Here is a 57,377-nt window from a genome sequence, read left to right as displayed (position 1 = left end):
CCTCGGGCGGGGTGAGGATCGTCGACATCTCGCGGATGCCGGCCAAGCTCATCTCCAGCGTGCGCGGAATCGGGGTGGCGCTCATGGTCAGCACGTCGACGTGGGTGCGCATCGACTTGATGTGCTCCTTGTGTTCGACGCCGAAGCGCTGCTCCTCGTCGACCACCACCAGGCCGAGATCCTTCCACGTCACGCCGGTCTGCAGCAGCCGGTGCGTGCCGATCACGATGTCGACGCTGCCGTCCTTCATGCCCTCGAGCACCGCCTTGGACTCGGCGGGCGTGGTGAACCTGCTGAGGCCTTTGACGGTGACCGGGAAACCGGTCATGCGCTCGGTGAACGTCTGCAGGTGCTGATCGGCCAGCAACGTCGTCGGCACCAGAACCGCGACCTGTTTGCCGTCCTGCACCGCCTTGAACGCCGCCCGCACCGCGATCTCGGTCTTGCCGTAGCCGACGTCGCCGCAGATCACCCGGTCCATCGGGACCGGCTTCTCCATGTCGGCCTTGACCTCGGTGATCGCGGTCAGCTGGTCGACGGTCTCGGTGAAGCCGAACGCGTCCTCCATCTCGGCCTGCCACGGGCTGTCTGGAGCGAATGCGTGCCCGGGTGAGGCCTGTCGTTTGGCGTACAGCGACACCAACTCCGCGGCGATCTCCCTGACGGCACTGCGCGCGCGGCTTTTCGTGTTCGTCCAGTCGCTGCCGCCCAGCCTGCTCAGCGTCGGTGACTCGCCGCCGACGTAGCGGGACAGCTGGTCGAGCGAATCCATCGGCACGTACAGCCGGTCGGCCTTCTGCCCGCGCTTGCTCGAGGCGTACTCGAGCACCAGGTATTCGCGGCGGGCGCCGCCCACCACGCGCTCGGTCATCTCGACAAAGCGGCCGATGCCGTGCTGGTCGTGCACCACCAGGTCACCGGCGGTGAGCGCCAACGGGTCGACCACGTTGCGCCGCTTGGCGGCCAGCCGTTTGCCCTCCGTGGCGGCGGCCCGGTTGCCGGTGAGGTCGGTCTCGGTGATCACCACGAGGTTGGCCCCCGAGATGATCACGCCGTCGTGCAGAGGGCCCTTGAGCACGCCGACGACGCCTTCCTTGGGCGTGCCACCTGGCTCCAAAAGCCCTGCGGGAACGTCGGATTCGGCGAGTTGCTCGACGACACGCTGCGCGGTGCCCGCACCGGGGGTGACGATGGCCGCGTGGCCGCCGGTACTGACGTGGCCGCGCAGCATCGCGAAGATCTCGTTGACGCTGGATTGCTGACCGCGTGCTGACGGGGCCGGCCGGATGTCCAGTTCGAGGGCGGACTCATCGGACAACTGACTCAACGTCCACCAGGGGTGGCCGGTCGCGCGTGCGGCGGAGCGGGCGTCGTCGACTTCGATGAATCCCGACGCGCCCAGCGCCTCGAGGTCGATAGGAGCGTCACCCCCGACAGCTGCAGCCGACCACGACGCTTCGAGGAACTCGCGGCCGGCCTTGATCAGGTCGGCGGCCCGGGTGCGGACCTTCTCCGGATCGCAGATCAACAGGGGCGTGCCGGCGGGCAGATGGTCCGACAAGGTCGACAACTGGCCACGGTCCTCGGTTCGCTTGAGCAGCGGCAGCAGGGCCTCCATGCCGTCGACGGGGATGCCCTCGGCGAGCTTGGCCAACATGTCCGGCACTGTGCCCGGCAGCGTGTTCTCCTGCACGGGATGATGGCGGGCCAATTCGACGGCACGCTCGCGGACGTCGTCGGTCAGCAGCACTTCGCGGCACGGTACGGCGATCACGGTGTCGACCGCGATTTCGGGGATCGACCGCTGGTCGGCGACCGAGAACATGCGCATCTCGGATACCTCGTCGCCCCAGAACTCGATGCGCACCGGATGCTCGAACGTCGGTGGGAACAGGTCGAGGATGCCGCCGCGAACCGCGAACTCGCCGCGCTTGCCGACCATGTCGACGCGGGTGTAGGCCAGTTCGACGAGGCGCGCGATCACCTGGTCGAAGTCCGATTCGACCCCTACGGTCAACGTCACCGGCTCGACGTCGGCCACGTCGGGCGCCATCGGCTGCAGCAGCGACCTGGCGGTCGTGACGACCACGCGCAGCGGCGGGCCGAGACGCTCGTCATCGGGACGGGCAAGCCTGCGCAACACCATCAGCCGCGCACCGATCGTGTCGACCCCCGGCGAGAGCCGTTCGTGCGGCAGCGTTTCCCAGGACGGGAACATCGCGACGGCGTCGCCGAGCACACCGCGCAGTTCAGCGGTCAGGTCGTCGGCCTCGCGACCGGTCGCGGTGACCACGACGAGTGGTCCGGTCTGCTCGAGCGCGCACGCGACGAACAGCCGGGCGCTGGCCGGGCCGACGATGGCGAGATCGGCGGGTCTGTCGACGGCACGACGCGAGAGCTCGACCAGTGAGGGATCGCGTAACGCCAGTTCGACAAGCCCGGCGATCGGGGTCGGGACAGATACGGTCCCCGATGCGGTCATGATGAGTCCATCTTAGGCAAGCACCCGAAGTGCTTGCCGGGCACGGGATCGTGATGAAGACGACGGCTCCGCCACATCCGTCATGAATGTCACACTTCGAGGCGTACCACTGGACTGAATGCACCTGGCGGACAACCTCAGGCACGACTTCCTTTTCGGCTCACGCGGGAAACTGGCGAATGTAGCTGAACCTGGCTGCCGGTAAAGTTCGGCTGCAAGGTTGCGAGGCGCTTGCCGCGTTGGCGCGAAGGGGTCGCCCTGTTGATCGTCCGATTGTCCGACTTGGATTCCCGCGCGTGGTCGACAGCAACCTGGGCGTCGCCGCTCACGACCCAACTCGTACTGGCAGGAGTAATCGCCATCTCGTGGTTATTCGGGAAGGCTCCCGCTGCGCTACATGGATTCGCGTCGTTTCTTGCTGGTGCCGCTACCAACTTCCTTCTCTGCCTCGTCGCAACGGTCTTGCTCGTCAGTTCAAGCTCATCGCGCGCGCGGGGCGTTGGTATTAGCATTCTGGGCTCATTCGTAATCGTCTTCATCGGCGGAATTGTCTACGGGTTCTGCATAATCCAATGGCAAGCGACATGACCGCCGGCTCGCCGACAAACCGTTATGGTCCTGCTGGTTTCGTGGCCGCAGTCGCAAACATCCTCGTAGTGCAATTCGCGACTTGGATCTTTCTCCCCTATTTTCTCCTGACTCTGTTGGCTCTTCCGATCCTGCTCGTCGATCTCGCCGTGGCCGGAGTTCTTGCCAGTCGTCCTGGCAAGTGGGGCGCCATCGGTCGCGGAATGTTAATCGGTTGGCTCGCCGGACCGCTGTCGCTGTTGGTGTTCATACCCGCCTATTTTGCTGCGGACGCAACTGGTTTGATCTGAGTGCGCGCGCTGACCCCGACCGGGCTCAATCCTCGAGCAGCGGCGGGTCGTTCTCCAGATGCATCAAGCCGTTCCAGCACAGGTTGACCAGATGTGCGGCCACCACTTCCTTCTTCGGCTCACGGACATCGAGCCACCACTGCGCGGTCATCGACACCGACCCGACCAGAGCCTGGGCGTACAGCGGCGCCATCTCCGGGTCCAGCCCGCGGCGCGAGAAATCGCCCGCCAGGATCGAGGACACCTGGTTGACGGCCTCGTTGAGTAGCGTCGAGTAGGTGCTGCCCGACGTGATCGCGGCCGGGGAGTCGCGGATCAGGATGCGGAACCCGTCGGTGCGCTCGTCGACGTAGGTCAGCAGCGCCAGTGCGACCCGTTCGATCCGCAGCCGGGAGCGGTTGTTGGTCATCCTGGTCAGCGACGACGTGATCCCGTCGAGCAGCGCGGACATCTCGCGGTCGACCACCACCGCGTACAGCCCTTCCTTACCGCCGAAGTGCTCGTAGACGACGGGTTTGGAGACGTTCGCGCGCTGGGCGATCTCCTCGATCGAGGTGCCCTCGTAGCCACGCTCGGCGAACAGCGACCGGGCGACGTCGATGAGCTGGTGGCGCCGTTCGGCGCCGGTCATCCGCGCGCGCGGCGCCCGCATCTCTTTGTCGAGTGCAGCCACGCTTTCGAGGGTAGTGCGTTGGACGTCGGGCGACGATCAAGCGGCGAGGTACGAGCCGCGATGAGAAGCTCGACCATTGGACTAGCATCACGAGTTGATCGATCCGTCGTGGTGTAATCGGCAGCACCTCTGATTTTGGTTCAGATAGTTCAGGTTCGAGTCCTGGCGACGGAGCACTTTTTGCGGCGAGCGACCGCTAAATGACACCGTAGAGCGGCGTGTCGGCGTACAAACACGGTCACTCGCGCGGAGGGGGAACCTCATGACCAACCACCATCGCGATTCCGCCGTCGTGGTCCTTGCCGCGGGCGCGGGCACGCGGATGCGGTCCGACACCCCGAAGGTGCTGCACACGCTGGCCGGGCGCAGCATGCTCGCGCACGCCCTGCACGCGGTCGCCAAGGTGGCGCCCGAACGACTCGTCGTGGTGGTGGGCATGGACCGCGAGCGCGTGGCGGGCGCGGTCGACCGGCTGGCCGTCGAGCTCGGCCGGACCATCGACACCGCGGTGCAGGAGCAGCAACTGGGCACCGGGCACGCCGTGGAGTGCGGGCTCTCGGCGCTGCCGCCCGAGTTCACCGGCACGGTGGTGGTCACCTCGGGCGACGTGCCTCTGCTGGACGCCGACACGCTGGCCGACCTGATCGCCACCCACAACGCGGGGGCAGGCGCCGCGGCGACCGTGCTCACCACCACGCTGCCCGACCCGACGGGCTACGGCCGCATCCTGCGGACCCAGGACGGCGAGGTCATGGGAATCGTCGAGCAGGCCGACGCCAGCCCGTCGCAGCGGGCGATCGCCGAGGTCAACGCCGGCGTGTACGCCTTCGACATCGCCGCGCTGCGTTCCGCGTTGAGCCGGCTGCACTCGGACAACGCCCAGCAGGAGCAGTACCTGACCGACGTCGTCGCGATCGTCCGGTCCGACGGCCACGTCGTGCGGGCCAAGCATGTCGACGACGCGATGCTGGTCGCCGGGGTCAACGACCGCGTACAGCTGGCCGAGCTGGGGGCCGAGCTGAACCGGCGCATCGTCGCCGCGCACCAGCGGGCCGGTGTGACGGTCGTCGATCCGGCCACCACGTGGGTCGACGTCGACGTGACGATCGGTCGCGACACCGTCGTGCAGCCCGGCACCCAACTGCTCGGCGGCACCCGGATCGGCGGTCGCTGCCAGATCGGGCCGGACACCACCCTGGCCGACGTCACGGTCGGCGACGGCGCGACTGTGTGCCGCACGCATGGCAGCTCGTCGGTGATCGGTGACGGCGCGACGGTCGGGCCGTTCACCTACCTGCGGCCGGGCACCGTGCTGGGCGTCGAGGGCAAGCTCGGCGCATTCGTCGAGACCAAGAACTCCAGCATCGGCGCCGGTACCAAGGTGCCGCACCTGACCTACGTCGGCGACGCCGACATCGGCGAGCACAGCAACATCGGCGCGTCGAGCGTGTTCGTCAACTACGACGGGGAGACCAAGAGCCGCACCACCATCGGCTCACACGTCCGCACCGGATCGGACACCATGTTCATCGCCCCGGTCACCGTCGGCGACGGTGCCTACACCGGCGCGGGCACCGTCGTGCGCGACGACGTGCCGCCGGGGGCGTTGGCGGTCTCGGCGGGGCCGCAGCGCAACATCGAGGGCTGGGTGCCGCGCAAACGCCCCGGTTCGGCGTCGGCCGCCGCAGCGGCTCAGGCGTCGGGGCAGGCGCCGGGTTCCGACGAGGCGGCGGGCTCCGACGACGACGAAACGGCCTGAACCTGTCTCCAGTTGTTCACGATCTGGCCACCCGGGCACGGCCGGTGCGTGAAGCTACGTACGATTAGGCGGTATCGATCCCCGACCTTGAGGGCGCACTGTGGGCACCGAGTGGACCGACAACCGCAAAAATTTGATGTTGTTCTCGGGTCGGGCACACCCCGAACTCGCTGAGCAGGTCGCCAAGGAACTCGATGTCCCCGTGACGGCGCAGACCGCGCGGGACTTCGCCAACGGTGAGATCTTCGTCCGGTTCGACGAGTCCGTGCGCGGCTGCGACGCGTTCGTGCTGCAGAGCCATCCGGCGCCGCTGAACCAGCACCTGATGGAACAGCTGATCATGATCGACGCGCTCAAGCGCGGCAGCGCCAAGCGCATCACCGCGATCCTGCCGTTCTATCCGTATGCGCGGCAGGACAAGAAGCACCGCGGCCGCGAACCGATCTCGGCGCGGTTGGTGGCCGACCTGCTCAAAACCGCGGGGGCCGACCGGATCGTCACCGTCGACCTGCACACCGACCAGATCCAGGGGTTCTTCGACGGCCCGGTGGACCACATGCGAGCGCAGAAGCTGCTCACCGGATACATCGCCGACAACTACTCCGACCACGACATGGTGGTCGTCTCGCCGGACTCCGGGCGGGTTCGCGTCGCCGAGAAGTGGGCGGACTCCTTGGGCGGCGTACCCCTCGCGTTCATCCACAAGACCCGCGACCCGCTGAAGCCCAACGAGGTGGTGTCCAACCGGGTCGTCGGCGACGTGCGGGGCAAGACCTGCGTGCTCACCGACGACATGATCGACACGGGCGGCACCATCGCGGGCGCGGTCAAACTGCTCAAGCAGGACGGTGCCGGTGACGTGATCATCGCGGCCACTCACGGTGTCCTGTCCGATCCCGCGCGCGAGCGGTTGACCGAGTCGGGGGCGTGTGAGGTGATCGTCACCAACACGCTGCCGATCGGCGAGGACAAGCGCTTCCCGCAGTTGACCGTGCTGTCGATCGCGCCCCTACTGGCCAACACGATCCGCGCCGTCTTCGACAACGGTTCGGTCACCAGCCTGTTCGACGGGTCGGCGTAGCCGTGGCATCGAAAGCTTCAGACGCAACAATCTTCCACAACCCCAAGTGCTCGACCTCGCGCAAGACGCTGGATCTGTTGCGGGAGAACGGGATCGAGCCGACGATCGTGCAGTATCTGAAGACGCCGCCGACCCGCGCCGAGCTGGCGAAGATGATCTCCGAGGCGGGTATCGACGTGCGGACCGCCGTTCGCAAGCGGGAACCGCTCTACGCGGAGCTGGGACTCGCCGACGCCAGCGACGACGAACTCCTCGACGCGATGGCCGCCAACCCGATCCTGATCGAGCGGCCGTTCGTCGTCACTTCCAACGGTGTCCGGCTGGCCCGCCCGATCGACGCGGTGCGCGAGATTCTGTGAGCCGTCGGGGCTTTGCGCTTCTCGCGGCTGCGGTCGCGGTCGCGCTCGCGTCGGGCTGCGGCACCGAGCCCCCGAACTACCAGTCGGTGTGGTCGACGTCGGCGCCGACGACCACCACCCCGGCAGAGGGCGACAAGCCGGTGCCGCTCGCGGCGTACCTGGAGAAGGCCGGTGTGGTCGGCGACCCGGTCTTCCCCGAGAAGCTCACCGATCTGACAGTCACGTACCCGACACCGAAAGGGTGGGAGCCGTACTTCAACGCCAACTTCGCGCCCGGCACACGGGTGATCGCCAAGGGTGAGACCTACCCGATCGCGATGCTGGTGGTGATGAAGCTGACCGGCGACTTCGATCCGCGAGAGGCCATCAAACACGGGTATGTCGCCGCCGAGATGTCGCAGAACTTCAGGCGCCTCAACGCCTCGATGGATGACTTCAAGGGTTTCCCGTCGGCGATGATCGAGGGCAGCTACGACCTCAACGACCGACGGATGCACAGCTACAACCGCATCGTGATCGCGACCGGCGCACCACCGGCCAAGCAGCGCTACCTGATCCAGTTCACGGTGACGGGTTATGCCGAGAAGGCCGTCGAGGAGTCGGCGGACATCGAGCAGATCATCGGCGGCTTCAACGTCGCGGTGCCGAAGGCGCCCCCGCCGCCGCGGTAGTTCTTGCCGCGGCTCACTAGGCTGTCGCCATGAGCGAATGGACCGCCGCCGACCTGCCCTCTTTCGCCGGACGCACCGTCATCGTCACCGGCGCCAACAGCGGTCTCGGGCTGGTCACGGCTCGCGAACTCGCCGGCGCCGGTGCGAAGGTCATCCTCGCCGTGCGCAACACCGCCAAGGGCGACGAGGCCGCCGCGGCGATCACCGGTGACGTCGAGGTCCGCCAGCTCGACCTGCAGGATCTCGCGTCGGTGCGGGCGTTCGCCGACGGTATCGACGCCGTCGACGTGCTGGTCAACAACGCCGGCATCATGGCCGTCCCGTACGCGCTGACGGTCGACGGGTTCGAGAGCCAGATCGGCACCAACCACCTCGGCCACTTCGCGCTGACCAACCTGCTGCTGCCCAAGATCACCGATCGGGTGGTGACGGTGTCGTCGATGATGCACCTGATCGGCCGCATCAACCTCAAGGATCTCAACTGGAAGGCACGGCCCTATCTGGCGTGGCCGGCCTACGGTCAGTCGAAGCTGGCGAACCTGTTGTTCACCATGGACCTGCACCGTCGCCTGACCGCGGCGGGTTCGCCGGTCAAGGCGATCGCCGCGCACCCCGGCTACTCTGCAACCAACCTGCAGGGCCAGACCGGCAACAAGTTCGGCACCCGGTTCTGGCTTGCCGGCAACCGACTGTTCGCCACCAGCGCCGAGTTCGGCGCCCGCCAGACCCTTTACGCGGTGGCCGAGGACCTGCCGGGCGACACTTTCGTCGGCCCGCGGTTCGGCAGCCGGGGGCCGACCGGCCCGACCGCGTTGCGCAGCCCGCTGGCGCGCGACGGGCGGACCGCGACGGTGCTGTGGGAGCTCTCCGAGCAGCTCACCGGCACCAAGTTCGCGCTCTGATTTGGGCCCGAGCAGCAGTTGCGGCTACCCTTGCCGGTGATCACGGCGAGGGTGGCCTGCCACCGTTATCGACGCGAACCTCTTTTCGAGTGGTTGAGCCCTGGCCGTGCCGAGTACACGACAGGAGCACCCACCGCATGGCCAAGAACGCCCCCAACAACCTGACCGCTTCGGTCCGTACCGAGACCGGTAAAGGCGCCTCGCGCCGCGCCCGCCGCAACGGCAAGGTGCCCGCGGTCCTCTACGGTCACGGCAGCGACCCGCAGCACTTGGAGCTCGACGGCCACGACTTCGCCGCCGTACTTCGTCACGCGGGCACCAACGCGGTTCTGACGCTCGACATCAACGGCAAGGAGCAGCTCGCGCTGACCAAGGCGCTCGACATCCACCCGATCCGCCGCACCATCACGCACGCCGATCTGCTCGTCGTGCGCCGTGGCGAGAAGGTGACCGTCGAGGTCAACGTCGTCGTCGAGGGCGACGCCGCGCCCGGCACGCTGGTCACGCAGGAGGCCAACACGATCGAGGTGGAGGCCGACGTCCAGTCGATTCCGGAAAACCTGACCGTGTCCATCGAGGGTGCCGACGTCGGTACGCAGTTCACCGCGGGCGCAATCGAGCTCCCGTCGGGCGTCACGCTGGTGTCGGACCCCGAAATGCTGGTGGTCAACGTCGTCGCTGCGCCGACGGAAGAGGAGCTGGAGGCCGAGGGCGGCGGTGCGACGCTGGAGGAGCAGGGCGCCGAGGTCGCCGAGGCGGAGGCCGCGGAGGGCGCGGAGGGCGAAGGCGAAGAAGCCGCGCCCTCGGAAGACTCCGAGTAGTCCGGCGTGGCCGAACCCTCCCCTGGCCAAGGGCGGGGGCCCCAGATCGTGGTCGGCCTGGGCAACCCGGGGCCGCAGTACGCCACCACCCGGCACAACCTCGGGTTCCTCGTCGCCGACATCCTCGCCGACCGCATCGGCTCGGGATTCAAGGTGCACAAGAAGTCCGGCGCCGAGGTGGCCACGGGCCGCATCGGCGGACGGCCGGTCGTACTGGCCAAGCCGCGTACCTACATGAACGAGTCCGGTCGGCAGGTGGGGCCCCTGGCCAAGTTCTATTCGGTGTCGCCTGCCGAAATCGTGGTGATCCACGACGAACTCGACATCGACTTCGGTCGGATCCGGCTGAAGCTCGGTGGCGGTGTGGCCGGGCACAACGGTCTGCGATCGGTGAGTTCAGCGTTGGGCAGCAACGACTTTCAGCGGGTCCGCATCGGCATCGGACGGCCGCCCGGGCGGATGGACGGTGCGAAGTACGTGCTCTCGACCTTCAGCTCGGCCGAGTGGAAGGACGTCCCGACGATCTGCGAGCAGGCCGCCGACGCTACCGAACTCCTTGTGGCGCAAGGCCTGGAGCCGGCGCAGAACATCGTCCACGCCTGGGATTAGCTCGCCGATTGCGCCTAATCCCCCGTGCGGCGGGCGTAGGCGCGAAGGGCGAACGGCGCGAATATCGCGGTCAGCACCAACGACCACACGATGGTGGCCAGCACCGGGTGATGCAGCGGGAGCTGTGCGCTTTCCGGCGCGGGCCCGCCGTTGCCCCACAGTTCGCGCATCGCCTGCGCCAGCGACGACACCGGGTTCCACTCGGCGATGACCCGCAGCCAGTGCGGCATCGGCTCGGTCGGCACAAACGTGTTGGCCAGGAACGTGATCGGAAACAACACGGTGAACATCACCCCGTTGACCGCCTCGACAGTGCGCAGCAACGAGCCGATCAGGATGCCGAACCAGATCATTCCGAAACCGAACACCAGCACGAGCGCGAACGCCAGCACCGCTTCGGCGACGCTGCCGCGGATGCGCCACCCGATGGCCAACCCGGTGAGCGCCATCACCACCACCCCTAGCGACGAGTGGATCAGGCTCGCGATGCTGCGCCCGATCAGAACCGACGACCGCGAGATCGGCAACGACCGGAACCGGTCGATGATGCCTTTCTCGACATCGGCCGTGATGCCGGATGCCACGACGAATGCCGAGAACACGATCGTCTGTGCCTGGATGCCGGGAAGCAGGAACTCGCGATAGTTCGTGCCGCCGGGGTTGACGATCGAAGCGCCGAACACGAACGCGAACAGCAGCACGAACATGATCGGCTGCGCGGTCACGTCGCTCAACATCTCGGGCATGCGCTTGGTGTGGATCATGTTGCGTTTGACCATGATCCACGATTGCTGAGCGATGTTGGTGCGCCTGGTGTGCGCCGGCTCGACTCGCTCGGGCGCCGATGCGGTCACGGTGGTCATGCCTCGACCTCTCCCCCTGCCCTGCGGGCGGGAGGTACTCCCACTTCGGTGCGGTGTCCGGTCAGCGTGAGGAACACGTCGTCGAGGCTGGGGCGGGACAGGCCGATGTCGTCGACGTCGATGTTGCTCTCGCGCAGCCAGCCGGCGACGCGGATCATGTCGTCGAGACCGTCGGCGGCGGCGGTGAGTTCGCGCGCGCCGACGTCGACGTACACCTCGGCGCCCGTCTTGGCGAGCAGCGCCTGCGCGGCGGGTAGATCCTCTGCCTTCGCCACGGTCACGACCAGGCTGGCGGTGCCCGCCTGCTCCTTGAGTTGCAGCGGGGACCCCTGCGCGATGATGCGGCCTTTGTCGATCACCACGATGTTGTCGGCCAGCTGATCGGCCTCCTCGAGGTACTGCGTGGTCAGCAACAACGTCGTGCCCTGCTTGACCAGGTTTCGCAGTGCGTCCCACAACTCGCTGCGGCTGCGCGGATCGAGGCCGGTGGTGGGTTCGTCGAGGAACAGCACCGGCGGCGACGCGAGCAGGCTCACCGCGAGGTCGAGTCGGCGACGCATCCCGCCCGAATACGACCTCACCACCCGATCGGCCGCGGCGGTGAGCGAAAACTGTTCCAGCAGTTGATCTCCCAGCCGCTTGAGGTCCTTCTTGCGGATGCCGTACAGCCCGCCGATCATCTTGATGTTCTCAAGGCCCGTCAGCAGTTCGTCCACCGTGGCGACCTGCCCGGCCAAACCCATGTTGCGGCGCACCTGATCGGGTTCGCCCACGACGTCGTACCCCGCGACGCGAGCGGTGCCGCTGGTCGGCTCGGTGAGCGTGGTCATCATCCGCACCGTGGTGGTCTTCCCTGCGCCGTTGGGGCCCAGCAGACCCAGCACCGTGGCGGGCGGGACGGTGAAGCTGACGCCGTCGACCGCGGTGTTCTCACCGAAGCGCTTCACCAGGTCGATGGCTTCGATGGCGGGTGGGGTGGGCATGACAGGAACCGTATCGGCACTCGCCGACAAGTTGTTACCGCGCGAGCGACCGCAAAATGCCAACTTTCCGCGGCGTGTCGCGTACAGACGCGGTCGCTCGCGGCACGGGGCGATTACGTGACGAGCGAGACCGAGTTGCTGCGGCGCAGCTTGCCCGACGGGGTCTTCGGGATGGTTCCCGGTCCGAGCACGACGACGTTGCGCGGGCGGACGTCGACCTCGGCCACCACCTCATGGGCGACATCGTGCTCGATGCGACGAACCTCGGCGGGGTCCTGCCACGAGTTGGACTCGACCGCGACGGCAAACGTCTCGCGCGAGTGACCGGCGTCGAGTCGCACGGCGACCGCGCAACCCGGACGGACACCGTCGACGCGGCAGGCGGCGCGTTCGATGTCGGTCGGATAGATGTTGCGCCCGGCCATGATGATGACGTCCTTGACTCGGCCGCAGACGACGATGTTGCCCTCTTCGGTGATGTAGCCGAGGTCGCCGGTGTCGTACCAGCCGTGCTCGTCCTGCGCGGGAATGAAGCCACCCATCGTGATGTATCCGGGCGTCAGCGACTCGCCGCGAAGCTCGATGACGCCGACGCCGCGCGGCGGCATCACGTTGCCGTGCTCGTCGATGACCCGGGCCTCCAGGTCGCGCAGCAGCGGCCCCAGCGAGGCCAGCCGCCGGGTGTTGCCCTTGGTGGCCGGCACGGCGCGACGCAGCGCGGCCAGCAGGTCGGCGTCGACCTCGTCGACCACCAGACCGGCACCGCACGGCGAGAACGACACCGCCAGGGTGGTCTCGGCCATGCCGTAGGCGGGCAGGATCGCGTCGGGCCGCAGGCCGAACGGCTTGCCGGCATCCAGTAGATCCTCGACGTCGGCGGGTTCGACGGGCTCGGCTCCCGACAGCGCGAAGCGCAGCGTCGACAGATCGAACTCGCCCGGCTTGGCCTGACGCCGCAGCCGCTTGGCGAACAGCGCGTACGCGAAGTTGGGGGCGGCCGTCATGGTGCCCTTGTACTTGTCGATGAGCTTGGCCCACAGCAGCGTGTCGCGCAGGAAGTCCATCGGCGTGACCTTGACCAGTTCCGCGCCGAAGTACATCGGGATGGTGAGGAAGCCGACCATGCCCATGTCGTGGAAGCAGGGCAGCCAGCTGACCATGACGTCCTTCTCGACGTCGTACTCGGCGCCGATGAACATCGCCTCGGCGTTGGAGTAGATGTTGCGGTGCGTGATCTGCACGGCCTTCGGGGAACCGGTCGATCCCGACGTCAGCTGCATCAGCGCCAGGTCGTCCTCGCCGACCTCGACGGGGTCGATCGGCTCGGATGCCAGCAGATCGCCGACCGTGAGGACCTTGATGCCCTTCTCCTCGAGCACCGGGATCGCCACGAGGAACGGCTCCGACACGATCACGGCCTTGGCCTCGATCATGCCGATGACGGTCATGGTGTCCTCGGCCCACACGGCCAGGTCGGTGCGCGGCGTCGGCTGGTGCAGCATCGTCAGGCTGGCTCCGCGCATCCACAGGCCCTGCGCGGTCGGCGCGATCTCGACGGGGAAGCCGGCCAGCACGCCGACGGCGTCGCCGTGGCCGATGCCCGCGGAGGCAAGGCCGCCGGCGATGCAGCGCGCTCGCTCGTGCACCTCGCCCCAGGTGTGGCGGACGGGCTCGTGGGGTTCACCGGTGACCATGCCCGTCGTGACGGTGCGGGCGTTGCGGTACATCTTCTCGGTGAATCGGCTCACGACGACCTCCTCGGCTCCAGAGCTAATTCCCTGGCGTAATGCTCCGCCTGATCAGGCACGCGAGCGCTGAGGCGCGCACACAAATCGGGAGCGGTTGAGTCTCGAATCGGTGATGCACCGGAACCTACGCCGCATCTGACGAGACTCCCACCGAGGTTTCCGGTGGGGAAGAAAGTCGCGTCCGCTGCATGACCGCTAGTTTTCACCGCAGCTCATCTTAGGCAACTCTTAAGTAGCCGCCAAACTCTCGCGAGAATTGAGGTCTGGCTCACACCGGCTCGTTATCAAACCGATGTCGACGGCGCAGGTACCACCCGCGCGCCCTGCACGGGACCGCTGGCCACCCGCACCGTGCGGCACACGCCCGCGCCGGCGAGTTGCGCGCCGACGTCCACCGCCGCGCTCGCCGACGCGCACAGGAACGCGCACGTCGGCCCGGAGCCCGAGACGATGCCCGCCAACGCCCCCGCCTCGGTGCCGGCGCGCAACGTGCGGCGCAGCCCCGGGTCGAGGCGCAGCGCCGCGGGCTGCAGGTCGTTTCCGAGCAGCGGCGCCAGCTCAGCGGCATCGCCGGACGCCAACGCGGCCAGCACCGGCTCGGGGTCGTCCAGCCGGGGCGGCGCCTTGCGGTCGGACCCCGCGGTCTCCCGCAGCCGGTCGATCTCGGCGAACACCGCGGGCGTCGACAACCCGCCGTCGGCGAACGCCAACACCCAGTGGAACGTGGTGCGCGCCAGCACCGTCGCCAGTTCCTCGCCGCGGCCGGTGCCCAACGCCGTCCCACCGTGCAAGGCGAACGGGACGTCGCTGCCGAGTTGAGCGGCGAGCGCATGCAGATCACGCCGCGGCACACCCAGCTCCCACAGCGTGTTCATCGCCACCAGCACCGCCGCGGCGTCGGCGCTGCCGCCCGCCATCCCGCCGGCCACCGGAATGGACTTCTCGATCACAATCGCCACATCCGGCGCCCGGCCCACGTGCTCGGCCATCAACTCCGCCGCCCGCCACGCGAGGTTGCGCTCGTCGGTGGGCAGCGACTCGGCCCCTTCACCGGACATCTCCACGGTCAGCATGTCGGCGTTGCGGACGGTGACCTCGTCGAGCAGCGAAACGGCATGGAACACGGTGGTGAGCTCGTGATAACCGTCGTCGCGGCGGTCCCCCACCTCCAGGTAGAGGTTCACCTTGCCGGGCACCCGAACGGTGACCGACCCGGTGGGAACCCACTCCGAGGCGGTGTTTCCGTTCCAGCCTGGCACGGCACGACACTATCTGGTGACCAGCAGTCGTCTCACCGAGTCAGGGCCGTCACCGGCACTAATCTGGGAACGTGCTGTCCGCCGGCGACCGGTTCGAAGGCTATGTGGTCGACGAGGTCCTCGGCCGCGGCGGATCCGCCACCGTTTACCGGGTGCACGGCGCCGAGGACACGGCGAGAGTGGTCGCGCTGAAGGTCCTCGACGCAGACCATCGCCACCTCGCGGAGGTGGCACGGCTGCGAAGAGAATTCGAGTTCGCCAACCGACTGGACCATCCCCACATCGTCACGGTGTACGAGCGCGGCCCCGGTTGGCTGACGATGGAGCTGGTCGCGGGCGGCGGAGTGCGAGGCCTGCGGAAGCTCTCCGATCGCATCGCCGCGCTGAGCCAGATCGCCGACGCGCTGGACTACATTCACAACCGCGCGATCGTGCACTGCGACGTCAAACCCGCCAACATCCTCGTCGACGGCGCCCGCGCCGTTCTCATCGACTTCGGGGTCGCGGTCACGATCACCGACGACATCTGCCGGCGCCCGACGCAGGTGGAGGCGTCGTTGGCGTACTCGGCGCCCGAACTCATCGCGGGCCGGGCACCGAGTGAGGCGACCGATGAATACGGGCTGGCCTGTGCCGCGGTCGAGTTGATCACCGGGTCGCCGCCGTTCCGAGAGGACTCCCGAGTCGGTCTGGTCGACGCGCACCTGCATCGCCCGCCGCCGCGGTTCTCCCGTGAGATCGACTGGCTGCCACGGGCTTTCGACTCGATAATGGCCAAGGCGCTGTCGAAGGCGCCCGCGGACCGGTACGGGTCCTGCCGTGAGCTCATCGCGTTGATCGCCCGCGCGTTGCAGTAGTTGCCGCTGAACCCAGGCTTTCGAGCGCGTCTCAGGGCACGCCGATCGAACCCTGTTGCTCCTGCTCGTGGGGCTCGCCGACCACCGGCGAGTCGGTCTCACCAGACCGCTGCAGCAGCCGGACGAAGTCCGCGATCGAGAGCGTCTCGCCGCGACGCGACGGGTCGATGCTGGCCGCCAGCAGCCTGCGCGCCGACTCGTTGCCCGAACCGGCCCATTCGGCGAACGCGTTGCGGGCCGTCTTGCGGCGCTGTGCGAACGCGATGTCGATCAGCTCGAACACCTTGCGGCGAAAGCCGTCGTCGGTGGGCCACGGCGGGGTCTCGTGACGTTCGATGCCCACCAGGCCCGAGTACACCCGCGGGATCGGCCAGAACACCGTCGGCGACACCATGCCGTAACGCCGGACGTTGCCGAAGAACCGCACCTTGGCGCTGGGCACGCCGTACTCCTTGCCACCCGGTTCGGCGGCGAGTCGCTCGGCCACCTCGGCCTGCACCATCACCATCACGGTGCGGATCGACGGCAGCTCGGCCAGCAGGTGCAGCAGCGCGGGCACCGCGACGTTGTACGGCAGGTTCGCGACCAGGGCGGTCGGCTCTTCGTCCAACTCGGCGCGTCGCAGCGTCAGGACGTCGCGGTTGAGCACGGTGAGCCGGTTGATCTCGCTGTGCGAATGGTCGGCGATCGTGGTCGGCAGCTGCCGAGCCAACACCGGGTCGATCTCGACGGCGGTCACCCGCGCACCGCGGTCGAGCAGGGCCAGCGTCAGCGAGCCCAGGCCGGGGCCGACTTCGAGGACGTGGTCGTTCCTGTTGATCCCGGAGGCCGAGACGATCCGCCGAACCGTGTTCGCGTCGTGGACGAAGTTCTGACCGAAAGCTTTACGCGGCCGGAAATCGATCTGTTTGGCCAGCTGCCGTATCTCAGTCCGTCCGAGTAATCGAATGGTCAGCGCGCCCCAATCCTCCCGCTACACGTCGGCCACGCTCCCCAACCTTGCCGCGCCCGAGTGACTTCAGCAATCGCGATTTGCTCTTCTCGTGTGGCCAAATCAGCTCTCGCAGCATACCTCAGACCGCCGTTGCGCTCCCACGTGTTCTGGTCGAATTGGACGCCACCGTAGTAGCCGTTGCCGGTGTTGATAGCCCAATTACCTCCCGCTTCGCAGCGAGCAAGGGCGTCCCACGTCGCGCCGTTGGACACCGGCGGCACGTCGGTGCCGGGTTTCGTGCCGACCCGCACCACGCCTTCGCGGGCCGGCGTCACGACGACATTGGCTACTGGCAACCTGCCGGTCTCGACGCCGTTGACCTTTGCCACCGCAAAGATCACGTCCTGGGTGCCGGGCGCGCCCGGGTCCTCGACGATCTCGCGGCTCTGGTTGAGCGTCGGGTCCTCGATGCGCTTGAGGGGCGGGGCCAGCGGCACCCGCTGGGCGACCTTTTCGATCCGGTTGCGCGTGACGTCGATCCGCATGCCGTCGACCACGGGCGCCGACGCGGCCGGCACGACGGTGTCGCGCTGCTCGAGCGGCGCGCCGGCGGCCGCGAGCAGACCAGCGACGTTCGGTGCGGCCAGCGTGACGGTGCGCATCGCCCCGCCGTCGTCGATGTGCACGGTCTTGGCGCTGACAACGGGCAGCGACATCCCCGCGAGCGGAACCCGGCTGCCGCGCGAGGCCGCGGCGGGCGCAGTGTCGGTCATCTTCAGCTGCGAGAGCGCCTCGTCGACGGTCGATGCGGTGGTCCACACCTGCCGGCTGTCCTGCCCGTCGAGGGACACCTGCAGCGGGCGGCTGCGGCGCAGCACGATCGTGTCGGCCTGGTGCACCGGCTGATCGGCGGCCGGGTAGAGATCATCGCGTTCGCCGACGTCGAAGCCGTTCTCTTCAACGACGTCGATGACGCGCGACTTCATCGTCGCCACCGTCGTCGAGGAGCCGTCCACGGTCAGCGTGACGGTCTTGTGCGCGGCTACGGCATAGCCACCGGCGAAAGTCAGTGCGAGCAGCGTCGCACCGACCAGAAGACGTAGCAATGGCGAGCGCGCTTCATGGAGTTTTGTGAAAGTGTTCAAAACGTCGTATATCTCCGACTATCGGGCCGAATGCGGCTGCGGGGGTAGCGCTCCGGTTTCGATCACAGCACGGTAACGGAGACGCCCGGCGTCAGCAACTCGCAAGGCCGTAGGTGCGCGCCGCGGTCGCGGTGGTTTCCCGCGCAACTACCTCTGCCGGCTTGCCGATGATCTGCGCGAGCGCCCGCACAGTGTAGGGCAGGCAATACGGCTCGTTGGGTGCGCCGCGGTACGGGTGCGGGGTGAGGAACGGCGCGTCGGTCTCGACGATCAGCTGCCCCGGCGGAATCAGGGCCGCGGCTTCCTGCAGGGCCTTGGCGTTCTTGAAGCTGACGGTGCCCGACAGGCTCAGCACCCAGCCCCGGTCCACACACGCGCGCGCCATCTCCGGGCCCGAGGAGAAGCAGTGGAAGATCACCGTGTCCGGGGCCCCCTCGGCGGTCAGCACGTCGAGGATGTCGGCGTCGGCCTCGCGGTTGTGGATCATCAGCGGTTTGCCGGTGCGCTTGGCGAGGTCGATGTGCCAGGCGAACGCGTCGCGCTGGGTCGCCGGGTCGGCGCACCCGTCGAGCTTGCCCGGCCAGTACAGGTCCAGGCCGGTCTCCCCGACCGCGACGACGCGGGGGTGGCCGGCGAGTCGCTCGATGACGGTCTTGGCCTCCTCGGTCAGCGCGCCGGCGCGTGTCGGGTGCAGGGCGACCGCGGCGTAGACGCGCGCGTCGGCGTCGGCCGCATCGGTGACCCATCGCGCGGACTCGAGGTCGTCGGCGATCGTGACGACGGCCTGCACGCCGACCGCGGCGGCGCGGTCGACGATCTCGGTGACGCTCGCCGCGTCCGTGGCGCCGCACGCATCGAGGTGGGTGTGCGCGTCGATCAGCGGGCTCAGCGGCGCCGGGGCGGGCGGCTGCTCCCTTGTGCCTCGACGCTTCTCGCTCACCGCCACACCATAAGCTGAGGCCAAATGAGCGAGCCTTTCTACATCACCACGGCGATCGCCTACCCGAACGGCGATCCGCACGTCGGACACGCCTACGAGTACATCGCCACCGATGCGATCGCCCGGTTCAAGCGGCTGGACGGCTTCGACGTGCGGTATCTGACCGGCACCGACGTGCACGGGCTGAAGATGGCCGAGGCCGCGCAGGCGCTGGGTGTCCCGACGGCCGAGCTGGCGCGGCAGAACTCCGATGTGTTCGAACGCCTGCAACGCAAGCTCAACATCTCGTTCGACCGGTTCATCCGCACGTCCGATGCCGACCACCACGAGGCGTCCAACGAGATCTGGCGGCGGATGAACGACGCCGGCGACATCTACCTCGACTCGTACCGGGGTTGGTACTCCGTGCGTGACGAACGGTTCTTCACCGAGGCCGAGACCAGCGTCGGCGCCGACGGTGTACGGGTGGCAACGGAAACCGGCGCCCCGGTGACCTGGACCGAGGAGCAGACGTACTTCTTCCGGCTGTCGGCCTACACCGACAAGCTGCTCGCGCACTACCGGGCGCATCCGGAGTTCATCGAGCCCGACGTGCGGCGCAACGAGATCGTCAGCTTCGTCTCCGGTGGCCTGCGCGATCTGTCGATATCCCGGACGACGTTCGACTGGGGCGTGCCGGTACCAGACCATCCCGATCACGTCATGTACGTATGGGTGGACGCCCTGACGAATTACCTGACGGGCGTGGGCTTTCCGGACACCTCGTCAGAGGCGTTCGGCCGGTACTGGCCCGCCGATCTGCACATGATCGGCAAGGACATCATCCGGTTTCACGCCGTCTACTGGCCGGCGTTTCTGATGTCTGCCGGAATCGCGTTGCCGCGCAGGGTGTTCGCGCACGGCTTCGTGCTCAACCGCGGCGAGAAGATGAGCAAGTCGGTGGGCAACATCATCGATCCGGTCAACCTCGTCGACACGTTCGGCCTCGACCAGGTGCGGTACTTCTTTCTGCGCGAAGTGCCGTTCGGCCAGGACGGCAGCTACAGCGAAGAGGCCATCATCGGGCGCATCAACGCCGACCTGGCCAACGAGTTGGGCAACCTGGCCCAGCGTTCGTTGTCGATGGTCGCCAAGAACCTCGACGGAATCGTCCCGGAGCCAGGCGATTTCACCGCCGAGGATATCGCGCTGCTGGAGTCGGCCGACTCGTTGCTTGACCGGGTGCGCGGCCACTACGACGCCGTGGCGATGCACCTGGCGCTGGAGGCCATCTGGTCCGTCCTGGGGTCGGCGAACAAGTACTTCTCGGCCCAAGAGCCATGGGTGCTGCGCAAGTCCGAGTCGCCCGAAGACCAGAGGCGGTTCGGCACTGTGCTGTACACGACGCTGGAGGTCGTACGGATCGCGGCGCTGCTGGCCCAGCCGGTGATGCCCGACTCGGCGGCCAAACTGCTCGACCTGCTCGGTCAGGACCCCGACGAACGCTCCTTCGCCGCCGTCGGTGTCCGATTGAAGCCAGGCACCGCCCTGCCGGCCCCGACCGGCGTGTTCCCCCGCTACCAGGCTGAGTGATTCGAAAAGTGAACGGACTGCACGAGAAACTGCACGACATCTACGAAGAGGTCGCGCGGCGCAACGCCGGCGAGACCGAATTCCACCAGTCCGTGTTCGAGGTGCTCACCAGCCTCGGACCCGTGGTGGAGAAGCATCCGGAATATGTCGACTCCGAGGTGATCCGGCGGCTGTGCGAACCGGAACGCCAGATCATCTTCCGGGTGCCCTGGGTCGACGACCGCGGCACGGTCCAGATCAACCGCGGCTTCCGCGTCGAGTTCAACTCCGCGCTGGGCCCATTCAAGGGCGGCCTGCGCTTCCACCCGTCGGTCTACCTCGGAATCGTCAAATTCCTCGGCTTCGAACAGATCTTCAAGAACTCGCTGACCGGCATGCCGATCGGCGGCGGCAAGGGTGGCGCGGATTTCGACCCCAAGGGCCGCACCGACGACGAGGTGATGCGGTTCTGCCAGTCGTTCATGACCGAGCTGTACCGCCACCTGGGCGAGTACACCGACGTGCCCGCCGGCGACGCCGGCGTGGGTATGCGTGAAATCGGTTACCTGTTCGGGCAGTACAAGCGGATCACCAACCGCTACGAGTCCGGCACGCTCACCGGCAAGGGGTTGACCTGGGGCGGTTCGCAGGTCCGCACCGAGGCCACCGGATACGGAACCGTGTTCTTCGTCAACGAGATCCTCAAGGCCAACAACGACAGCTTCGAGGGCAAGCACGCCGTCGTGTCCGGCTCGGGCAACGTCGCGATCTATGCGATCGAGAAGATCCAGGAACTCGGCGGCATCGTCGTGGCCTGTTCGGACTCGAGCGGCTATGTCGTCGACGAGAAGGGTATCGACCTCGAGATCCTCAAGGAGATCAAGGAAGTGCGGCGCGGCCGGGTGGCCGACTACGCCGAGATACGTGGGGGCGCCGCCACGTTCGTCGAGGACCGCAACGTGTGGAATGTGCCGTGCGAGATCGCGCTGCCATGCGCGACGCAGAACGAGATCAACGGCGACGAGGCGCTCGCACTGATCGCCAACGGCTGCCGGATCGTCGCCGAAGGCGCGAACATGCCGTGCTCCCCCACCGCGGTCAAGCACTTCGCCGGGGCCGGGGTGACGTTCGCACCGGGTAAGGCCGCCAACGCGGGCGGCGTCGCAACCAGTGCGTTGGAGATGCAACAGAACGCGTCGCGGGACTCGTGGACGTTCGCCGACACCGAGAAACGGTTGGAGCAGATCATGCGCCGCATCCACAACCGCTGCTTGGCCACCGCCGACGATTACGACCAACCCGGCAACTATGTGGCGGGGGCGAACATCGCCGGGTTCATCCGGGTGGCCGACGCGATGCTGGCGCTCGGACTCGTCTGACCGCCTCAGAGTGACCCACGTCACGTTCTGTCACGTTTCGGCGGCGAACGGTGTCTTGAGGGCATGACTGAACACAACGCACATAACACGAAAGTCGTCGTCATCGGCGGCGGCTACTCCGGAACCCTGGCGGCCAACCATCTGCGGATGCGTCCTGGTCTCGACATCACTCTGGTCAACCCCAGGCCGAAGTTCGTCGAGCGGATCCGCCTGCACCAGCACGCCGCCGGTAACTACGAGGCCACCGTCGACTACGGCACGCTGCTCGGCGAGGGCATCAAGCTGGTCGTAGACACCGCGACACGCATCGACACCGCCACGCGAAGGATCGAACTCGCGTCGGGCCGCGCCTTGACCTACGACTACGTCATCTACGCGGTAGGCAGCACCGGCGCGATACCGACATCGGTGCCGGGTGCAGCCGAGTTCGCCCATCCCATCGCGGAATTGGAGCAGGCGCAGCGGCTGCGGGCCGTCCTCGAGGATGTGAGTCCAGGCGCTCCGGTCACCGTCGTCGGCGGCGGACTGACCGGCATCGAGTCGGCGGCCGAGCTCGCAGAGCAAGGCCACAACGTGACGCTGGTCTGCGGTGGCCAGTTGGCACCGCCGCTTTCGGAACCGGGGCGGCGTTCGGTCGCCAAGACGTTGCGCAAGTTGGGCGTCACCATCCTCGAAGCCGACGTCGTGACCGAGGTGCGCGCCGACGCGGTGGTCTTCGCCGACGGCGCGGTGCGCCCGACGGCGGTGACCATCTGGGCGGCAGGCTTCGGCGTTCCCGCACTGGCCGCGGCCAGCGGCTTGCACACCGACGAACTGGGCCGGCTGCTCACCGACGAGACGCTGACCAGCATCGACGACGATCGCATCGTCGCCGCCGGCGACTGCGCCTCCCCGTCGGGTGTAGCGCTGCGGATGTGCTGCGCGTCTGCCGGACAGCTCGGACCCCAGGCAGCCAACACGGTGCTGAGCCGGATCGCGGGCACCGCCCCGGCGAGTTTCCAGTACGGGCTGCCGGGGACGTGCACCAGCCTGGGCCGGCGCGCCGGGATCCTCCAGCTGGGGCACCAGGACGACACTCCGGTGAACTTCTTCATCGCCGGCCGTGTCGGCGCCAAGGTGAAGGAGGCCATCTGCAAGGGCACGATATGGGGACAGCGCCAAGAGGCGCGCAAACCCGGCGCCTCGTTCTGGTTCAAGGGCGGCCCGCGTCCCGAGCAGCCGGCCTTCGCTCCGAAGGTGGTAACGGAAACGTGACCACCTCAGGAGGCGAACACGCCGAGCGGTTCACCCATCTGCGGCCGCTGCTGTTCACGATCGCCTACGAGATTCTCGGCAGCACAACGGAATCCGACGACGTGCTACAGGACAGCTACCTGCGCTGGGCCGACGTCGACCTCGCGACCGTGCGGGACACGAAGTCGTATCTGGCGCAGTTGGTGACCCGCGAGGCGCTCAACGCGGTTCGCAGCCGGGCACGTCGTCGCGAGGAGTACGTCGGCCCGTGGCTGCCCGAGCCGCTGCTGCTCGAGGACACCGACCCGTCGGCGGATGTGGTGCTGGCCGAATCGGTTTCGATGGCGATGCTGGTGGTGCTGGAGACGCTGACGCCCGACGAGCGCGCGGTGTTCGTGTTGCGCGAGGTGTTCGGCTTCGACTACGACCAGATCGCCGAAGCGGTCGGAAAGTCCGCGGGCACGGTGCGCCAGATGGCGCACCGTGCCCGGGCCCACGTGCAGTCGAGGCGGAAGCGGTTCGGCCCCGTCGACGAACGCCGTACGGCCCAGATCACCGAGCAGTTCCTGACCGCGGCGGCCACCGGTGACGTGGAGGGTCTGATGGCGCTGCTGGCGCCCGGCGTGACCTGGACCGCGGACCACGGCGGCAAGGCCACCGCGATTCGCAGGCCCGTCGTCGGCGCGCGGCGGGTGGCCGCGCTGATGGCCCAACTCTTCCGGGTGGCCCGGGATATGCCGGACATGCGGTTCCACACAGCGGTGTACAACAGCGCGCCGGCCGTCGTGATCTACACCGGCGAACACCTGGAGGGCCTGTTCGTGTTCGAGGTGACCGACGACAAGATCACGAACCTGTACGCGGTGCGCAACCCGGACAAGCTCGGCGGCGTCACGATCCCCCGGAAGATCAGCCGCTGACTTTTCCTGCGCGAGCAGTCACGTAGTGCCCTGTTTCGCGACAATTTCGGGCCACTTTGCGTCTGCTCGCGGGACACAGCAAGCTGGGGCCGTGCGGATTGACCTGCTCGGCGACCTGGGCGGCGCCCCGGCGGTACTGCGCGCCGTCGCGTACGCCGCGGCCGAGCGTGGGCTGTCCGCACCCGCCGCACTGATTGGCGACTGGTTCGGCTCGGGTGCCGTCATCGCGCCGACGGTCGACGCGGCGCCCGTCGAGGCGTCGCGAGTGTTCGACGTCATGCCGGGCGGATCAGGAGATGCGGTCGGCGGCGGTTGGTTCGGTTATCTGTCGTATCCCGACGCTGCGGCCGATGGGAATGGCCCGCGTGTTCCCGAGGCGGCGGGCGGCTGGTCCGATTGTGTACTGCGTCAGGACCGCGATGGACGGTGGTGGTTCGAAAGCCTCGCCGGCGCAGCGATTCCGGACTGGGTGGTCGACGCGCTGCGAGCGCCTGTCGAACCCCGGCCGGCTCGCCTCGCGTGGGGCGAGGCCGACCGCGACGCGCATCGGCGCGGGGTGTTGGCCTGCCTGGACGCGATCGCCGCCGGCGAGGTCTACCAGGCGTGTGTGTGCACACAGTTCCGCGGCCGACTCGACGGCGCTGCGATCGACTTCTTCGTCGACGCCGTTGAACGGACGTCTCCTGCGCGGGCGGCATACCTGGGCGGCGACTGGGGCGCGGTGGCGTCGTTTTCGCCGGAACTGTTCCTGCGCCGGCGCGGTGACCACGTCGCGTCGAGCCCGATCAAGGGCACGCTGCCGTTGTCCGCCGATCCGGCGGCACTGCGCGCGTCGGTCAAGGACGTCGCGGAGAACATCATGATCGTCGATCTCGTGCGCAATGACCTCGGCCGCGTCGCCGACGTCGGCACGGTGACGGTGCCGGAGTTGTTGGCCGTGCGGCCGGCGCCGGGAGTGTGGCATCTGGTGTCGACGGTGTCGGCGCGGGTGGACGTCGAGGTGCCGATGTCGGCGGTGCTCGACGCCACCTTTCCGCCCGCCTCGGTGACCGGCACGCCGAAGGTGCGGGCACGTCAGCTGCTCGCGGGATGGGAACCCGTTCGACGCGGAGTTTATTGCGGCACAGTCGGTTTGGCGTCACCCGTCGGCGGCTGCGAGTTGAACGTCGCGATCCGCACCGTCGAGTTCGACGCGTTCGGCAACGCGGTTCTGGGCGTCGGCGGGGGCATCACGGCCGACTCGGATCCCGATCGCGAGTGGGAGGAGTGCCTGCACAAGGCGGCACCGATCACCGGGTCACGCGCGCGAACGCAGGACCGCGTCGTAGAGCTCACGCCGTGACGGTGAGCCCGGATTCGCCGCGACCACCTCGGCACAGGCGTCCTTGACCCGGATGCCGTCGTCGACGAGTTTGTTGACCTCGGCCACCAACGTTTCGAGGTCGGCCTTCGGGACGGCGCCGGCCAGCACGACGGTGATCTCGCCGAGGACGCCGTCGGCGGCCCAGTCGGTCAGTTCGGCGAGCGAGCCGCGGACCACTTGCTCGTGCGTCTTGGTCAGCTCGCGGCAGACCACGGCCCGTCGCTGCGAGCCGAGCACCGCGACGGCATCGGTGAGCGTCGCCGCAAGCCGGCGCGGCGACTCGAAGAACACACAGGTCCGCTGCTCGGTCGCCAGCGTGTTCAGCCATGTTCTGCGGGCGGCCTGTCTGCGCGGCGCGAACCCCTCGAAGCAGAACCTCTCGGCCGGTAGCCCCGAAACCGCCAGCGCCGTCGTCACGGCCGACGGGCCGGGCAGGCAACTGACCGGCAGGCCGGCATCTATAGACGCCGTCACCAGCCGGTAGCCGGGATCGCTGATCAACGGCATACCGGCATCGCTGACCAGCAGCACCGTCGCGCCGGCCCGGACCTCGTCGAGCAGACCCGAGACCCGCGAGGCCTCGTTCTGGTCATAGAGGCTGACCACCTTGGCGGTGAGCCTCACTTCCAGAGCCTGGGCCAGCGTGCGGATGCGGCGGGTGTCTTCCGCGGCGATGACGTCGGCGTCCCTCAACGCGTCGACCAGCCGTGATGATGCATCCGAGGGCTGGCCAAGCGGCGTCGCGCCGATGAGCAGTCGGCCGAGGGTCATGCCGGACAGCCTACGATCGCACTCGTGACCGCTCCCGCCACCAAAGCGCCACGCGCGGTCCCCGTCATCAGCCCCGCGCCGCAGGTGCCCGTCGCCGACTTCGGTCCCGTCGACCGCATGCAGGGCTGGGTGATGACGGCCGTCATCGCCGCGCTGGCGGCGGTGACCCGGTTCCTCAACCTCGGGTCGCCGACCGATGCCGGTACGCCGATCTTCGACGAGAAGCACTACGCCCCGCAGGCGTGGCAGATGCTGCACAACCACGGCGTCGAGGACAACCCCGGCTACGGCCTGGTCGTGCATCCGCCGGTCGGCAAGCAGTTGATTGCGATCGGTGAGGCGCTGTTCGGGTACAACGGGTTGGGCTGGCGGTTCTCGGGTGCCGTCTGCGGCGTGATCATGGTCGTGCTGGTGGCGCGCATCGCGCGGCGCATCAGCCGGTCGACGTTGGTCGGCGGCATCGCGGGGCTGCTGGTGGTCGCCGACGGAGTGAGCTTCGTCGCCTCGCGCACCGCGCTGCTCGACGGGTTTCTGGTGATGTTCGTGGTGGCCGCGTTCGGCTGCCTGATCGTCGACCGGGACCAGGTGCGTGAGCGGATGCACATCGCGCTGCTGGAGGGTCGCATCGGCGAGACGCTGTGGGGACCGCGGCTCGGCGTGCGGTGGTGGCGGTTCGGCGCCGGCGTGCTGCTCGGGTTGGCTTGTGCCACAAAGTGGTCCGGGCTCTACTTCGTCGCATTCTTCGGTGTCATGACGATGGTGTTCGACATCGTCGCGCGGCGCCAGTACCGCGTGCCGCGACCGTGGCTGGGCGCATTCCGTCGCGACCTGGGGCCGTCGCTGTACGCGCTGGTGTTCATCCCGTTCGTCGTGTACCTGGCGTCCTACACTCCCTGGTTCGCCTCGGAGACCGCCGTGAACCGCCACGAGGTCGGGCAGTCGATCGGCGAGGACAGCGTGTTGCCGATCCCCGATGCGCTGCGTTCGCTGTGGCATTACACCTACGCCGCGTACAAGTTCCATGCCGGGCTGACCAACGCGGACGGGAACCACCACCCGTGGGAGTCCAAGCCGTGGACGTGGCCGATGTCGCTGCGCCCGGTGCTGTATGCGATCGACAACCAGGACGTTGCGGGGTGTGGCGCGCAGTCGTGCGTCAAGGCGGTGATGCTCGTCGGCACACCGGCGATGTGGTTCCTCGCGGTGCCGGTGCTGGCCTGGGCGGTGTGGCGGGCCTTCATCAGGCGGGACTGGCGGTATGCGGTTGCGCTCGTCGGCTACGGCGCGGGTTTCCTGCCGTGGTTCGCCGACATCGATCGCCAGATGTACTTCTTCTACGCGGCGACGATGGCGCCGTTCATGGTGCTGATGATCGCGCTGATCCTAGGCGACATCCTGCACAAGCCGAACCAGAACGCCGAGCGTCGAACGCTCGGGTTGATCGCGGTGAGCTGTTATGTCGCACTGGTGCTGACGAACTTCGCGTGGATGTACCCGATTCTTACGGGCATCCCGATCTCGCAGTCGACGTGGAACATGCAGATCTGGCTGCCCTCCTGGCGATAGCGATAGAGGATACGGCTGAGGATCTGGCATCGAGGCATAGGTGGGTCCCGGGTCCTACGCGCGAGATTGCATCCATGGCTGCGATCGCGAGCCACAACCCTGTGTGCAATCTCGACCGTAGGAGCGGCAAATGTCAGTCGGCCTAGTCAGCATTGCGGCGTGGAGGACGTGTTCGTCGGAACTGAGGCGGTGGCCAGTGGCGCACTGACTCGCGGGCAATTGCGCTGGAGTTACCGGCGCATGTTCCCAGACGTCTACAGCACCAATGCCGCAGAGCCGCAGCTGCCGCAGCGCATCCTCGGCGCCTGGCTCTGGTCGAAACGGCAAGGCGTGATCGCCGGCGCCGCCGCCGCCGTGCTGCATGGCGCGCGACCCGTGAACCAAGGGGTGGACGTCGAATTGATCTGGCGCTGCAGCCGACCGCCGCACGGGATACGGGTCCGCAACGAGCGGATCGAAGCCGATGAAATTACCGAGATCGACGGGCTGCCCGTCACCAGGCTCGAACGCACCGCATTGGACCTCGCGCGTCATGCCCCGCGCGATTCCGCTGTCGTCCACCTCGACGCACTTGCCCGCGCGACCGGGTTAACGGCGTCTGAAGTAGAACCGTTGCTGAACCGCTACCGCGGCAGCCGCGCGATCTGGCATGCGATCGAAGCGGTGTCGCTGATGGACGGCGGATCCAGTTCACCGAGAGAGACGTTGACTCGCCTCGCCCTGTCCGATGCCGGGTTCCCAGCGCCCAAAACGGATTTCACGGTGACCGATGGTGGCGGTTCCACACGTGTAGCGATGGGCTACGACGCGCCGATGGTCGGTGTGGTCTTTGGTGAAGACAGCTCGGGGATGCAGGAGAAGGCCGGATGGAGATTGATTTCTGCGGCCGATGCAACGCCACCGGCCATCATGTGCAAGGTGCGGATGACCGTCACCGAACGCGGGTATCCGTTGTGGAGGTTGCAGCGGCTGTCGCGGGTCTAGAGCGGGTCGCGGCCCGCCGGGCACGACATGCATCGCGGGCCGCCGCGGCCGGTGCCCAGTTCGAATGCCTCGATCGGCAGCACCTCGATGCCCGCATCGGCAAGGCGCGCATTGGTTTCGACGTTGCGCTCGTATGCGACCACCACTCCGGGGGCCAACGCGAGCGTGTTGTTTCCGTCGTCCCACTGCTCGCGCTCGGCCGTCACCGGATCGAGTCCCGTCGCGATGACTCGCAGCCTGTCGATACCCATCGCCGTCGCAGCGGCCTGCACAAACGGCACCTCGTCGTCGATGCGCACGCCACCGCTGCCGTCGCGGTGAATCGTGAACGCCGACAGCGAATCCACCACCGGTGGGTACATCACCACCGCATCGACGTCGACCATCGTGCAGACCGTGTCGAGGTGCATCTGCGCGCGCCCCTGCGCGATCGGCACCGCCAGCACCGTATGGGCGAGATCGTCGTCGAACAGGCTGCGCGCCAATGCCTCCGCCCCGGCGGGCGTGGTCCGCTCGCCCACCCCGACCGCAACGACACCCGGTGCGAGCAGCAACACGTCACCGCCTTCGACGGGCGCCGACCGCGACTCGTAGGCCCGCCGCACACCGAGGAACCGCGGATGGTGCGCGTAGATCACGTCGGTCAGCGACGTCTCCCGCACTCGCGCCGGCAGCGCCAGCGATGTGATCGCCACCCGCGGACCGATCCAGAACGACGAGTCGCGGGTGAACAACAGGTTCGGCAACGGGTCGATGACGAAGTCGGCACCGTGGTGCATCCGGCGCACCAGCGACAACTCGGCTCCCGATAGGGGCAACTCGTTGAACGTCATGCCTGCCATCAGCACGCGGGCCAGCGGCGCCGGCTCCAGCGACCGCAGGTACGTCGAAAGTTCCTGTGCCAGAGGTAGACCCAGCCGTCGCGGATCGACCGCCGCGGCGATGCCGTGCATCCGAGCCGCGCCACTGTGTGACAGCGCTTCGGTCAGCAGGTCCGCCAGCAGCAGCACCTCGACCCCGCGGTCGGCCAGCAGCGCGGCGAACGCGTCGTGCTCCTGCTGCGCCCGCGCCACCCAGGGCAGTCCGTCGAACAGCAAGGCGTCGTTGTTGCGGGGCGTCAACCGCTGCAGTTCGGCCCCGGGCCGGTGCAGGATGACCGCGCGCAGTCGCCCGACCTCGGAGTCGCAGCCCAGCGTCACATCTAGCACCGTAACCCGCGAGGTCACCTCAACTATGGTTGATGTTATGGAGTTGATTCACGAGCTGACTCCCGGCGAGATGTCGGCTCGCAGCGGTGTTGCGGTCTCGGCACTGCACTTCTACGAGCGCGAAGGCCTCATCCACAGCCGGCGCACGACCGGCAACCAGCGCCGCTACGCCCGGGAGACGTTGCGGCGGGTCGCGTTCATCCGGATGTCGCAACGGCTCGGCATTCCGCTGTCCCGCATCCGCGAAGCGCTGGCCACCCTGCCCACCGACCGGGTGCCGACAAGCAAGGACTGGGCGAAACTGTCGGCGGGCTGGCGGCAGGATCTCGACGAGCGCATCCTGCATCTGCAGCGCCTGCGGGACAACCTCGCCGGCTGCATCGGCTGTGGCTGCCTGAGCCTGAAGACCTGCGCGCTCACCAACCCCGGAGACATGCTCGCCAACCAGGGGCCGGGCGCGGTGCGGCTGTGACTCGAAGTCGAACGTCTGTGCGATAGAATTGCGGACATGGAGCTGGCTCTGCAGAGCTCGCTGTTCGAGCACGCCGAACGCCGCCATCTGGGCAATGGCGCCTGGATCGACTTCCGCTCCGGGTGGCTGGACGAAGCCGACGCGCTGTTCGAGGAACTGTCCGACGTCGTCCCCTGGCGCGCCGAGCGCAGGCCGATGTACGACCGGGTCGTCGACGTGCCGCGGCTGGTCTGCTTCGTGAACCTCGTCGACGAGCCGCCGCCGCATCCGCGTCTCAAGCAGCTCCGCCGTCGGCTCAACGACGCCTACGCCGGTGAACTCGGCGAACCGTTCACCACCGCAGGGCTGTGTCTGTACCGCGACGGCAACGACAGCGTCGCCTGGCACGGCGACACCATCGGGCGCAGCAGCACCGAGGACACCATGGTCGCGATAGTGGGGCTCGGCGCCACAAGGACTTTCGCGTTGCGCCCTCGTGGCGGCGGCAAATCGCTGCGTCTGCAGCACCGGCACGGTGACCTGCTCGTCATGGGCGGGTCGTGTCAACGCACCTGGGAGCACGCCATTCCGAAGACGGCACGACCCGTCGGCCCGCGCATCAGCATCCAGTTCCGTCCGCATGACGTGCGCTAGGACCGGACCGCCTTCACCGCGGCGACCAGCAGGTCGCGGGCGCGTTGAGTGTCGACCTTCGCGACGGGCTTGTCGGGCAGCACCAACGGGTTAGCGGTGACGATCACCAGGAAGGAACCGAAACTGGCGAGGTAGTTGTAGAGCTCACCGGTGCGGGGCTTGCCGTCCGCGATTGTCTGCACGACGCGGTGGGTGCCCAACGTCTGGACACCCTCGATCTGCGGCGCCTCGACGACCTCGACCAGACCGCGCACCGCGCCGCCGGCGAAGCCGACCTTGCGGCAGTTGTCGGCCGGCGGATTGACCGAAGCGGCCTCCGAGGTCTCGACCGCGATCGCGATGAACCGGTTGCCCTCACCCTCGGCCGTGGTCGCCGCCATGTTGCCCCTGGCGCCTTCGGGCACCATCTGCTGATTCGCGAACGAGGAGCAGTCGGGCGGTTCGAACTTCATACCCGGCGGCAGCGCTTGTCGGCCGAGCAGCCGCGGGTCGATGCCGGTCGGCCCGACGTCGGTGACCGTGAAACCGGGTCCGAAGCTTGCCCGAACGTCCTTGACGCGGACGATGTCGGCGCGCGACAGATCGTCGGCCGATTGGCCGGTCGCACACGCGGTGAGCAGGCCGGCGCATGCGAACACCAGCATCGGGCTCTTCGACATCGCCGCACAGGCTACCCGGGGATGCGGCCTCAACCCCGTAACGCGGACACCGTTTCCCTCATCAAGGTGGCGGCGAAGGCCGAGCCGAGTTGCGGGTTCGGCGAACCGGGGTCGGTGACGACCGCGACGAATGCGACGTGGTCACCGAGGTACGCGGTGACAGTGTCGGCGTGCGAACGAGTTTCGGAACCGCCTTCGACGACGGTGGCGCTCGCCGTGGCCAACGCGACCGTCGGCGCGTCGTCGATGACCGGTGCGGGCCCGAGCGTGACAGTCCCCGTCGTGCGCCCGCCCGCAACGGTGAAGCGCCCGCATTCGTCGATTGTCACGGGGTCGACATGTCCTGCTGCGTCGGCGACAGCGGCGTAGACGATTCCGCCCGGCCCCGATGCCGACCAGCCGCTGGTGTTCGGGGCGCCGGCGGCGGGGTCGACCAGCGCAGCGCAGGTCGGCGGTTCGGTGCTCCACTGCGCGCCGTATCCCCATGCGGTGATCGGTCCGATCGGACCCTCGAGGTCGGAGACCTCGTAACCGGCGGGAAGCTCACTTCGGGCCCGCTCTATTCGGGCCGGGTTGATCTGCGGCGGCACGTCGGCAGACGGCACGTGATCCGGCGGATCCGACGGTGCGCCACAGGCGGCCGCGCAGATCGCCAGGACCGCCGCCACGGCGACGCCGCGACCGGTGATCGCCCGGTTACGCGGCGGCCTCCCCTTCGGACCCGTCGGCCGCGTCGTCGCCGGGATCCTTTTCCGTCTCGGTGGTAGGCGTGCCGTCGGCGTCGGGGTCGTCACTGGGCTCGGCCCCCGCCTTGTTCTGTGAATCAAACTGGATGGGGCCGCGCACCTTGGGATTGTCGGGTTTGGTGCGCACCTGAGGTGTTTCCGTCTCGAGGGGGTCGTCTTCAGCTTCCTCGTCGCCCGATTGATCAACGACCTCTTCCTCATCGACTGGAGTATCGACTGGAGTCTCATCCTCGTCGAGTGTCGTCTTTTCCTCGACCGTGTCGAGGGGCTTCTCCTCGACCGTGCCGAGGGGCTTCTCCTCGACCGTGTCGGCCGGCTTCTCGACGATGTCGAGCGGCTTGTCGCCGGCGGTATCGTGACCGAGCGCCTCTCCCGCGGGTTCGGGCTCGTCGACGGCCGGTTGGCCATCGTCGACAACCGTTCCGCCCATTTCGTCGTCGCCCTCAGCTGACCACGACATCGACATCCGCATGTCGCTCTCGTCGAGCGGCGGTGGCAGGTCCGGCCCGCCGACACCGAAGGGGCTGGTGGTCGGCTGCGTGCCCAGCGGGCGGAACGTCGGATCTCCGGCAATCTCGGCGAGCGCGTCGTCGATACCGGTCGGAATCGCCGCCACGAGATTGAGCGCCGTCTGGATCGGATTCCGGAACGGAAGCAGGCCCACTTTCGTCCCGACGCCGGGGTTGACGTCACGCGCGTACGCACCCTCGATCAGCACGCGAAGCGGCGCGTCCAGAAGCGTCAAGACCGGCGACGGGACCACACCCTCGAACGGCATCAAGATAGGCAGCCGCTTCGTCGGGTAGAGGTAGTAGTCGGTGTCGCCGTGGCTGCCCTGGTAGAGCGCATCGTCGAAGTCCGCGTTCTGCAGATCGCCGTGGAGGTAGTAATAGCCCGCGACGGCGTTGAGGATGGCCAGCACGTTGGTGAGGCTGGCAGGCGCATCACCGCCGAGACCGTCGTACTGCGCCGCGAGGTCGACCGTCGGCATACACGGCCCGCCCGCCTGCTCGCAGGTGTTCGTCGGGGTCGCGCCGTGGAAGGTCACGCCGAGGATCGGAATCGTCAGTCCTTCGGGTCCTCGCGCCAGGATGCCGCCGTTGGGCCGCATCGGGTTGGCCAGCAGAAAGAACGACGTCTCCCCCGGGTCCTCCCCAGCCCTCGGAGTGGTGATCAAGCCCCGCTTCACCAGGGACGCGACCACGGCGCTTTGCGAGTAGCCGAAGATGACGTAGTCCTCATCCGCAGGAGGCGCCGGAAGCGTCGGCGGGGGCGTCGGCAGATTCGGGTCGACGCTGTAACTGGCGTCCTCGTTGTAGACACAGGACGCCCCTCCGCGAACGCAACCGTCCAGGCTCAGCACACCCTCGCGGACGGAGGCGTCGAAGGTCTTGGTGCCGAACACAGGAAAGAACTGAGCGGGATAGACGACGGCATAGACGTTGCGGTCGACGTCGTCGATCGGCGGGTGCCCGGGACCGGTGGGCGAGCCAGCCGCCGGATTGATGAAGAAGGTGACGGCGTCGTCCAAGTACTCGCTGATGAAGGCCGGGTCATCGGGCGGGGAGCTCAACGGGTGTTCTGTTCCGCCCATGATCAGCGCGCTCGCTGCCAACTGCACCGCGGTCGCGGCCGTCCACGCGACGACCAGGACGATGGCCGCGAGCACAGCCAGGCACATCGCACCAAGCGAACGCAGCGCTGTCTTCATTCGCGCACCATCGGACGACATCGCGCGTTCCCCTTCCGACACCACGGCCGTTGCCCCCACACAGTCTGCAGACAGCTAACCATCTCGGACTGTCTCAGCAAAGTTTTTCCGGAGGTTTGCCGCCGGGAAGCGGCTGCCGAATGGAGTTTGCCTGCATGCGATGGATGGCGCCCGTAGGCTACGGCGCAGATCAAACCGTTGGAGGAGCGAATGAGCAGTTCGATGCGGGCCGGAATCATCGCGGTTGCGGCCGTCGCACTCGGCCTCGGGCTGGCCGGATGTGGATCGGACACCAAGAGCGAGTCGGCGACGACCTCGGAGGAAACCGGCACATCGGCTGCCGGCACGACGGAGGCTTCGGCCGCCCCGCCGCCCGGGTCGGCGAAGGCCACGGGCGCGAACTACACGATCGTCGAGTACATCCGGGACAACGGGATCATCGAAACCCCCGTCAGACGCGGCGATCCCGGTGCGCCGACCATCGATCTGCCGTTTCCCCCCGGCTGGAGTGATGCCGGCCCCCGTGCACCCGAATGGGCATACGGCGCAATCATTTCCGATGACCCCGCAATGGCACAGGATCCCCCGACCGTCATCGCGTTGGTGTCGAAATTGACCGGCAACGTCGACCCGGCCAAGATCCTCGAATTCGCCCCGAACGAGATCAAGAACCTGCCCGAATATGAAGGGGCCGAGGAAGGTTCGCCATCCACCCTCTCCGGCTTCGAGGCGGTGCAGATCGGCGGCACGTACACCAAGGACGGTGTCTTGCGGGCGATCGCTCAGAAGACGGTCGTGATACCCGGTCAGGGCGGGCTGTTCGTCCTACAACTCAACGCCGACGGCCGCGAGGACCAGATGGGCGCGCTGATGGATGCCACGTCGGTCATCGACGAGCAGACCACCATCACGCCCTGACTCAGGCGCGTGACACCGCGGAGGCGGCCATGATCTGTTCGTCGGTCGGCCGTATGCCGGTGTAGCGCTCGAACTGCTCGGCGGCCTGCAGTGCGATCACCTCCGCGCCGGTGATCACCGCGACACCCGCCTTGCGCGCCGCCTTGATGAGCGGTGTCTCGGAGGGCATCGCGACCACATCGAAGACGTGGTGCGCCTTGGCGATCGCGGCGTCGTCGAAGGGCTTCTCGCTCGCCTCGGGCGCACCGGCCATTCCGATCGGCGTGACGTTGACGAGTACGTCGGCGTCGCGCGAGCCGATGTCGGCGACGTAGTCGTAGCCCAGACGGTCGGCCAGCGAACGACCGGTCTCGGCATTTCTCGCCGCGATCGTGCCGTGGACGAATCCCAGGTCGCGGAATGCGGCGCCGACGGCACTGGCCATCCCGCCGCTGCCGTAAATGAGCATCGACTGTGCCGGCTGCAGCCCGTTCTCGGCGATGAGGCGTTGCACCGCAAGGTAGTCGGTGTTCGATGCGGTGAGCCTGCCGCCGGGCACGGACAGGTCGTTGACGATCGTGTTGACGGCGCGGATCGACTGGGCCGACTGTTCGACCTCGTCGACGAGCGCCAGCACGTCTTGTTTGAACGGCATCGAAACCGAACAGCCGCGGATACCGAGCGCCCGCACACCCCCGATCGCTGCTGCGATATCCGTTGTGGTGCACGCCTTGTAGATGAAGTCGAGCCCGAGAAGGTCGTACAGGTAGTTGTGGAACCGGGTCCCGATGTTGGTCGGTCGGCCCGATAGCGAGATGCACAGTCGGGTGTCCTTTGACAACGGCACGCGCATCAGCCGACCGCCCGCACGACCTGAGACGCCGCGCCGCGGATCTGTTTGGTCAGCTCGGCCGAGAACGGCGGGTTGGGCGGGCGCGGTACCTCGATGGTGGTGGTGACCACCCCGAGGTCGTCGCGCTGCCAGTGCGCGCCGAAGCGGGTCAGGATGCTGCGCATGGGATAGTTGTCGGAGAGCACACGCGCGGTGAATCGTTGCACGCCATGGAAATTCGCGGCGATCGCGAGCGCCCCCATGAGGAGCGTTCCGACGCCTTTGTTCTGATAGGCGTCGGCGACGATGAATGCCACCTCGGCAACGGCGAGATCCTTCTCGTCACGCACGAAGCGCCCGTCCGCGACGACCGGGCCGTCGGGACCGTCGGTCATCACCCAGACGAAGTGGTGGTCGTAGTCGACCTCGAACAGATAGCGCATCAGCGACTTGCTCGGAACACGAACCGATTGAAACCGTCGGTACAGCGTCTCGCTGGAGAATTCGACGGGGCCTTTCGAAGTGCGTTCGTTGTCACCGGGCAATACCGGCCGCAACCACAGCTTGGTTTCGTCCCGTAGCCGGATCGGGATGGGGTTGACATAGGCGGCGAGACGCTGTCGGGCGGTGCTCAGCAGCCGGTCGAGCATGCCCGGGATCTCGAGCAGCGTGGCGAACGCTTCACGTCCCCCCACCCATCCGCGCACGGGCTGGGTGGCGATGACGGTCGCGGTGCGCGCCGTGTCACGCAGCAGCGCGATCTCGCCGACGATCATCCCCGCCGTCAGCTTGGCGACGGTGTCGTGCCCGTCGTCTCCGACGTGCGTGACCTCGGCCTCGCCGGAGCCGATCAGCAGGAAGGACACCGCGAGTTCGCCTTGATGCATGAGCACCTGCCCCGCGGCGGCGTTGAGCGGACTCAGTTGGGCCGCCAGCGGAACCAGGGCCTCGGCCCGATAGCCACCGAAAACTTCCAACGCGGTGAGTTCATCGGCGCGGACGCCGGTCGGACCGGCCACGATCTGAGGCTACGGGCTGATCGTCGCGTCGGGCAAGGAAGGGCGCCGCTCGGCGGATGTGGAGCGGGCCGGCCGTGGTACTTCGCCACCCGCCGGAAGACAAGTCGCTACATGATGTGCTGCATCGATGTCGTCCACGGCCGCCCGCGCGTCACAGGATATCACAACATCTGAACAGGTAGACAGGTATAGATTGCCGCCATAGGCTACGACTGCAGATCAGAAAGGAAGCCCAATGGCCGAGTACACCCTGCCTGACCTTGACTACGACTACGGCGCCCTGGAGCCGCATATCTCGGGGCAGATCAACGAGATTCACCACAGCAAGCACCACGCCACCTATGTCAAGGGTGTCAACGACGCGATCGCCAAGCTCGAGGAAGCGCGCGCCAACGGCGACCATGCGGCGATCTTCCTCAACGAGAAGAACCTCGCTTTTCACCTCGGTGGGCACGTCAACCACACGATCTGGTGGAAGAACCTCTCGCCGAACGGCGGCGACAAGCCGACCGGCGAACTCGGTGCCGCGATCGACGACCAGTTCGGGTCGTTCGACAAGTTCCAGGCGCAGTTCGCGGCGGCGGCCAACGGGTTGCAGGGCTCGGGGTGGGCGGTGCTCGGTTACGACACCCTGGGTCAGCGGTTGCTCACCTTTCAGCTCTACGACCAGCAGGCCAACGTGCCGCTGGGCATCATTCCGCTGCTCCAGGTCGACATGTGGGAGCACGCGTACTACCTGCAGTACAAGAACGTGAAGGCCGACTACGTCAAGGCGTTCTGGAACGTCGTGAACTGGGAGGACGTGCAGAACCGCTTCGCCGCGGCCACCAGTCGAGCAACGGGGCTGATCTTCTAGTCTCTAACCGGACGGCCGGGGCGGCCGATCCGGACCCGACGGAGGCGCGCGCCGATGAGTGACGATCAGTTCAGCACGCACACACAGCTTTTCGACCTCACCGGCAAGCGAGCCCTGGTCACGGGCGGCACCAGAGGCGTCGGCGCGATGATGACGCGGGGCCTGCTGCAGGCGGGCGCCCGCGTTGTGATCAGCTCCCGCAAGGCCGAGGGTTGCCAACAGGCCGAAGCTGCGCTGTCGAGATACGGCGAGGTGCGTGCCGTGCCCGCCGACCTCTCGCGGCACGACGAGTGCCTGCGGTTGGCCGAAGAGGTCACCGGCGACGGCGAACCGTTGCACATCCTGGTCAACAACGCCGGTGCGACCTGGGGTGAGCCACTCGAAAGCTTCCCGGATTCGGCGTGGGACAAGGTGCTCGACCTGAACGTCAAGTCGCCGTTCTGGCTCGTCCAGGCGCTGCTGCCGGCCCTTCGCCTCGCGGGCACCGCGGACGATCCCGCCCGGATCGTCAACGTCGGCAGCATCGACGGCATCCGAGTCCCGCAGTTGCCGACCTACTCCTACAGCAGTAGCAAGGCGGCCGTTCATCAGCTCACCCGGGTGCTCGCCCGCGAGCTCGGCCCGCAGCACATCACCGTGAATGCCGTTGCGCCAGGGCCGTTTCCGTCGAAGATGATGGCGGCGACGCTCGACGCATACGGTGACCAGATCGCGGCGTCGGCACCGCTGCGCCGGATAGGACGCGACGACGACATGGCCGGGATCGCAGTGTTCTTGGCGAGCCGCGCGGGCGCGTACGTGACGGGCGCGATCATCCCGGTCGACGGCGGGATCGCGACGACCGCGTAGCTCAGCCCGCGAGCACCGGACCACCACCTCTAAGCGGTCGAGTCGCTGGCACCCATCCGGAGATGCTCGATGTGGTAGATCGCCTCGTCGAGCAACTGGGCGACGTGATTGTCGTAGAGGCGGTAAACGATGTTGCGGCCGCTTCGGTCGCCCGCTACCAGGCCGAGCGCCCGGAGCAGTCGCAACTGGTTGGAGACTGCGGGTTGTTCCATACCCACAGCGGTGGACAATTCGCCGACCGAACAGGGTGACTGCCGTAGGCGCGTGAGAATCATGAGCCGGTTGGGCGAGGCGAGCGCCTGCAGCGTCTCGGCGACTTTGACAGCCGAGGCCGAATCAAGAGTCGCCGGAGGCGCAGCTCTGCCTTGGACGCCGTGTCCCATCGCTCAATTGAAGCACGGCCGCGCCGGCCATATGACATATGTAGACCTCTACATGTATACATATCGATGTGATGTCGATTCGGCTCGCTGTGCCGAGAGCCACCGTCCAGGGCCAGCCGCCGCCCGGCGCACGCCGGCGACCGATTTTTCCGATGCTGTGGTCCGTCGCGTCAATGCGGTGGGCAGCACTCGCGCTGGGCTTGTTCGTGGCGGGGCTGGCCGCGCAGTTGCTCGATGCACCTTCGCCGGTGTGGTGGACGCTCTACCTGGCGTGTTATGCGGCAGGCGGATGGACGCATGCGTGGGAGGGGTTACGAGCGCTCCGGTCCCGGACGCTCGACGTGGATCTCCTCATGGTGGTGGCCGCGATTGGCGCAGCCGGTATCGGGCAGGTCTTCGACGGCGCCTTGCTGATCGTCATTTTCGCGACCTCGGGCGCGCTGGAGGACGTGGCGACGAAGCGCACCGCGGATTCGGTCAAAGGCCTGCTGGATCTCGCGCCCGATCGGGCAACCCGCCTCGACGGCGACGGCGCCGGACGCTTGGTGGACGCTCAGGGCCTGCACGTTGGAGACATGGTGCTGGTTCGCCCCGGTGAGCGCGTGTCAGCCGATGGTGTCGTAGTCGGGGGCGCGTCGGATGTCGACCAGGCCTCGGTCACCGGAGAACCGCTGCCCGTCGGCAAATCGATGGACGACGAGGTTTTCGCAGGCACTCTCAACGGCACAGGGGTACTACGTATCCGCGTCACCCGCGACCCCTCCGATACCGTGGTCGCCCGCATCGTCGCGTTGGTCGCCGAGGCGTCGGCCACCAAAGCCAAGACTCAGTTGTTCATCGAGAAGGTCGAGCAACGCTATTCGGTTGGTGTCGTCGCGGCGACACTCGCGCTGTTCGCCATCCCTTTGACGTTCGGCGCTGACTTGCAGTCCGCGCTGCTGCGAGCGATGACCTTCATGATCGTTGCATCACCGTGCGCGGTTGTGCTGGCCACGATGCCGCCGCTGCTGTCGGCCATCGCCAACGCCGGGCGGCACGGTGTACTCGTGAAATCGGCCGTGGCCATGGAACACCTCGCGGACACGAGTGTCGTCGCCGTCGACAAGACCGGAACGCTGACCACAGGTATCCCGCGGCTTTCCAAAGCCGTATCGCTCGACGACCGGCTTGACGAAGACGACATCGTCAGAATGGCCGCCGCCGCAGAGCAATTCAGCGAACACCCGCTTGGTCGAGCCATTCTGTCCGCCGCCATCGAACGCGACCTCGTCATACCGGCCGCCGCCGACTTCCGTTCGTCACCAGGCCGCGGCGTCCGCGCGACCGTTGACGGCCAAGTCGTCGAGGTCCGCAGCCCGCGCGCGCTCGATTCCACAGCGCACGCCGACATTGTGGTCACGTTGGAGAGCAACGGAGCCACCGCGGTGGTTGTAGTCCTCGACGGGCGCAGCGTCGGTGTGCTCGCGCTCGATGACACGACTCGACACGGCTCCGCGGCGGTCGTGCAAGCCATCGCCCGGATCACCGCGGCTCCCCCGGTCATGCTGACGGGAGACAACCACCGCGCGGCCGCACGACTCGGCGCGCAGATCGGAATCGACGACACTCGCGCCGAACTGCTGCCCGACGGCAAGGTCGCGGCAGTACGTGACCTGCAAGCCAGCGGACATCGCGTGCTGTACGTCGGCGACGGGGTCAATGACGCGCCGGCCATGGCAGCCTCGCATGCCTCGGTTGCCATGGGACGCAACGGAGCCGACCTGACGTTGGACACCGCCGATGCCGTCACGGTGCGGGATGACCTGGCCACGATCCCCGCCGTCGTGGCTCTGGCTCAGCGTGCGCGCCGCGTCGTCATCGCGAACCTCGCAATCGCAGCGACATTCATCTGTGTACTCGTCGCGTGGGATGTGCTCGGACACCTGCCGCTGCCGCTCGGCGTCGCCGGTCACGAGGGCTCGACAATCATCGTTGCGCTCAATGGATTACGACTGCTGAGTTCCCGCGCCTGGCGTCAGCCGTCGGCTACCTCCTCGTAGCGTCGGGTCTGCCCGCCGAAGCCGTGGCTACAATCCGGCCCCGGCAAGGTCCTGAGCGCGAATTACGCAACGCCGTTCTGGAAAGCCGGCAAGGACGCAGGCGGCCCGGCCACCGCCGAAAATGGTGGAGCTAAGGGGAATCGAACCCCTGACCTACTCGATGCGAACGAGTCGCGCTACCAACTGCGCCATAGCCCCTGGTACCGGTAGCAGGCTACCAGCCGTCGGATGGTCGCCGAAAATCGACGGCTTCGACCGGTCTACTGGCCCGCCGCCCGCGGCAGGTCGAAGTGGCGCGCGAACGGCGCATAGTCCAGATGCTCGAAGATCGGATCCTCGTCGTCGATCTCCAGCACCACCGACCCGGGTCGTCTCAGCCGCGACGGCACGACGTCGAACTCGCGGTCGTCGGTGTTCTCCACACCCAGCCGCGAGCGCGCGATGCGCTGGGCCCGCCTGCGGCGCAATCGCTCTTCGATCCGCGTCTGGCGGCGCAGATAGCCCAAGTACAGCACCGTGATCGCGCCGACCGCGCCACACAGCCACCACAGCCCGGAGCTCACCGTGTACGCCGCGACGGCCGAGCCCACCAACAGCACCCCCATCGCGGTCAGCATCCGCTTGCGGAACTTGTACTTGCGCTCGCTCACCGCGGCGGCCGTCTTCGACTCGTACCGGCGCTGCCGCGCCGCCGACAGCGAGTCGGCCATCCGCAGGTCGGCCTCCGACGGCGCCTCCAGACCCGACGAGTCGTCGTCGGTTTCGTACTCGTCCTGCGCTTCGTCGGCTTCAGGTTCGGGCGCGACGGCCTCTTCATCGGCTTCGTCGACGGCTTCCTCGCCGACGGCGTCCACGTCCTCGGCCGACTCATCGAATTGCAGTGTCAGCTCATTGTTTTCGTCCACTTGCCGGTCCGACTCGCCGACCGGCAGCGCGCCCGAGTCCTCCCCGACGACATCGACGTCGAGGTAGTCGGGTTCGGCGCTGTGCTCGCTCTCGACGACCGCGGCGCGCACCACCGAACGGCCCACGGGTTCCTCTTCGATCTCGTCATCGAGGTCGTCGTCGGAGGGCCGCCAGTCCGGATCGCTGGCGTGCCCCGCCGCGGGGCCGTGGCGCTTCAGCAGGCGCGCATTGCGCCCACTGTTGAGCACGCGCGTCGCCAGCGCGACGTCACTGGTTCGGCGCACGGTGTCGCGCTTGCTGATCAGCATCGGCACGAGCACGAAGAGCCAGAGGACGACGAGGGATATCCACAGAAGGGATTGGGGGATGCTTGGCATGTCGCCTGCTCCTTTCCCCGTAAAGGCTAGGTCTGTGACCTGCGCATCCGTGGGCGGCGCGCCGAGACAATTACACACCTGTAATTCGCGCATGACAAGCACCACCAGTAACAAATGTCACATTGGTAACAGCGGATGCGGCGAAACCCGCCGATGCTATGCCCAGCTCGCGCGGCCTTGGCGCACCAGCGCCGCGGCCGCCGACCCGTTCAGCTCCTCGATCGTGATCGCGACCAGCAGGTGGTCGCGCCAGGCGCCGTCGACCTCCAGATACCGGCGCAACAGCCCTTCCTCGCGAAAGCCGACCTTCGCCAGCACCGCGCGGCTCGCCGCGTTCTCCGGCCGCACGGTCGCTTCCACGCGGTGCAGTCGCACCGGACCGAAGCAGTGGTCCACGCCCAGCGCGAGCGCAGCGGTCGCGACCCCTCCGCCGTTGACCGCCTTGGCCACCCAGTACCCGATCCACGCGGACCGCAGCGCGCCGTGTGTGACATTGCCGATCGTCAGCTGCCCGCAGAACTGGCCGTCCAACTCGATCGTGTAGGGCAGCATCCGGCCTTTGCGAGCCTCCGACCGCAGCCCCGAACACACCGACGGCCACGACGTGATCGCGTGCCGCGTCGCCCAGTCCACGCCGGTGGCCGGTTCCCACCGCTCGAGGTGGGCGCGCTCGGCCAGCCGCAGGCGGCTCCACTGTGCGCCGTCACGCAGCCGGACCGGGCGCAACCGCACCACGCCAGCGGCCACCCGCAGCGGACCGGCAGGCTGCGGCCATCCAGGATGCAGGGAACTCGACCGCCACAGGTTCACGTCGACACGCCGGGCGGGTCAGCCGCGTTGAGCCAGGAATGCGACGTCGACGATCTCGCCGGTGCGGACCTGTTCGGCCTCGGTGGGCACGACGACCAGACAGTTCGCCTCGGCCAGCGTCGCCAGCAGGTGCGACGCGCCCGGCGCCCCGCCGAGCGCCTGCACCAGGTACTCGCCGGTGTCCTGATCCCGCATCAGCTGTCCGCGCAGATACCCCTTGCGCCCGGCCACCGACTCGATCGGCGACAGCGCACGGGCCTGCACGATCCGCCGGTGCGCCTGCCGCTTGCCCAGCGACAGCCGGATCAGCGGACGCACCATCACCTCGAACACCACCAGCGCGCTGACCGGGTTGGCGGGAAGCAGGAACACCGGCACGCCGTCGCGGCCGAGCTGACCGAACCCCTGCACCGAACCGGGGTGCATCGCGATGCGCGTCACCTCCATCTCGCCCAACTCGGCGAGCACCGAGCGGACCGCCTCGGCGGCCGCCCCGCCGACCGCGCCGGCGATCACCACGACCTCGGCGCGGTTGATCTGGCCCTCGACGACTTCACGCAGCCGCTTGGGATCGGTGTCGACGATGCCGACGCGGTTCACCTCCGCGCCGGCATCACGGCCCGCGGCCGCGAGCGCGTAGGAGTTGACGTCGTAGACCTGACCGTTGCCGGGAGTCCGGGAAATGTCGACGAGCTCACCGCCCACGCACATCACCGACAGCCGCGGTCGCGGATGCACCAACACACGTTCCCGGCCGACGGCGGCCAGCAGACCGACCTGCGCCGGACCGATGATCGTGCCCGCCCGCACCGCGACGTCGCCGGGTTGCACGTCGTCTCCGGTGCGACGCACGTAGGCGCCCGACCGCACCCCGCGCAGCACCCGTACCCGCGCATCGCCGCCGTCGGTCCAGCGCAACGGCAGCACCGCATCCGCGAGCGTCGGCATCGGGGCGCCGGTCTGCACACGCGCCGCCTGGCGCGGCTGCAACCGACTCGGCGTTCGGGCGCCTGCCTCGATGACGCCCATCACCGGCAGGCTGACCTCGCCGTCGGCGGGCTCTTCGCCGTCCCCGGTGTCGCCCACGCCGAGCACGTCGACGCTGCGGACCGCGTAACCGTCGATCGCGGCCTGGTCGAAACCGGGCAACGGCCGCTCGGTGACGACCTCCTCGGCGCACATCAAGCCCTGCGCTTCGGCGATCGCCACCCTGACCGGGCGCGGCGCCACCGCCGCAGCCGCCACCCGTGCCTGCTGTTCCTCGACCGAACGCACTGCACCCCTATCTATGCGTCAGGGCTCTCAGCAGTCGACCAGCCCCAATCGCTCCACCAACCACCGCCGGAGTTCCGGCCCGTAGTCGTCACGCTTCAATGCAAAGTCAACCGCAGCCTTGAGGTAGCCGCCGGGATTTCCGAGGTCGTGTCGATCACCGCGGTGCACGACCACGTGGACCGGGTGCCCCTCGTTGATGAGCAGCGCGACGGCGTCGGTCAACTGGATCTCACCGCCCGCACCGCGCGGAACCCGCCGCAGCGCATCGAAGATGGCCCGGTCCAGCACGTAGCGGCCGGCCGCCGCATAGGGCGACGGCGCATCCTCCGGCTTCGGTTTCTCGTACATGCCCTTGACCCGCAGGACGTTCGGATTGTTTGTGTCGGCGACGGGCTCGACGTCGAACACGCCGTAGGCGCTGATCTCGTCAACGGGCACCTCGATCGCACACAACACCGAACCGCCGCGTTTGGCACGGACTTTCGACATCGTCTCGAGGACGCCGGTCGGCAACACGAGGTCGTCGGGCAGCAGCACGGCGATCGCGTCCTCGTCGGGCGACAGCGAGGATTCCACGCAGCTGACCGCGTGGCCCAGGCCCAGCGGTTCGGCCTGCACCACCGATTCGACCTTGATCAGCGCGGGTGCCCGGCGGACCTTCTCCAGCATCGACTTCTTGCCGCGCGCTTCCAGCGTGCCCTCGAGCACCAGGTCCTGGACGAAGTGTGCGACGACCCCGTCCTTGCCCTCGGAGGTGACGATGACCAGACGCTCCGCGCCCGCCTCGGCGGCTTCCGCGGCGACGAGCTCGATGCCGGGGGTGTCGACGACGGGCAGCAGTTCTTTGGGAACCGTCTTGGTGGCGGGCAGGAACCGCGTGCCCAGTCCCGCCGCCGGAACCACCGCCGTGTACGGGATCGGTACCTCAGGCCTTGTCATCGTTCACACATTAACCTCCTTGGGCAGGTTGAACCTGTCGAGGCCGGGTGGTTAAGAGCAGTTGGCAAACGTTTCGGAAAGGATGCTGTGGGCGCGACGAAAGCGGATCTGCGGGCCGCGATCCTGTCGGCCCGCCGGGCAGTTTCCGCGCATGAGCACAACGCCGAAGCGGCTGCGCTGGCCGAGCATGCGACGACGCTCGCCGCGGCCGGTCAGACCGTCTGCGCCTACGTTCCCGTCGGGGCTGAGCCGGGATCACTCGAGCTGATCGATTCCTTGCAACGGCGCGGTGTTCGGGTGCTGTTGCCGGTGGCGCGACTCGACAGCACGGGCAGTCCACTGCGCCTGCAATGGGGTGAATACGTTCCCGGCGGGTTGCGGGTGGCGCGGTTCGGTCTTCGTGAGCCGGCCGAACCGTGGCTGACGGCCGAAGCGGTCGCGGATGCGACGACGCTGCTGGTACCGGCGCTCGCGGTCGACCGGCAGGGGGTACGGCTGGGCCGCGGCGCGGGTTTCTACGACCGGTCCCTGCCGTTGGCGTCGCCGTCGGCGCGGCTTGTTGCGGTCGTGCGCGACGACGAACTCGTCGACCGGCTACCCGCCGAACCCCACGACGTGTCGATGACCCACGCGCTCACCCCCCGGCTCGGGCTGGTGGCCCTCGGCAGGCCGGCCGGGCCGGGAATGAGCATCGCCACATAGCGGTTCTAGCACTTGACCCGGTAGAGTGCTAAGCAGTTTTGACCACCACGGAGGGTTTCGTGCCTACCTATTCCTATGCGTGCACCGAGTGTGACGACAGGTTCGATGCGATCCAGGCGTTCAGCGATGCCTCGCTGACCACCTGCCGCAAGTGCAACGGCCGCCTGCGCAAGCTCTTCGGCAACGTGGGAGTTGTGTTCAAGGGCAGCGGCTTCTACCGCACGGACAGCCGCGAATCCGGCAAGAGTTCGTCGAACGGGTCCGGTAGCAGCGGCGCCTCGGAGTCGAGCTCGTCGTCGGACCAGTCGAGCGCCGGTTCGTCGAGTTCGAGCGACTCCGGCAAGAGCTCGAGCTCGAGTTCTTCCAGCTCCCCCGCAGCGGCCGCCGCGTCGAGCTGACGCAGGGTTATCCACAGGCTGGCGTTCAGCTCCCCCACCGGCGTATCGCGCTGCCTAATTTGGCGGCATGGGGGACACACTCAATCCGTTGCCGATTCATCGGCTCACCGAGTTGCTACGGCCCGACTGGACTCGCACGGTCCTGGCCCGTCGGGTTGCCGCGGGCGGGCTGGTGGTGCTCGCCGCCGTCGCAGCGCTGCGCCCCGATCCTGACGACGAGCGCGTCGACGCCGTCGTGGCCGCACGCGACCTGAGCCCGGGCAGCGAACTGACCGCCGACGATGTCCGGCTCGAAAAGCTGAGTGCGGCAACCGTTCCCGATGGTGTGCAGACAGATGTCGCCGCCGTAGTCGGTGCAACGCTGGCCGGTCCGGCCCGCCGCGGCGAGGCGCTCACCGACGTCCGCATGCTGAGCCCCCGGCTCGCCGAAGCGACGGTGGGTCCGACGGCACGCATCGTGCCGCTGTCGCTCGACGAGACCGCGGTGCTCGACCTGATCCGCCCCGGCGACGTTGTCGACGTGCTGGCCGCCGGCCCCGAATCCGACCCTCGGCCAAGGGTTGTCGCGACCGACGCGGTCGTCGTGCTGGTGTCCGAAAAGCCCACGGGAGTGGGCGGCGGCACCGACCGGGTCATCCTGGTGGCGCTGCCCGCGCACGCGGCCAACGACGTGGCCGCCGCGACGTTGGTGCAGTCTGTCACGCTCACGCTGCACTGAGGGACGCCTGTACGGGCATTTCGCCCCTGGTCGGTGCCCACGCAACTAACGTGCCTAACTGTCGACCGAATACCACTGCAAGGAGGATCCGAGACAATGTTGAAGGGCTTCAAAGAATTCCTCGCCCGAGGCAACATCGTCGACCTGTCGGTCGCGGTGGTCATCGGCACCGCGTTCACCGGACTCGTCACCAAGTTCACCGACAGCATCATTCAACCCCTGATCAACCGCATCGGCGCCGGAGGCGAATCCGACTACGGCATACTGCGCATCGGCATCGGTGGCGGCCAGACCATCGACCTCAACGTGCTGCTGTCGGCGGCAATCAACTTCATCCTCGTCGCCGCCGTGGTGTACTTCCTCGTCGTCATGCCTTACAACCGGCTGCGCAAGAGGGGCGAGGTCGAGCAGGCGCAGGACACCGAACTGTCCCTGCTGACCGAGATCCGCAACATCCTCGCCGAGACCAACGGCTCGTCGTCGGGGGCGCACAGTGCGGGCCCCGGTACCGGCCCGGACCCCGACACCGCGAAGACGACCAGCGCCGACAAGTCCTGACGACAAGAAGACAGCCCCCGGAGGGATCCGGGGGCTGTCTTTGTTGCTCAGGGAGTCAGTTCATGTTCCACGGCTCGCCGTAGGTGGTGACGCTGTCGCCGGCCGAGGAGATCAGCCGCGCGAACGGACGCAACAACACCCCACCGGCGGCACCGGTCACCGTGCCGTGCGCATTGGACACCGCCACACCGCCATTGGCGCCCGCGACATCCACCGAGAACGTCGCGACCTCCTGAATGCCCGGACCGTTTCCGAGGTCGGCGCTGATCGATGCGCCCGGGAAGAAGTTCGGTGTGGTGAGGAAGCCGGTTGCCGGGTCGAGGTTCGGCGGCGCCTGGTCGAACAAAACGTTGGGGGTGGTGTAGCTGAAGTTGATGCCGACACCCAGCGACCACGGGAAGCCGATCTGATAGCCCAACTCCAGCGTGCCCTCGAAGTCGTCGGCACCCTCGCCGGCCACGATGTACTTCGCGCGGCCACTGTGGAACCACTCGCGCGTCAGCCGGTTGCGATCCAGGGGAAACACGCCGTTGAGGAACGTGTCCCACTGTTGGATCGTCAACGTCCGGTCCTGGCCGTCGACCAAACTCAACTCGTTATCCAGCCCCGCATGCGAGGTGCCCGTGCTCATGAACAACGACGCGACGGCGACCACCATCGCAATCAGCACCCGACTGAATACCTTCATGTTCTCCCTAGCGCTATCGATGCGCGCCCCCTGTGGGCCCGCAACTGTTGTCGGTCCGTGCCGGCGCTACCACCACCACGCGACGTATGAGCGCATGCGGAGCAAATCAGAGAACCCACACCGTGCTCGTACGTCTCGCTCACCGGTTGACACGAGGAACATAACGGCGCCGAAGGGAACCGGCAACGCGAGTGAGCGATCGAATTCCAGCGCGCAACACCGCGGAGGATCGATTGCTCAATTTGGATCGTCACGCGATTAACGCTTGCGACAAAGCGTTTCGGAACGGCGCCGTGCATGTCACAACGTGTCAGGCTGGCGTTTTCACCTCCGCCGGCGGCGGGCGGTCGAGTCCTGCAGCGCTACCGGCGAACATCGAGTGTGCGCGCGACGTTGCGGCCCGGTGACCGGCCGTGACCAAGATCACCAGCAAAGTAGTTTTGTTGTTTACCAACCGGCAACTTCACGGCCAACTCGCAGACGACAAAAAGACAGCCCCCGGAGGGATCCGGGGGCTGTCGTGTTGCTCAGGAAGTCAGTTCATGTTCCACGGCTCGCCGTATGTGGTGACGCTGTCGCCGGCCGAGGAGATCAGCCGCGCGAACGGACGCAACAACACCCCACCGGCGGCACCGGTCACCGTGCCGTGCGCATTGGACACCGCCACACCGCCATTGGCGCCCGCGACATCCACCGAGAACGTCGCGACCTCCTGGATACCGGGCCCGTTGCCCAGGTCGGCGCTGATCGATGCGCCCGGGAAGAAGTTCGGCGTGGTGAGGAAGCCCGCGCTGGGGTCGAGGTTGGGCGGCGCCTGGTCGAACAGGACGTTCGGGGTGGTGTAGCTGAAGTTGATGCCCACACCCAGCGACCACGGGAAGCCGATCTGATAGCCCAACTCCAGCGTGCCCTCGAACTCATCGGCCCCGGGGCCGGACACGATGTACTTCGCGCGGCCACTGTGGAACCACTCGCGCGTCAGCCGGTTGCGATCCAGGGGAAACACGCCGTTGAGGAACGTGTCCCACTGTTGGATCGTCAACGTCCGGTCCTGGCCGTCGACCAAACTCAGCTCGTTATCCAGCCCCGCATGCGAGGTGCCCGTGCTCACGAACAACGACGCGACAGCCGCCACCATCGCAATCACCACCCGACTGAATACCTTCATGTTCTCCCTAGCTTCGTCGGCGGTCAGCCGTGGGCTCACCGTGCTCTGTTGTTCGTGCGTGGCCCTACTGCTGCCCACACATGCTGCTCATCTCGGCACGAGGAAACTTAACGGTCGCGTACCAGCCCGGCAACGTGAGATCGCAGCAGGTGTACGGGACGTTACCGGCCCGCCGATATTTACTCTGGCGTCACCTAGCGGCGCTGTGACATGCGGTTACCTGGGCGTAACATCGGCGCCCGGCTCTGCGCCTTCGAGCGTCACGGCCGCTACTCGGCCGTCGACCGGCTGGGGAATGGCGTTGTGCCCGCAAGGTGTGTCAAAGATGGTGCGGCGGAAGGTTTTCCCGTAGCCAACGATCGCGTTCGGCTTCGTCGTCGGGCGACGGAGTATCGCGCTCGTCGGCCGAGAACTGCGGCAGAGCCTCTCCGAAAACGTCGTCGAGCGCGTCCCTGGCTCGCTTAGACGGTTCGGTCATATTTCGGCCCGATTGTGATGAAGATCACATTTATCGCAGGAGGCGCGCGCGACGGTCAGATTTCCAGGCTGGACAGTTCGCCGATGATCTGGACCGCCAACGGATTGAGCGTCGCCATGCCGTCGCGTACCGCTGCGCGGGAACCGGCGAGGTTGACCACGAGCGTGCTGCCGGAGATGCCGGCCAGCCCACGGGACACTCCGGCGTCGATCATGCCCGCGGACAACCCGGAGGCCCGTAGCGCCTCGGAGATGCCGAGCAATTCCCGGTCCAGGATGTCGCGGGTGGCCTCGGGGGTGACGTCGCGGGGCGTGACACCGGTGCCGCCGACTGACACCACCAGGTCCACCCCGCCGATCACCGCGGTGTTGAGCGCATTGCGGATCTCGACCTCGTCGGAGGAGACCACGACGACGCCGTCGACGACGAATCCCGCCTCGTTGAGCAACTCGGTGACCAGCGGACCGCTGTGGTCCTCCTCGTCACCGTGTGCGGTGCGGTCGTCGACCACGACCACCAGCGCGCGGCCCACCAACTCCCCTGGCTGTTCCATGAGTGCAACCGTATATGCGGGCTGCGACAGCGGCGCGGCCACTCTCAGCGGAATCGAGTCGGTCGGCGTCACTGCTGCGCCTTTCCGAGCGTGACCTGGACCGACTGCGTCCTACCCGACGGGTCCAGGTACGACAGCGTGACCTTGTCACCCGGCGCCCGGGACCGGATGGCCGCGACCAGCGCGTCGGCGCTGCTGATCACCCGGTCGTCGACCTTCGTGATCACCACGCCGCTCGGCAGGCCCGCCGCGGCGGCGGCGCCACCGTCGGTGACCTCGACGATCCGCGCACCGTCGATCGATGCGTCGTTGCCCACCTGCACGCCGAGTGAGGCGTGTGCGGCGGTGCCGTTCTTGATCAGCTCGTCGGCGATCCGTTTGGCCTGATCGACGGGGATCGCGAAACCGAGTCCGATCGAACCGCTCTGCGCCTGCGGTCCGGCGTCGGCACCCAACGTGGCGATCGCCGAGTTGATGCCGATCAGCTCGCCCTTCATGTTGACCAGCGCGCCCCCGGAGTTGCCGGGGTTGATCGCGGCGTCGGTCTGGATCGCGTCGAGCACGGTGTTCTGATTGCGAGCATCACCGCTCGCCGCGACCGGCCGGTTCAGCGCGCTGATGATGCCCGTGGTCACGGTGCCCTCCAGGCCGAGTGGCGAGCCGACGGCGATCACGTCCTGACCGACCCGCAGGTCCGCAGACGACCCGATGGCGATCGGGGTCAGATTAGATACCCCCTGCGCTTTCACCACAGCGATATCGCTGCTCGGGTCGGTGCCGACGACGCTGAACGAGGTGGTGCGACCGTTGGAGAAGGTGACCTTGGTCGGCCCGCCGCCAGGACCGCCGCCCGGGGCGGCCTGAGCCGCCGAGACCACGTGGTTGTTGGTCAGGATCAACCCGTCGGAGGACAGGATGACCCCGGAGCCCTCTTCGGACGCCCGGCCCATGTCGGTCTCGAGCTTCACCACACTGGGCACCACCTTCGCGGCGACCTGTTCGACGCTGCCCGCCGGGAGGCTGGCGGCGGGCACGCTCGGCGCGGCACCGCCGATCGCCGATGTCGCCGACTGTCCGTCGGGCTGCACCAGAAGCGCCACCCCGCCGCCGATGCCGGCCGAGACGACAGCTACTGCCACTGCACCGGCTGTCAAAGCGCCTGCGCGAGAACGCTTTTGCCGGGGCTGGCCGGGTAGCGGCTGTGGCGCACCGCGGTAGGGGTCGTAAGGCGCGCGGAACTGCTGCTGGGTCGCATGCTGTTGCGTCGCGTAACGCCAGTCATACGGCTGCTGCGGGTACATGCCGGGGCGCTGGGCGGCACCCGGGTAGCCGGGCGCCGCATGCTCAGGACCGATCGGCCGACGACCGGGCGGCGGGGGCGGCGGCGAGTACCTCGGGTGGTTCGTCATGTCGCTCGGGCTCTTCCTTCTCTTCTAGGGTCCGATATCTGCACAACGCTGGACGCATGGTCAACAGTGCCCAGTCGGGCTGAGAATCCACTTAGAGAACGTTCGGGACACACCCAATTCGTTCCCCCGTTCCCGCCGACGTCAATCATCGTCGACCGGGAGCCGCCACGGTGCTACTCGGCGGGCGCGTGTCGGGGAACGCTGCGCTCGGGGGGAACATCCAGCGTGGGTCGCCCCGGCAGTACGACGTGCACCGACGTGCCCGGTGGATTTCCGCCGGGCACGGTGTCCTCGATGCGCAGCGAACCACCGTGCTTCAGCACCACCTGTTTGACGATCGCCAACCCGAGGCCCGAGCCCGACATCGACCGCGCCGTCGTCGACCGGTAGAAGCGCTCGAACACCAGCGACCGCTCCTGCGGCGGGATGCCGGGGCCGAAGTCGGAGACCACCAACTCGGCATACATGGGATCGATCTGGTCCAGGCGCACCACCACGCGGCCGCCCGGCGGGCTCCACTTCGCGGCGTTGTCGAGCAGGTTGAGCACGGCGCGGCCCAACCCCGCCTCGTCGCCGTAGACCAGCCATGAAGTGGTCGTCGTCTCGAACTCGATGTCGTTGCGGCGGCGGCGAACTCGTTCCAGCGACCGGTCCACGATCTCCGCGACGTCGACCGATTCGTGCACGGTGACGCTCGCGTCGTCGCGCGTCAGGTCGACGAGATCGCCGACCAGCGTCGACAGTTCCTCGATCTGGGCGATCACGTCGGCGCGGAGATCCGCCATCTCTTCCTCCGGCAGCCGCGGCGCACCGGGGGCCATCGACGCCATCAGCAGTTCGACGTTGGTGCGCAACGACGTCAGCGGGGTGCGTAGTTCGTGGCCGGCATCGGTGACCAGGCGGGCTTGGCGTTCGCGGGATTCAGCCAGCGCACGCAGCATCATGTTGAACGCCTCGGTGAGGCGGGCGAGTTCGTCGCTGCCGAAGACCGGAATGGGCCGCAGGTCGTCGGTGCGCGCCACCCGCTCGGCGGCTTCGGTCAACCGTGCCACGGGGCGCAGTCCCGCCCGCGCGACGGCGCCACCGGCGATGGCCGCCACCGCAACCCCGACTCCGCCGACGATGATCAGCACCGTGCTGAGGCGTCGGAGCAGTTGTGCGGTGGGCACCATGCTCTTGGAGATGAGCAGCGAGCTGTCGTTGGGCAAGTGCATCGCCAGCACCCGCTGATGATTGGCCGTGCGCAGCGACATGATCAGTTCTCCGCGCAGCACCGCCTTCTCGGGTTCGCCCAGCGGCAGCGTCTGCCCCTGTTGGTTGGCTGTGAAGATGGCCCGGCCGGGAATCACCAGCATCGCGTTGACGTCCGAGTAGGCGGTGCCCTCGATGGCCTTGCTCGGGTCGGCTTGCAGCGATCCGCTCTCGATCAACAGCCGGGCCCGGGTGCGTAGTTGGTTGTCGACGTCGTCGTAGAGGGCCCGCGACACCACCGCCCAGACGGCCACCGCCATCAGCACCACGACCATCGCCACCATCGACATCGCCAGCAGCATCACGCGCCACCGCAGCGACACCGAACTCGTTCTCGACTGCGGATAGCGCGAATCAGGTTGTGGGGCAAACCCGTTACTCGGTGCGGACATCAGGGAGGCGTTTCGCGAAGCACATAACCCACCCCGCGCACGGTGTGGATCAGTCGCGGCTCTCCTTCGGCTTCGGTCTTGCGGCGCAGGTAACCGACGTACACCTCGAGGGCGTTGCCGGAGGTCGGGAAGTCGAATCCCCACACCTCTTCGAGGATGCGACTGCGGGTCAGCACCCGGCGGGGGTTGGCGATGAGCATCTCGAGCAACGCGAACTCGGTGCGGGTCAGGCTGATCGGGCGTTGGCCCCGGGTGACCTCGCGGGTGACGGGGTCGAGCGAAAGATCGGAGAACGTCATCGCGGCCGACTCGGCGCCGTCGTCCTCGGGGCCGGTGCGACGCAGCAGCGCCCGCATGCGAGCCAGGAGTTCCTCGAGGGCGAACGGCTTCGGCAGGTAGTCGTCGGCGCCGGCGTCGAGGCCCGCGACGCGCTCGGAGACCGAGTCGCGCGCCGTCAACACCAGGATCGGCAGGTCGTCGCCGGTGCTGCGCAGCTGGCGACACACTTCGAGGCCGTCCAACCGCGGCATCATCACATCGAGCACCAGGGCGTCGGGCCGATCGCTGGCGATCAGGTCCAGTGCCTCGACGCCGTCCTGAGCCAGTTCGACGGAGTAACCGTTGAAGGAGAGGGAACGGCGCAGCGACTCGCGCACGGCGCGGTCATCATCAACGACAAGAATGCGCACAGCCACAGTGTCGACCCCCTATCTGAGAGTGACCTGAGAGGCGCGCCGCCGGCGGGGCCGGCAATGGTGCCAGAGCGTTAGCGGCGGTCCAGGTCGATCAGGCCGAGGCGGGCGGCCTTGAGCAGCCGACGCGGCACCTTGTGCTGCCGACCGGCAACGTTCACGCCGACGAGTTCGGTGCGCTTGGCCTTCCACTGCGCACGCCGGCTACGGGTGTTCGCGCGCGACATCCTGCGCTTGGGCACAGCCATGATCGGGTCTCCTCTTGAGGGCTTGAGTGCATGCGCCACGCGTCGGTGCAGCGTCGGCTGGAGTTCTTCCGCTCCTCGCGTGCGCGGCGCCCTTCAGGATAGCCAACGACCTGCGTAGCCTCCAAAACAGCGACTCGTTCGGCCAACCCGTGTGGCAGATGCCTTGACGCGATACCGCCGGTACCCGCTAACCTACCGGTTGGTTGAGGCCCGCAACGAAGGGAGCCTGCGTGACCTCCTCCCCTGTTCCTGATCCGGCTCTGCAGGCCGGGCCCGTGCGCATCGGCAACTGCTCGGGCTTCTACGGCGACCGGCTGGCGGCGATGCGGGAGATGCTGACCGGCGGCGACCTGGACTTCCTCACCGGCGACTACCTGGCCGAGCTGACCATGCTGATTCTGGCCCGCGACCGCGCCAAGGACCCGGCCCGCGGGTACGCCAAGACGTTCCTGACCCAGCTCGAGGAGTGCCTCGGGCTGGCGCTCGACCGCGGTGTGCGGATCGTGGCCAACGCCGGTGGGCTCAACCCCGCCGGGCTGGCCGAGGCGGTGCGCGCACTGGCCGACCGGCTGGGACTTTCGGTCAGCGTCGCGCACGTGGAGGGCGACGACCTGCTCGGGCGCGCCGACGAGTTCGGGTTCGGCTCGGCGCTGGCGGCCAACGCCTATCTCGGCGCGTGGGGCATCGTCGAGTGTCTCCAGGCGGGGGCCGACGTGGTGGTGACCGGCCGGGTGACCGACGCGTCGGTGATCGTCGGGCCGGCCGCCGCGCATCACGGCTGGCGTCGCACGGACTACGACCGGCTCGCCGGCGCTGTGGCGGCCGGCCATGTCATCGAGTGCGGCGCCCAGGCGACCGGCGGCAACTACGCCTTCTTCGCCCGCGATTTTCCCGACCTGACGACCCTTACCCATCCGGGCTTTCCGCTCGCCGAGATCCACTCGGACGGCACCTCGGTCATCACCAAGCACCCGGGCACCGGCGGCGCGGTCACCGTCGACACGGTCACCGCGCAACTGCTGTACGAGATCGGCGGCGCGCGGTATGCCAACCCGGACGCGACACTGCGGGTGGACAGCATCGAGTTGTCCGATGACGGCCGGGACCGGGTGCGGATCTCCGGGGTGCGCGGCGAGCCGCCGCCGCCGACGCTCAAGGTCTCGCTCAACAGCATCGGCGGTTTCCGCAACGAGATGACGCTGGTGCTCACCGGCCTGGACATCGAGGCGAAGGCCGACCTGGTGCGGCGTCAGCTGGAGAGCAGCCTGACGGTCAAGCCCGCCGAGATGGAGTGGACGCTGGCGCGCACCGACCACGCCGACGCCGACACCGAAGAGGCGGCGAGCGCACTGTTGCGGTGCGTGGTCCGCGACCCCGACCCGGCCAATGTCGGTCGCCAGTTCTCCTCGGCGGCAGTGGAATTGGCGTTGGCGAGTTACCCCGGTTTCCACGCCACCAGCCCGCCGGGACACGGACAGGTGTACGGCGTGTTCAGGCCCGCGTTCGTCGCGGCCACCGAGGTGCCGCACGTGGCTGTGCATGCCGACGGCCGCCGTGTCGAGATCCCGCCCGCCACCGAGACAATGGAGCTGGCGCCGGTGTCGCCGTCCGGGTCACCGGAGCCGCCTCCGGTCGGGGAGACGCGGCGGCTGCCGCTGGGCACCGTCGCGGGCGCCCGCAGCGGAGACAAGGGCGGCAGCGCCAACATCGGTGTCTGGGTAAGCACCGAAGAGCAGTGGCGGTGGCTGTCGCATGTATTGACCATCGACAAGCTGCGCGAGCTGCTGCCGGAGACCGCCGATCTGACCGTCACCCGCCATCTGTTGCCCAATCTGCGGGCAGTGAACTTCGTCATCGAGGGCATCCTCGGCGAAGGCGTCGCTTATCAGGCCCGCTTCGACCCTCAGGCCAAAGGGCTCGGAGAATGGCTGCGCAGCAGGACCGTCGACATCCCTGTCGAATTCTGTTCGGACATCCCTGAGGAGCTACTCCCGTGAGCATCTGGCACACCCCCGAACGTGAGCAATTGCGAAAGACGGTGCGCGCGTTCGCCGAACGCGAGATCCTTCCGCATGTGGACGAGTGGGAGCGGACCGGCGAGTTGCCCCGCGAACTGCACCGCAAGGCCGGCGAGGCCGGACTGCTCGGCGCCGGCTTCCCGGAGGCGGTCGGAGGTGGCGGCGGCGACGGCGCCGACGCGGTGGTCATCTGCGAGGAGATGCACTACACCGGATCGCCCGGCGGGGTCTTCGCGTCGCTGTTCACTTGCGGTATCGCGGTGCCGCACATGATCGCATCCGGTGACGAGCGGCTGATCGACACCTATGTCCGGCCGACTCTGCGCGGCGAGAAGATCGGCAGCCTCGCGATCACCGAACCGGGCGGCGGTTCCGACGTCGGACACCTGACCACACGAGCGGAGCGCGACGGTGATCACTACATCATCAACGGCGCCAAGACCTACATCACCTCCGGCGTGCGCGCCGACTACGTGGTGACTGCGGCGCGTACCGGCGGGCCCGGAGCCGCGGGCGTTTCGCTGATCGTGGTGGACAAGGGCACCCCCGGATTTGAGGTCACCCGCAAGCTCGACAAGATGGGCTGGCGGTCGTCGGACACCGCCGAACTGTCCTACACCGACGTCCGCGTCCCCGCCGCCAACCTCATCGGCGCGGAGAACACCGGCTTCGTCCAGATCGCCGGAGCCTTCGTCTCCGAGCGCGTCGGTCTTGCCGCGCAGGCATATTCGAGTGCGCAGCGCTGCCTCGACCTCACCGTCG

The 57,377-nt window shown here is 67.7% G+C and carries 57 protein-coding genes and 2 tRNA genes (2 of these 59 only partly in view); 29 read left to right on the top strand and 30 right to left on the bottom strand.

Going from position 1 to position 57,377, the window contains the following annotated elements; translation table 11 throughout:
- Positions 1–2,482: the 5' portion of a transcription-repair coupling factor gene (gene mfd, locus AU188_RS24345; protein ID WP_059166033.1), read on the bottom strand. Its footprint begins 1,166 nt before the window's first position; only the first 2,482 of its 3,648 coding nucleotides appear in the window; the start codon lies at positions 2,480–2,482; the stop codon falls past the left edge of the window.
- Between the two features lie 572 nt (positions 2,483–3,054).
- Here mfd and AU188_RS24340 point away from each other — a divergent pair.
- A complete protein-coding gene (locus tag AU188_RS24340) occupies positions 3,055–3,360 on the top strand; it encodes a hypothetical protein (protein ID WP_502687638.1) in 306 nt (101 codons plus the stop codon).
- A gap of 25 nt (positions 3,361–3,385) precedes the next feature.
- On the opposite strand, the gene AU188_RS24335 is transcribed toward AU188_RS24340, so the two are convergent.
- A complete protein-coding gene (locus AU188_RS24335; RefSeq protein ID WP_059166112.1) occupies positions 3,386–3,991 on the bottom strand; it encodes a TetR/AcrR family transcriptional regulator in 606 nt (201 codons plus the stop codon).
- Between the two features lie 144 nt (positions 3,992–4,135).
- Between AU188_RS24335 and AU188_RS24330 the strand changes: the two genes are divergently transcribed.
- From AU188_RS24330 to pth, 8 genes are all read left to right on the top strand, one after another.
- Positions 4,136–4,207: transfer RNA gene (locus tag AU188_RS24330), tRNA-Gln, on the top strand.
- 88 nt (positions 4,208–4,295) lie between these two features.
- Positions 4,296–5,792, top strand: a complete 1,497-nt coding sequence (gene glmU, locus AU188_RS24325; RefSeq protein ID WP_059166032.1) for a bifunctional UDP-N-acetylglucosamine diphosphorylase/glucosamine-1-phosphate N-acetyltransferase GlmU — start codon at positions 4,296–4,298, stop codon at positions 5,790–5,792.
- Between the two features lie 100 nt (positions 5,793–5,892).
- On the top strand, positions 5,893–6,873 hold the full coding sequence (locus AU188_RS24320; RefSeq protein WP_059166031.1) for a ribose-phosphate diphosphokinase: 981 nt from the start codon (positions 5,893–5,895) through the stop codon (positions 6,871–6,873).
- A 2-nt stretch (positions 6,874–6,875) separates the two neighbouring features.
- Positions 6,876–7,232: an arsenate reductase (glutaredoxin) gene (gene arsC, locus AU188_RS24315; protein WP_059166030.1), complete on the top strand. Its 357-nt coding sequence runs from the start codon at positions 6,876–6,878 to the stop codon at positions 7,230–7,232.
- Positions 7,229–7,903: an LpqN/LpqT family lipoprotein gene (locus AU188_RS24310; RefSeq protein ID WP_059166029.1), complete on the top strand. Its 675-nt coding sequence runs from the start codon at positions 7,229–7,231 to the stop codon at positions 7,901–7,903. The genes arsC and AU188_RS24310 overlap by 4 nt, the downstream gene beginning before the upstream one ends.
- Positions 7,904–7,932: 29 nt before the next feature.
- Positions 7,933–8,805 carry an oxidoreductase gene (locus AU188_RS24305; protein ID WP_059166028.1) on the top strand — a complete coding sequence of 291 codons (873 nt, stop codon included), beginning with the start codon at positions 7,933–7,935 and terminating at the stop codon, positions 8,803–8,805.
- Between the two features lie 137 nt (positions 8,806–8,942).
- Positions 8,943–9,626 (top strand): 50S ribosomal protein L25/general stress protein Ctc, encoded by a 684-nt coding sequence (locus tag AU188_RS24300; RefSeq protein WP_059166027.1) that lies wholly within the window; start codon positions 8,943–8,945, stop codon positions 9,624–9,626.
- A gap of 6 nt (positions 9,627–9,632) precedes the next feature.
- Complete coding sequence (pth, locus tag AU188_RS24295; protein ID WP_059166026.1) at positions 9,633–10,235, top strand: aminoacyl-tRNA hydrolase; 603 nt, start codon at positions 9,633–9,635, stop codon at positions 10,233–10,235.
- A 14-nt stretch (positions 10,236–10,249) separates the two neighbouring features.
- Here pth and AU188_RS24290 read toward each other — a convergent pair whose 3' ends face one another.
- From AU188_RS24290 to AU188_RS24275, 4 genes are all read right to left on the bottom strand, one after another.
- On the bottom strand, positions 10,250–11,098 hold the full coding sequence (locus tag AU188_RS24290) for an ABC transporter permease (RefSeq protein WP_059166025.1): 849 nt from the start codon (positions 11,096–11,098) through the stop codon (positions 10,250–10,252).
- Positions 11,095–12,081, bottom strand: coding sequence for an ATP-binding cassette domain-containing protein (locus AU188_RS24285; RefSeq protein ID WP_059166024.1), 987 nt, complete (start codon positions 12,079–12,081; stop codon positions 11,095–11,097). The genes AU188_RS24290 and AU188_RS24285 overlap by 4 nt, the downstream gene beginning before the upstream one ends.
- A gap of 113 nt (positions 12,082–12,194) precedes the next feature.
- The gene (locus AU188_RS24280) at positions 12,195–13,829 is read right to left on the bottom strand and encodes a fatty acyl-AMP ligase (RefSeq protein WP_059166023.1); all 1,635 of its coding nucleotides are present in this window, start codon (positions 13,827–13,829) and stop codon (positions 12,195–12,197) included.
- 284 nt (positions 13,830–14,113) lie between these two features.
- On the bottom strand, positions 14,114–15,088 hold the full coding sequence (locus AU188_RS24275; protein ID WP_059166022.1) for a 4-(cytidine 5'-diphospho)-2-C-methyl-D-erythritol kinase: 975 nt from the start codon (positions 15,086–15,088) through the stop codon (positions 14,114–14,116).
- Between the two features lie 71 nt (positions 15,089–15,159).
- On the opposite strand from AU188_RS24275, the gene AU188_RS24270 reads away from it, so the two are divergent.
- The gene (locus tag AU188_RS24270; RefSeq protein WP_059166021.1) at positions 15,160–15,945 is read left to right on the top strand and encodes a serine/threonine-protein kinase; all 786 of its coding nucleotides are present in this window, start codon (positions 15,160–15,162) and stop codon (positions 15,943–15,945) included.
- A gap of 31 nt (positions 15,946–15,976) precedes the next feature.
- On the opposite strand, the gene rsmA is transcribed toward AU188_RS24270, so the two are convergent.
- The 3 genes from rsmA to AU188_RS24255 form a co-directional block, all read right to left on the bottom strand.
- Positions 15,977–16,900, bottom strand: coding sequence for a 16S rRNA (adenine(1518)-N(6)/adenine(1519)-N(6))-dimethyltransferase RsmA (rsmA, locus tag AU188_RS24265; RefSeq protein WP_059166020.1), 924 nt, complete (start codon positions 16,898–16,900; stop codon positions 15,977–15,979).
- Positions 16,897–18,024 (bottom strand): resuscitation-promoting factor, encoded by a 1,128-nt coding sequence (locus AU188_RS24260; RefSeq protein WP_059166019.1) that lies wholly within the window; start codon positions 18,022–18,024, stop codon positions 16,897–16,899. The genes rsmA and AU188_RS24260 overlap by 4 nt, the downstream gene beginning before the upstream one ends.
- A 91-nt stretch (positions 18,025–18,115) precedes the next feature.
- Positions 18,116–18,964, bottom strand: coding sequence for a TatD family hydrolase (locus tag AU188_RS24255; protein ID WP_059166111.1), 849 nt, complete (start codon positions 18,962–18,964; stop codon positions 18,116–18,118).
- Positions 18,965–18,988: 24 nt separating this feature from the next.
- On the opposite strand from AU188_RS24255, the gene metG reads away from it, so the two are divergent.
- From metG to AU188_RS24230, 5 genes are all read left to right on the top strand, one after another.
- Positions 18,989–20,536 (top strand): methionine--tRNA ligase, encoded by a 1,548-nt coding sequence (metG, locus tag AU188_RS24250; RefSeq protein ID WP_059166018.1) that lies wholly within the window; start codon positions 18,989–18,991, stop codon positions 20,534–20,536.
- 8 nt (positions 20,537–20,544) lie between these two features.
- On the top strand, positions 20,545–21,894 hold the full coding sequence (gene gdhA, locus AU188_RS24245) for an NADP-specific glutamate dehydrogenase (RefSeq protein ID WP_059166017.1): 1,350 nt from the start codon (positions 20,545–20,547) through the stop codon (positions 21,892–21,894).
- 63 nt (positions 21,895–21,957) lie between these two features.
- Positions 21,958–23,148, top strand: a complete 1,191-nt coding sequence (locus tag AU188_RS24240; RefSeq protein ID WP_059166016.1) for an NAD(P)/FAD-dependent oxidoreductase — start codon at positions 21,958–21,960, stop codon at positions 23,146–23,148.
- Entirely contained in the window at positions 23,145–24,047 is a 903-nt protein-coding gene (locus AU188_RS24235; protein WP_059166015.1) for an RNA polymerase sigma-70 factor, read from the top strand. The genes AU188_RS24240 and AU188_RS24235 overlap by 4 nt, the downstream gene beginning before the upstream one ends.
- Positions 24,048–24,138: 91 nt before the next feature.
- Positions 24,139–25,389, top strand: coding sequence for an aminodeoxychorismate synthase component I (locus AU188_RS24230; RefSeq protein ID WP_059166014.1), 1,251 nt, complete (start codon positions 24,139–24,141; stop codon positions 25,387–25,389).
- Here the strand turns inward: AU188_RS24230 and rsmI are convergent.
- On the bottom strand, positions 25,345–26,181 hold the full coding sequence (gene rsmI, locus AU188_RS24225) for a 16S rRNA (cytidine(1402)-2'-O)-methyltransferase (protein WP_059166013.1): 837 nt from the start codon (positions 26,179–26,181) through the stop codon (positions 25,345–25,347). The two genes, AU188_RS24230 and rsmI, sit on opposite strands and share 45 nt — an antisense overlap.
- A 117-nt stretch (positions 26,182–26,298) precedes the next feature.
- On the opposite strand from rsmI, the gene AU188_RS24220 reads away from it, so the two are divergent.
- On the top strand, positions 26,299–27,747 hold the full coding sequence (locus AU188_RS24220; RefSeq protein WP_286137667.1) for a dolichyl-phosphate-mannose--protein mannosyltransferase: 1,449 nt from the start codon (positions 26,299–26,301) through the stop codon (positions 27,745–27,747).
- 159 nt (positions 27,748–27,906) lie between these two features.
- Positions 27,907–28,731, top strand: a complete 825-nt coding sequence (locus AU188_RS24215; RefSeq protein WP_059166011.1) for a hypothetical protein — start codon at positions 27,907–27,909, stop codon at positions 28,729–28,731.
- On the opposite strand, the gene arcA is transcribed toward AU188_RS24215, so the two are convergent.
- Positions 28,728–29,939 carry an arginine deiminase gene (gene arcA / locus AU188_RS24210; RefSeq protein ID WP_059166010.1) on the bottom strand — a complete coding sequence of 404 codons (1,212 nt, stop codon included), beginning with the start codon at positions 29,937–29,939 and terminating at the stop codon, positions 28,728–28,730. The two genes, AU188_RS24215 and arcA, sit on opposite strands and share 4 nt — an antisense overlap.
- A gap of 37 nt (positions 29,940–29,976) precedes the next feature.
- Here arcA and soxR point away from each other — a divergent pair, with 37 nt between their 5' ends.
- Positions 29,977–30,411 carry a redox-sensitive transcriptional activator SoxR gene (gene soxR / locus AU188_RS24205; protein WP_059098080.1) on the top strand — a complete coding sequence of 145 codons (435 nt, stop codon included), beginning with the start codon at positions 29,977–29,979 and terminating at the stop codon, positions 30,409–30,411.
- 36 nt (positions 30,412–30,447) lie between these two features.
- Positions 30,448–31,044, top strand: coding sequence for an alpha-ketoglutarate-dependent dioxygenase AlkB family protein (locus tag AU188_RS24200; protein WP_059166009.1), 597 nt, complete (start codon positions 30,448–30,450; stop codon positions 31,042–31,044).
- Here AU188_RS24200 and AU188_RS24195 read toward each other — a convergent pair.
- Genes AU188_RS24195 through AU188_RS24185 form a run of 3 tightly spaced genes read right to left on the bottom strand, consistent with a single transcriptional unit; the run spans position 31,041 to position 34,160 of the window.
- Positions 31,041–31,703, bottom strand: coding sequence for a DUF5642 family protein (locus tag AU188_RS24195; RefSeq protein ID WP_059166008.1), 663 nt, complete (start codon positions 31,701–31,703; stop codon positions 31,041–31,043). The genes AU188_RS24200 and AU188_RS24195 overlap by 4 nt on opposite strands.
- Positions 31,704–31,732: 29 nt before the next feature.
- Positions 31,733–32,371 carry a DUF5642 family protein gene (locus tag AU188_RS24190; protein ID WP_172799585.1) on the bottom strand — a complete coding sequence of 213 codons (639 nt, stop codon included), beginning with the start codon at positions 32,369–32,371 and terminating at the stop codon, positions 31,733–31,735.
- A gap of 28 nt (positions 32,372–32,399) precedes the next feature.
- A complete protein-coding gene (locus AU188_RS24185) occupies positions 32,400–34,160 on the bottom strand; it encodes a PE-PPE domain-containing protein (RefSeq protein ID WP_059166007.1) in 1,761 nt (586 codons plus the stop codon).
- Positions 34,161–34,370: 210 nt separating this feature from the next.
- Here AU188_RS24185 and lpqN point away from each other — a divergent pair, with 210 nt between their 5' ends.
- A complete protein-coding gene (gene lpqN / locus AU188_RS24180; protein ID WP_059166006.1) occupies positions 34,371–35,078 on the top strand; it encodes an envelope biogenesis lipoprotein LpqN in 708 nt (235 codons plus the stop codon).
- A 1-nt stretch (position 35,079) separates the two neighbouring features.
- Here lpqN and AU188_RS24175 read toward each other — a convergent pair whose 3' ends face one another.
- Positions 35,080–35,910, bottom strand: a complete 831-nt coding sequence (locus AU188_RS24175) for a shikimate 5-dehydrogenase (protein ID WP_172799588.1) — start codon at positions 35,908–35,910, stop codon at positions 35,080–35,082.
- Complete coding sequence (pat, locus tag AU188_RS24170) at positions 35,910–36,908, bottom strand: acetyltransferase Pat (RefSeq protein ID WP_059166004.1); 999 nt, start codon at positions 36,906–36,908, stop codon at positions 35,910–35,912. Before pat ends, AU188_RS24175 begins: the two co-directional genes overlap by 1 nt.
- A 235-nt stretch (positions 36,909–37,143) precedes the next feature.
- On the opposite strand from pat, the gene AU188_RS24165 reads away from it, so the two are divergent.
- On the top strand, positions 37,144–37,764 hold the full coding sequence (locus AU188_RS24165; protein WP_059166003.1) for a superoxide dismutase: 621 nt from the start codon (positions 37,144–37,146) through the stop codon (positions 37,762–37,764).
- A 54-nt stretch (positions 37,765–37,818) separates the two neighbouring features.
- Entirely contained in the window at positions 37,819–38,613 is a 795-nt protein-coding gene (locus tag AU188_RS24160) for an SDR family oxidoreductase (RefSeq protein ID WP_059166002.1), read from the top strand.
- Positions 38,614–38,642: 29 nt separating this feature from the next.
- On the opposite strand, the gene AU188_RS24155 is transcribed toward AU188_RS24160, so the two are convergent.
- The gene (locus tag AU188_RS24155; protein ID WP_059166001.1) at positions 38,643–38,996 is read right to left on the bottom strand and encodes an ArsR/SmtB family transcription factor; all 354 of its coding nucleotides are present in this window, start codon (positions 38,994–38,996) and stop codon (positions 38,643–38,645) included.
- A 71-nt stretch (positions 38,997–39,067) separates the two neighbouring features.
- Between AU188_RS24155 and AU188_RS24150 the strand changes: the two genes are divergently transcribed.
- On the top strand, positions 39,068–41,035 hold the full coding sequence (locus tag AU188_RS24150; RefSeq protein ID WP_082686775.1) for a heavy metal translocating P-type ATPase: 1,968 nt from the start codon (positions 39,068–39,070) through the stop codon (positions 41,033–41,035).
- Positions 41,036–41,157: 122 nt separating this feature from the next.
- Here AU188_RS24150 and AU188_RS24145 read toward each other — a convergent pair.
- From AU188_RS24145 to AU188_RS24125, 5 genes are all read right to left on the bottom strand, one after another.
- Positions 41,158–41,233 (bottom strand) — tRNA-Ala (locus AU188_RS24145).
- Between the two features lie 62 nt (positions 41,234–41,295).
- Positions 41,296–42,318, bottom strand: coding sequence for a divisome protein SepX/GlpR (gene sepX / locus AU188_RS24140; RefSeq protein WP_059166000.1), 1,023 nt, complete (start codon positions 42,316–42,318; stop codon positions 41,296–41,298).
- 156 nt (positions 42,319–42,474) lie between these two features.
- Complete coding sequence (locus AU188_RS24135) at positions 42,475–43,128, bottom strand: GNAT family N-acetyltransferase (RefSeq protein WP_059165999.1); 654 nt, start codon at positions 43,126–43,128, stop codon at positions 42,475–42,477.
- A gap of 18 nt (positions 43,129–43,146) precedes the next feature.
- Positions 43,147–44,403, bottom strand: coding sequence for a molybdotransferase-like divisome protein Glp (glp, locus tag AU188_RS24130; protein WP_059165998.1), 1,257 nt, complete (start codon positions 44,401–44,403; stop codon positions 43,147–43,149).
- 27 nt (positions 44,404–44,430) lie between these two features.
- Positions 44,431–45,342 carry a UTP--glucose-1-phosphate uridylyltransferase gene (locus tag AU188_RS24125; protein WP_059165997.1) on the bottom strand — a complete coding sequence of 304 codons (912 nt, stop codon included), beginning with the start codon at positions 45,340–45,342 and terminating at the stop codon, positions 44,431–44,433.
- Positions 45,343–45,429: 87 nt separating this feature from the next.
- Here AU188_RS24125 and AU188_RS24120 point away from each other — a divergent pair, with 87 nt between their 5' ends.
- From AU188_RS24120 to mscL, 4 genes are all read left to right on the top strand, one after another.
- Positions 45,430–46,044, top strand: coding sequence for a 5-formyltetrahydrofolate cyclo-ligase (locus AU188_RS24120; RefSeq protein WP_059165996.1), 615 nt, complete (start codon positions 45,430–45,432; stop codon positions 46,042–46,044).
- 59 nt (positions 46,045–46,103) lie between these two features.
- Positions 46,104–46,442, top strand: a complete 339-nt coding sequence (locus AU188_RS25140) for an FmdB family zinc ribbon protein (RefSeq protein ID WP_082686785.1) — start codon at positions 46,104–46,106, stop codon at positions 46,440–46,442.
- Positions 46,443–46,509: 67 nt separating this feature from the next.
- A complete protein-coding gene (locus AU188_RS24110) occupies positions 46,510–47,160 on the top strand; it encodes an SAF domain-containing protein (protein WP_059165994.1) in 651 nt (216 codons plus the stop codon).
- A 96-nt stretch (positions 47,161–47,256) separates the two neighbouring features.
- On the top strand, positions 47,257–47,718 hold the full coding sequence (gene mscL, locus AU188_RS24105; protein WP_059165993.1) for a large-conductance mechanosensitive channel protein MscL: 462 nt from the start codon (positions 47,257–47,259) through the stop codon (positions 47,716–47,718).
- A 55-nt stretch (positions 47,719–47,773) separates the two neighbouring features.
- On the opposite strand, the gene mspA (AU188_RS24100) is transcribed toward mscL, so the two are convergent.
- From mspA (AU188_RS24100) to rpmF, 8 genes are all read right to left on the bottom strand, one after another.
- Complete coding sequence (gene mspA, locus AU188_RS24100) at positions 47,774–48,406, bottom strand: porin MspA (RefSeq protein WP_059165992.1); 633 nt, start codon at positions 48,404–48,406, stop codon at positions 47,774–47,776.
- 535 nt (positions 48,407–48,941) lie between these two features.
- On the bottom strand, positions 48,942–49,574 hold the full coding sequence (gene mspA / locus AU188_RS24095; protein ID WP_059165991.1) for a porin MspA: 633 nt from the start codon (positions 49,572–49,574) through the stop codon (positions 48,942–48,944).
- Between the two features lie 319 nt (positions 49,575–49,893).
- Positions 49,894–50,052, bottom strand: a complete 159-nt coding sequence (locus AU188_RS25605; RefSeq protein WP_172799587.1) for a hypothetical protein — start codon at positions 50,050–50,052, stop codon at positions 49,894–49,896.
- A gap of 55 nt (positions 50,053–50,107) precedes the next feature.
- A complete protein-coding gene (locus AU188_RS24090; RefSeq protein ID WP_172799595.1) occupies positions 50,108–50,653 on the bottom strand; it encodes a MogA/MoaB family molybdenum cofactor biosynthesis protein in 546 nt (181 codons plus the stop codon).
- A gap of 20 nt (positions 50,654–50,673) precedes the next feature.
- The gene (locus AU188_RS24085; RefSeq protein ID WP_059165990.1) at positions 50,674–52,014 is read right to left on the bottom strand and encodes a S1C family serine protease; all 1,341 of its coding nucleotides are present in this window, start codon (positions 52,012–52,014) and stop codon (positions 50,674–50,676) included.
- Positions 52,015–52,187: 173 nt separating this feature from the next.
- Positions 52,188–53,657 carry a HAMP domain-containing sensor histidine kinase gene (locus AU188_RS24080; protein WP_059165989.1) on the bottom strand — a complete coding sequence of 490 codons (1,470 nt, stop codon included), beginning with the start codon at positions 53,655–53,657 and terminating at the stop codon, positions 52,188–52,190.
- On the bottom strand, positions 53,657–54,346 hold the full coding sequence (gene mprA / locus AU188_RS24075) for a two-component system response regulator MprA (RefSeq protein ID WP_059165988.1): 690 nt from the start codon (positions 54,344–54,346) through the stop codon (positions 53,657–53,659). Before mprA ends, AU188_RS24080 begins: the two co-directional genes overlap by 1 nt.
- Before the next feature lie 77 nt (positions 54,347–54,423).
- Positions 54,424–54,597: a 50S ribosomal protein L32 gene (rpmF, locus tag AU188_RS24070; protein WP_059165987.1), complete on the bottom strand. Its 174-nt coding sequence runs from the start codon at positions 54,595–54,597 to the stop codon at positions 54,424–54,426.
- Between the two features lie 275 nt (positions 54,598–54,872).
- On the opposite strand from rpmF, the gene AU188_RS24065 reads away from it, so the two are divergent.
- Positions 54,873–56,594, top strand: coding sequence for an acyclic terpene utilization AtuA family protein (locus AU188_RS24065; RefSeq protein WP_172799594.1), 1,722 nt, complete (start codon positions 54,873–54,875; stop codon positions 56,592–56,594).
- Positions 56,591–57,377: the 5' portion of an acyl-CoA dehydrogenase family protein gene (locus AU188_RS24060; protein WP_059165986.1), read on the top strand. It continues 362 nt past the right edge of the window; the window shows 787 of its 1,149 coding nt (coding positions 1–787); the start codon lies at positions 56,591–56,593; the stop codon falls past the right edge of the window. The genes AU188_RS24065 and AU188_RS24060 overlap by 4 nt, the downstream gene beginning before the upstream one ends.

Origin of the sequence: Mycobacterium sp. IS-3022 (assembly GCF_001500065.1) — a bacterium.
Classification (GTDB): domain Bacteria; phylum Actinomycetota; class Actinomycetes; order Mycobacteriales; family Mycobacteriaceae; genus Mycobacterium.
The sequence above is the reverse complement of the archived record's forward strand: the minus strand, read 5'-3'. Positions and strand labels throughout refer to the sequence as shown.

Bases quoted from the DNA above. Each gene is read 5' to 3' on its own strand.
- AU188_RS24340 (WP_502687638.1), top strand. From the start codon at position 3,055: ATGGCAAGCGACATGACCGCCGGCTCGCCGACAAACCGTTATGGTCCT.
- AU188_RS24335 (WP_059166112.1), bottom strand. From the start codon at position 3,991: ATGACCGGCGCCGAACGGCGCCACCAGCTCATCGACGTCGCCCGGTCG.
- glmU (WP_059166032.1), top strand. From the start codon at position 4,296: ATGACCAACCACCATCGCGATTCCGCCGTCGTGGTCCTTGCCGCGGGC.
- AU188_RS24305 (WP_059166028.1), top strand. From the start codon at position 7,933: ATGAGCGAATGGACCGCCGCCGACCTGCCCTCTTTCGCCGGACGCACC.
- AU188_RS24300 (WP_059166027.1), top strand. From the start codon at position 8,943: ATGGCCAAGAACGCCCCCAACAACCTGACCGCTTCGGTCCGTACCGAG.
- AU188_RS24290 (WP_059166025.1), bottom strand. From the start codon at position 11,098: ATGACCACCGTGACCGCATCGGCGCCCGAGCGAGTCGAGCCGGCGCAC.
- AU188_RS24285 (WP_059166024.1), bottom strand. From the start codon at position 12,081: ATGCCCACCCCACCCGCCATCGAAGCCATCGACCTGGTGAAGCGCTTC.
- metG (WP_059166018.1), top strand. From the start codon at position 18,989: ATGAGCGAGCCTTTCTACATCACCACGGCGATCGCCTACCCGAACGGC.
- AU188_RS24240 (WP_059166016.1), top strand. From the start codon at position 21,958: ATGACTGAACACAACGCACATAACACGAAAGTCGTCGTCATCGGCGGC.
- rsmI (WP_059166013.1), bottom strand. From the start codon at position 26,181: ATGACCCTCGGCCGACTGCTCATCGGCGCGACGCCGCTTGGCCAGCCC.
- AU188_RS24220 (WP_286137667.1), top strand. From the start codon at position 26,299: ATGCAGGGCTGGGTGATGACGGCCGTCATCGCCGCGCTGGCGGCGGTG.
- soxR (WP_059098080.1), top strand. From the start codon at position 29,977: ATGGAGTTGATTCACGAGCTGACTCCCGGCGAGATGTCGGCTCGCAGC.
- AU188_RS24200 (WP_059166009.1), top strand. From the start codon at position 30,448: ATGGAGCTGGCTCTGCAGAGCTCGCTGTTCGAGCACGCCGAACGCCGC.
- AU188_RS24195 (WP_059166008.1), bottom strand. From the start codon at position 31,703: ATGTCGAAGAGCCCGATGCTGGTGTTCGCATGCGCCGGCCTGCTCACC.
- AU188_RS24185 (WP_059166007.1), bottom strand. From the start codon at position 34,160: ATGAAGACAGCGCTGCGTTCGCTTGGTGCGATGTGCCTGGCTGTGCTC.
- lpqN (WP_059166006.1), top strand. From the start codon at position 34,371: ATGAGCAGTTCGATGCGGGCCGGAATCATCGCGGTTGCGGCCGTCGCA.
- AU188_RS24175 (WP_172799588.1), bottom strand. From the start codon at position 35,910: ATGCGCGTGCCGTTGTCAAAGGACACCCGACTGTGCATCTCGCTATCG.
- AU188_RS24165 (WP_059166003.1), top strand. From the start codon at position 37,144: ATGGCCGAGTACACCCTGCCTGACCTTGACTACGACTACGGCGCCCTG.
- AU188_RS24160 (WP_059166002.1), top strand. From the start codon at position 37,819: ATGAGTGACGATCAGTTCAGCACGCACACACAGCTTTTCGACCTCACC.
- AU188_RS24155 (WP_059166001.1), bottom strand. From the start codon at position 38,996: ATGGGACACGGCGTCCAAGGCAGAGCTGCGCCTCCGGCGACTCTTGAT.
- AU188_RS24150 (WP_082686775.1), top strand. From the start codon at position 39,068: ATGTCGATTCGGCTCGCTGTGCCGAGAGCCACCGTCCAGGGCCAGCCG.
- sepX (WP_059166000.1), bottom strand. From the start codon at position 42,318: ATGCCAAGCATCCCCCAATCCCTTCTGTGGATATCCCTCGTCGTCCTC.
- AU188_RS24125 (WP_059165997.1), bottom strand. From the start codon at position 45,342: ATGACAAGGCCTGAGGTACCGATCCCGTACACGGCGGTGGTTCCGGCG.
- AU188_RS24110 (WP_059165994.1), top strand. From the start codon at position 46,510: ATGGGGGACACACTCAATCCGTTGCCGATTCATCGGCTCACCGAGTTG.
- mscL (WP_059165993.1), top strand. From the start codon at position 47,257: ATGTTGAAGGGCTTCAAAGAATTCCTCGCCCGAGGCAACATCGTCGAC.
- mspA (WP_059165992.1), bottom strand. From the start codon at position 48,406: ATGAAGGTATTCAGTCGGGTGCTGATTGCGATGGTGGTCGCCGTCGCG.
- mspA (WP_059165991.1), bottom strand. From the start codon at position 49,574: ATGAAGGTATTCAGTCGGGTGGTGATTGCGATGGTGGCGGCTGTCGCG.
- AU188_RS25605 (WP_172799587.1), bottom strand. From the start codon at position 50,052: ATGACCGAACCGTCTAAGCGAGCCAGGGACGCGCTCGACGACGTTTTC.
- AU188_RS24085 (WP_059165990.1), bottom strand. From the start codon at position 52,014: ATGACGAACCACCCGAGGTACTCGCCGCCGCCCCCGCCGCCCGGTCGT.
- AU188_RS24080 (WP_059165989.1), bottom strand. From the start codon at position 53,657: ATGTCCGCACCGAGTAACGGGTTTGCCCCACAACCTGATTCGCGCTAT.
- rpmF (WP_059165987.1), bottom strand. From the start codon at position 54,597: ATGGCTGTGCCCAAGCGCAGGATGTCGCGCGCGAACACCCGTAGCCGG.